The organism is Verrucomicrobiota bacterium, assembly GCA_016871495.1.
Lineage (GTDB): Bacteria > Verrucomicrobiota > Verrucomicrobiia > Limisphaerales > VHDF01 > VHDF01.
In genome coordinates, this window is the sequence record VHDF01000020.1 from 1 (window position 1) to 57,671 (window position 57,671).

A 57,671-nucleotide genomic window follows, 5' to 3' on the forward strand; every position below is an offset into this window, starting at 1 on the left:
AGGCTCGCGGACTGATTCTTGGAGTTTGCCGCCGCCGATGATGTCGCCAACGGGGGAGTCCTGCTGGCCTTGCCTGCGCTGCTGTCGGAGGGACTGTTGCGACATACGCGTGAGCATTACACGCTGCAGGACGCCGCCATCCACCAGATGTGCATCCTCCTCAATGAAATAGAAACCGTCTTTCCGACCACCCAACTCCGTCTCATCTACCGCCAGGTCGGCTCATCCTGATTCCACCCGAGGTCAGGATGTCTGAGCCTGGAGCAAGTTGGACCTTCGCGAACGCGGTCGCCATCAGGAAATCGCGGCGCAAATCCGGTCCAACCAGGGAATGGTCTTAAAAATTCTAACGATGGATCGGGACAACGAGCAGGGGTTGTTGCGCAAAGGGCTGCTCCCGCCCCGCGCCCAGTCTTCCGCTCGCGGTCAAGAGTCTGGATTCGTCGCTCATACCTACCGACGGCATGCGCCTCCTTCGCGGGGCGCCTGAGTTCCCAGCCCCCTCTTCCGATGCCGATCGAGAAAATCCTGGTCCTCGAAGACGATTCTATCTTCCGCAAGAACCTCGAGCTGCAGCTTCGCGAGAGGCGTTATGACGTCGTGAGCGCGGAAACCCTTGCCGAGGCGGAGGAGAAGCTCGCGCGCGACTCCTTCGACCTCATGATGGTGGATATCCGGCTGCCGGACGGGGACGGTTCGTCCCTGTTGGCCACGATGCAGGGACGTCCATCCCAGCCCCTGCTGGTGATGATGTCGAATTTCGGCAACATTCAGTCCGCGGTGGAATGCATGCGCAACGGGGCCATCGATTATCTGGCGAAGCCCTACACGCCTGCCCAGCTTGATTTCACGCTGAAGAAAGCCGAGCAATACAACCAGCTGGTCAAGGTCAACCGGTTTTTCAATCACGATGAGGGGCAAGACGGGGGCGGCGAATTGCTGGGACGCAGTGCGGCCATGGAGCAGCTCCGGCAATTGATCCGCAAAGTGGCTCCCACCCAGGCGACCGTGTTGATTCAAGGGGAAAGCGGCACGGGCAAGGAGCTCGTGGCGCGCGCCCTCTACCGGCAGAGCCCGCGCGCCGGAGCGGCTTTTATCAAAATGAATTGCGCGGCGGTTCCCGAGAATTTGATCGAGAGCGAGTTTTTGGGGCACGAGAAGGGTTCATTTACCGGCGCCTTGTCGAAGCGGGAAGGCCGGTTCGAGCTGGCTCACGGCGGCACGATCCTGCTCGATGAGGTCAGCGAGGTTTCGCCGTCGATCCAAGCCAAACTCCTGCGCGTGCTTCAGGAGCGTGAATTGGAGCGTGTCGGAGGCAACCGCACGCTGGCCGCGAAAATGCTGGATATCAGCATCCGCACCCTGCGCAACAAGTTGAACGATTACGCCGGACGCAACGGCAGCCCTCAGGAAATCGAGGTGGAGGAATCCGCCGAGGCCTAATCCGGTTTGGGTCCGCGACCCTCCGCGGGAATCGCCCGGGGACTCAGCCCGGTCCCCGATAGACGCAGCGAGAGGCGCAGGTCTCCGCCACCAGCACCTCCGAAAGCAAGGGCAACCCCGGCTTCAGCCTTTCCCAAATCCAGCGGGCCAAGTTCTCGCTCGTGGGGTTTTCCAGCCCCGGCACTTCGTTCAAGTAATGGTGGTCCAATTGCGCCATGAGCGGGCGAAAGGCTTCCTTGATATCGGCGTAATCCATGACCCAGCCCAGGCGCGGATCGCATTCCCCTTCGACGGCCACCTCCACTCGGAAACTGTGCCCGTGCAACCGGTGGCACTTGTGGGTGGACGGCAGCAGCGGCAGGCGATGCGCCGCTTCGAATTGAAAGGTCTTTCGCAATTCCATTTTCATCGACAGTTCAATGTTCCCAATCGGTCCACTGGACGAGTTCCGCCAGGCCAAGACGTCCGTCGTGGCGCCACGCTGCCGGAGGTTGCTGCATGCGGCCCAGAGGACAGACACGGCTAACGCCCCATCGCGCGAGGCGGTACACGATTTCCGGCGCGTCCCCGTCATGGACGGCGAGGCCCACGGTCGAAACTTGGCCCCGCACGACGTCCGCCGCCTGGAGCATGTCGTCCACCGACCTCACCCCCTTGACATAAATGAAGCGGTGCAAGCAGGACTTCTGAAACTGAGGGTCTTGTTCGAAGATGACGGTCCAGGCGGTGGAATTCTCGCTTTTCCAGAGTTGCGTGCCGGTGCCTGCCGAGGCCCGGATTTCGTAAAGCCCTCGCAGCCGCGTGATGGTGGCCGACACTTCGGGCGCGAGCACTGCGCGTGGCTCCTCCGATTCGACCCGATCCAATTCCTGCGCGAGCTTCTCCGCGAAGGACTCCGGACTGGCGGCGCCGCCTTCCTCGACGTAGATCACCTGCGGGGAAAGACAGCCCAATTGATCCCACGTGGCCACGTCTGCCGCCGCTTTGCCCGCCAGGCGGCCGAGATTGTGGGGGACCAGCAGGTCTTTGCTGATGAACGCGAAACTGAGCCGGTTGCCGAAGCCGAGGAACCGCACTCCCGCCGGCACACGCGAACGGATGCTTATCAGCGTTTCGTCCTGGCCCGCCGCGGTCACGCAGCCGGATTCGGCGATCAAGGCATCGGTGAGCTCCTGTTGTTCCGAAGACCATTCGGCGAATTCGAGGCAGGATCCAACGCGTGAATCCAGAGCATGCAGGGCATGCGCGAAAACGCGCGGAATCAGCGAGGTTCCAGGAGAACAACGGAAAAATTGGGAGGACTTGGCCAGCAGTCCGAGTACCATCGACTGCAGCGCGGAAACCGGCAGCAGCCGCGGAGTGATGTGCCCGATCATCTCGGGCCCCGTCGCGACCGACGATTTATTCGCGCGCTGTTCCACGGGTGTGGAGCAGATTTCGTCCAGGCGGCGCTCGTGTCCCAAGTCCTGGCGCAGGAGATCCAGGATCGAGTCTCGCGTGAGCGATTCGAAAAAGCGGTCCAATCCCGAGGCCAGCGAAGCCGGAGAAAGACCGGTATGGGCGGGACCCTGGGTGAGCATCCGCTGCCGAAACGGATTGGTGGGATGCCGGCATTCCTCCCCGAGCGAGGCGATGAGGGAAACGAGAGAGGAAGTACTCATCGTTTCGAGGTACCGGGCGCGGTTTCTTTTCACCGCAATGGACGCCTCGCGCACGATGCGAGGATCCAGGACCGCCTCGGGCGGCATGTCAGCGAGATACAGGGCGGGGAATTCCATATCGCATCCACTCGAATAGCATCAGGGCGCGCTCAGACTGCATCCCCGGGGTTCGGCGTTCGCGGAGCGTCCCCGCAGTTCGAAGGACTGGCCGTGGGCGATGACGAGATCTTCCGTTTGAAGCGCGCACACGGAGCCCACGTTGGCGAGATCCAAGACGCGAAGCAGTCCCGTTTCGCCGTCTGGAACCGGACGCTCGGTCTCTGGAGAAACGACTTGGATGCGGGCCCAGGGAGGGAATTGAAAACGGCGGTTTGCGGACGGGGCGAGGCCTCCGGCGGCGTCGTAGGCTTGGGAGCTGAGTTCGCACATGCCATATTCGCATAGGATTTGCTCGCGCGGCAGGCCCAGGAACTTCGAGAGCCGGTCATGCAAGAGTTCCTTCGGCCATGCGTGGGAGCGTCCCTTGTAGCCTCCGGTCTCCATCAACCCCGATCCCGGCGGGAGTGAAAAGGTCAGGCCTGCCCGGGCGAAATATTCCAGGGCATGGACGAACATGAACGCTGTTCCCAGGAGCAGCGCAGGAACTCCGTCGTGGCAGGAGCGGTGCAGGGCGTCGCTCAGTCGCTTCAAATCGAGATGCCAGAGGCCTGCCGGATCGGCCATGGCCACATATTCCGCGCGGATCCAGGGGTGCCGCTGCTTTACCGTCTCGAACATGTGAACGAGCGAGGAGTGTGGCGACTGCCGTGGGGAGGGGCTGAGACAAAGCAGGTGAGCGCTCTGAAGGGAGGGGGCGAGCACCGCGTGCTGGAATCCGCGCCACAGTGAAACTTCATAGACGTCCAGCGAGGCCGCATGGTGATGGTGCCGGCTTGGCGTCGCTCCGGTGGTTCCGCTGGAATGAAAGGTCGCGATCGTTTCTTCGTCGGGAAACGCGCGGAGGTTCTGTTCCTTGAAAGCGGCGAGGGGAATCGCGGGTATTTCGGTCCAGTGTCCTGGTGTTGCCTCCTTCTTTTGCCGGGATTGAATCCAGCGGCGATAGGGAGTGACTTGTTCCCATTGCCGGGCAAACAGGCCCAAAGCCAGTCGATCAAACTCTTCTTCCCGGGGGGCATCCTTCGGGAAATGGCGGATCCATTCGAGAATCGATGGATTGAGGGACGGGCAGGCGGGGTGGGAAGGCATGCGGTTTTGGCGAGGGCGGAAGGCTGGTTGGCCGCGACAGCCTGGGATGTGGGGTGGAAAAGGAGAGGAGCGTCGGGGTGGGCGGTCTCGCCACCATGGAGTGCTGATTTCGGCAGGCGGTTGAGGGGAGGGGAGTGCCGTGTCGAGTTGTTTCGCCCTCACCATCGAATCGTTTTGGGGAAATACTCGGCGATCAAATCGTCGTAGAAGGGGCGCAGTTTCTCCACATCCGGAGCTTCATGGCTCTTGGTGTAAAGATCGTAGGGGTTGAACGCCTGGACCCATTTGAGGTTGGCGCGATCCTGGTCGTTGAGCAGGTGTTGATAGGCGCCTTCCCGATGCCACGGGTAAAAAGAATGGTAACGCAGCATGTAGAGCGCTTCCTGCGGCAGGTAATCCTTGGTCACGTGATAAATGTATTCGTCGTGGCCCCAGGAAATGTGGACGTTATCCAGTCCGCAACCATTTTTATACACGCCCAGGCTGGTTTGGAACCGGGACTCCTTGGAGTCTGGATTGTCGTGGAAGAAAGGATGGAAAACGATGGTGTCGGAGTAGGCGCAGCCGACAGGGAACGTATCGCCCACCACCGCCCATTGGGGTTCGCCATAGAGGCAGAGGATCTTGCCGAGATCATGAACCAGGCCTGCCAGGATAAACCAGCGTGGGTGACCGTCCTGCCGGATTTGCTCCGCGGTTTGGAGCAGGTGTTGCAACTGGGACAGATCCGTATCGGGATCGCTGTCATCGACCAGGGTGTTGAGGAACTCCATGGCCTCCCAGATCCCCATCTGCTTGCGACGGAGGGAGAGGAAATCTTTCTTCTTGGAGAGGACGAAATCGTAGGTTTGCCGATGATGGTTTTGCCGGTAGAATTCGCGGACGGAGGGGCGGGCGTTGGCTTCGTAGTTTCGGAACTGTTCCTTCTTCTTGGCTGGGTCGGTCGCTTTAAAGGGAGTGGTCGCCACCGCGGTCGTCGCGGGTTCGGGGTACCGCTCTTTGACAAATTCTTCCCATTCTTCGAGGCTTTGCAGCGGTTGGTCGGACGAAGGCTGTTGCATAGGATTTCGATAAAACGCTCCCGAATCATGGCGGCGAGGCGCGACTTCCGGCAAGCCACAAAACGTGGCCTTCCAGCCTGGCGGTGCATCCCGAAGTTGTCTGGAGTGTGGCGCAGGCTGCCCAGCCTGCCGTCTCGCCGACGGCCCGGCGGGTGAAGAACCAGGCCCTTCCATGCTCTCCAGGCGCCTGGAGAGCCTATTTCATGCACGGGACGCCCGGTGAGGACACCGGGCCTACAAACACGGAGGCAGTCGAGATTGTAGGCCGCGTGCCCTCACGCGGCGCACTGTCGCGGATTCAAGCTCAGTATGAAATATGCGGGCTAGTCCCTTCGTCGCCCCGCAGGCTGGGCAGCCTGCGAAACAGCAGACAGGGCTGCCTGCGTGACCAGGACAACCCGGTCACCGACAACCTCTTGATGCACCGCCGGCGTGGCCATGCCAAGCCCGGCGGAGGGATCCGGTTCAGGCGAGCAGGCCTGGCACGACTTCTCCGGCGATTCCGGTCAATCGCATGTCCAGGCCTTGAAAACGGTGGGAGAGCTTGCGGTGGTCGAATCCCAGCAGGTGAAGCAGCGTGGCATGCAAGTCGTGCACGTGGACCGCGTCGCGAACCGCATTGAACCCGAGTTCGTCGGATTCGCCATGGACGTGTCCGCGCTTCAGGCCTCCCCCGGCCATCCAGATACTGAAAGCGCGGTTGTGATGGTCGCGTCCGTCGTTGCCGCCTTGCACCATGGGGGTGCGGCCAAACTCCCCGCCCCAGAGGACGATTGTGCTGTCGAGAAGTCCCTTTTGTTTCAGATCCTTGATCAAGGCCGCGCTGGCGCGGTCGGTGTCCACGCAGTTCTGTTTGATGGCCTTGGTGAGATTGCCGTGCTGGTCCCACGCTTCATGGAAGAGTTGCACGAAGCGGACGCCCCGTTCGGCCAGGCGCCGGGCGAGGAGGCAATTCCGCGCAAAACCGGGTTGTTTGGGATCTTGGATGCCGTAGAGATCGAGCACGTGCCGGGGTTCTTTGGAGAGATCGAGCAATTCCGGCGCGCTCGTTTGAAGTTGATAGGCCATCTCGTAGTTCTGGATGCGCGCGGCGGTTTCGGGATCGCCGTTTACGTTCAGTGAGGCCTGATTGAGCTCGCGGAGGGTGTCGAGCGAGGCGCGCTGGGTTTCCAGGTCGAAGCCCCGGGGATTGGACAAATAGAGAAGGGGATCGCCGGTCGGACGCAAGGGAATGCCCGAGTAAAGCGTGGGCAGGAATCCGCACCCGTAATTGCTGGCACCGCCGCTGGTTCCTTTGGCGGATGTCAACACGACATACCCGGGCAGATTCTCACCCTCGGATCCGAGGCCGTAGAGCGTCCAGGAACCGAAACTGGGCCGGCCGAAAATCTGCGAGCCGGTGTTCATCATGATCTGGGCCGGCGCGTGATTGACGGCCTCGGTCTGCATCGTTCGCACGAGGCAGAGTTCATCGGCGACTTCGGAGGTGAACGGGAGGATTTCGCTCAGTTCCATCCCGCACTGGCCGCGCGGCGCGAATTTGTATTTCGGACCGAGCAAGGCCGAGTTCGGTTTAATGAAGGCGGCCCGGTAATCCTTCAGAAGATCCGCGGGCGGGAGTTGTCCGTCGCGTTTGGTCAGTTCGGGTTTGGGGTCGAACAATTCCAAATGGCTGGGGGCACCCGCCTGGAACAGATAAATGACGCGCTTGGCTTTGCCTTGGAAATGGGGCGCTCGCGGGGCGAGGGGATTGCCGGGCGATTTCGACGGACGCTTTTCGCGAGCCAGGAGTGATTGAGTGGCCAGGGCGGCCATGCCGACGCCGCAATCCCGGAAGAACCATCGGCGCGTGATGAGCCTGGCCGTTTCCCGCCGGATTTCTTGGGCTAAGTTCATAATCAATGCTTGGTCAGAGTTTCGTCGAGATTGAGGAGCACGCGCGAAGCGACCGCCCATGCCGCCGCGTCCCGGGGGGTGGTCTTTTCGGGAAGCGAGGCTCGCCGGGAAGGGTCGCCGGTGGCGAGTTCGTTGGCATTCAGCCAGCCTTCGGAGATCTTCTTCCGGCGGGAATCCAGGAGTTCCAGCAACGCTTGTTTTTCGGAAGGACGCGGGGCGCGTCCGACGCAAAGTTGGTACGCGTAGTCGGCTCGCCGGGCATCCGTGGCACCGCCTTCACGGAGGATGCGCAGCGCGAGGGCTTGCGAAGCTTCGACAAACACCGGTTCGTTCAGAGAAGCAAGCGCGGCCAGCGGCGTGTTGGAGCGGGGCCGGCGGGCGCAGGATGTGTCGGCGTTCGGAGCGTCAAATGTGGAAAGCGCGGGATCCGGCATCGACCGCTTGCGAAACACATAGAGCGACCGGCGGTAACGCTCCGGTCCCTGCGCTGGAATCCAGTAGTCCATTCCGAAAAAATTGAAATCCAGCACGTTTTGAGGCACCGGGGGAAAAATGCTTGGTCCTCCGATGCATGGGGAAAGCAATCCTGAAGCGGCGAGGGCGATGTCGCGGATCACTTCGGCCTCGGCACGGAAGCGTGGCCCGCGCGCGAGCCACTGGTTGCCGGGATCCTTTTCCTGTTGTTCGGGAGTGACGCGGGAGGATTGGCGGTAAGTGGCCGAGGTCACGATTCCCCGGATCAGCTGTTTATGGCTCCAGCCTTTTTCCATGAAATCGACCGCCAGCCAGTCGAGCAATTCCGGGTGAGAGGGCTCGGCTCCGCGCAATCCGAAATCTTCCGAGGTCTCGACCAAGCCGCGTCCGAAGAGGGCCTGCCACACCCGGTTCACGGCCACGCGGGCGGCGAGGGGTGAGCGTTGGTCCACGAGCCATTGCGCGAAAGCCAGTCGGCGGGGAAGGTTGCCGGGTTCGATCGGATGCAAAACCGCGGGCACCTGAGGACGGACGGTTTCTTTCGGGCGGTTCCATTGCCCGCGATCGAGGCGTCTTGTTTCGCGTGGGTCTTCGGGGCCGCGCTCGGCGAGGTGGAGGATCGAGGTGACAGGGTCCGGATAGGGCTTCCAGGCGGCTTCGGCCTCTTCGTTGAATGATTTCAGTGCGGGGACGGAGTGGCGCCAGGCCGCGAACAGGGTGCGACGTTGTTTGTCGGTGCGCCTGGCTTCGGGGACGCGCAGGGCGAGGATCGCCGCGTAATCGACAGGCGGAGCCGAAGGATGGGGATGAGTGGTGGTGGAGAGACGGAACCTTCCGACCATGGTGTTTTTGTCCCCGTTGTTGTCCCCGCCATGATTCATGCGCAGCGAAAACTTGAGTTTGGTGCCGCGTGGAAGCGTTTGCGGCGTTTCAAATTGAACGACGGCGACGGACTCGGTGTGGCGCCGGCCTCGTCCGCGATCCGCGCGCCAGCCCGTCAGGTCGTTGGTGTCGATCAGATAAGCGACCGGACCTCGCCGGCGCTTGCCATCCTTGTCGAGCGACTTGTTGCTCCATTCCGGCTCCATCGAGCCATCGGGCTCCGAGAAATCCGCGGTGGCTTGGGCGAGTCGAAGCGCGGTCCATTGGTTGCTGCCGGGCCTTTTCGCCTCGACGATGAGTTCGGAGAGTGCCCAGGTGCCAAGAAAGCTTCGGCCCGGGCCGTCGTAGGGCAAATCGCCGTGCGTGAAGATCTCCAATCGCAACCCTGTGATGTTCTCCATCGCCGGTTGGGCGATCATGTACACGTCGCCAGAAACGGTGCGGTGTCCCAAGGTCAGTATGGAGCCATCCGGGAGGGTGGTGGGATGGTTCAATTCAGACGTGGAATGGAGATCCTCCGCCTCGATCACTTTCCAATCGTACCGGTCGGAGGTATCCAAGACCTGCTTGCCCCAAGCGTCGAGTTCAGCAGCCCAGTGCGGACGCGACTCGCGGACACGTCGGTCGACATCGTCCAGCGTGGCCTGGAGTTTGGCGATGCGTTCCTGTTGCTCGGAGTTATAAACGCGGGACTGAGCGTCATAGCTGTTGTTGATGAACGAGAAGAGTCCGTAATACTCCTCGTGCGAGATGGGGTCGAATTTGTGGCTATGGCATTGGGCGCATTGCAAAGTCAGGCCAAGAACGCTTTTCCCGAGCGTGTCCATGCGGTCGAAATTGCCCTCCATCCGGAACTCTTCGGGAACGATGGCGCCTTCCTCGTTGATCATGCCGTTCCGAAAGAAGCCGGTGGCGATGAGTTGATCCTGCGTGCGTCCGGGCAGGAGGTCGCCGGCGATCTGCTCGACGATGAACTGGGGATAGGGCAGGTCACGGTTGTAGGCTTGGATGACCCAGTCCCGCCACGCCCACTGCTCGCGCATCAGGTCTTTTTCGTATCCGTTGGAATCCGCGTAACGCGCCGCGTCCAGCCATTGCCTCGCCCATTTCTCTCCAAAGTGCTCACTCGCCAGCAGGCGGTCCGCCAGGGATTCGACGGCGGTCCCGAGGTTCTTCCGGGCTTCGGAGACAAAGCGGGCGGTTTCCGCGGGCGAAGGAGGCAAGCCGATGAGGTCGAGGTAAAGGCGACGGGCCATTTGTTCAGGGGAGGCGGCGGGAGAAGGCCGGAGACCTGCTTTCGCCAGGCGCGCCTGAACGAAATGATCGATGGCGGCGGAGCTGTTTTGTTTTAGACGGGAGGGCAGGGGGCTCTTGATGGGGGATTCGAAAGCCCAATGTTTGGAGTAGGGGGCGCCTGCGGCGATCCATCGACGCAGCAGTTCGGTGTGCTGGCTTTTGACCGGATGCTTTTCGCCGGTGGGAGGCATGACGTCGTCCGTGTCGGTGGTGAGAATGCGTTGAAGGAGGGCGCTCTTCTCGGGATGGCCCGGGACGATGGCGGGTCCATCCGATTTGCCGCCGTGGAGGGCATCGTCGCGAAGATCGAGGCGCAGTCCGCCCTTGCGGGCTTTTTCGTCGGGTCCGTGGCACGCGAAGCAATGGTCGGCGAGGATGGGTCGAATTTCGCGCGAGTAATCAGGCGCGAGAGTCGACGCGAACGCGGAGGACCGGTCCATCAGCAGGACGGCCAGGATCATACAGAAGGCGCGCATAGATGGTGCCCGAAATTTAGGGTGCTGAGGTCCTGTCTGTCGAGGCTCGATGGGAGGCTCCGGCAGTTTGGATGTGGCCGCTTGGGGAGATCGTCGAGCGAAAGTGAGCAACTTGAACGGGAGGGCGAGGTCATGTAGGTTGCGGCATGCGACCGACATCACGAGACGTTTCATTTCAGACACGGAGTGGCGATTTTCTTTTCCACCGATTTGAATTCCGGGTCCCTGGTAACGCGATCGGCCTCCTTTTCCTTCGCCAGGGCGGCTGCGAAAGCGTCGGTCAGAATGATTTTGAAGCGGGCTCTCACATCGGCGGCGGTGTTGGCCAGCGCGCGGTTCGTTGTGGAAGCAGGGGACGAGCGCGAAGCTGTCGAGCATTTTAGCGGTCCTTTCGATCCGCCTGTTCCCGCTCTGCTTCTTGTGCTCCGACCACGCTTTGGTCAATGGGTTCTCGCACGGCCTGCGTTCGAGCGGTGCATCCCGATGTTGCCGGTGATGCAGGTAGGGCGCGTCCGTCCCGGCGCGCCGCCGGAGCATGATGTTTTGCATCCAGTGGGCGGCGGGCTGGGACAGGCCCGCCCTACCAACAACATCGGGATACACGGGCGTTCGAGAACCCCAAAGTATCCATCTTGATATCAGCGCTCATCGCTTCGAGTCTCACTTCTCGTCCAAAGCCAGTAAATACTTGATATATAATAGATTAAAGTGTTTGTCAGACTCTCCCGATCCGGACTGACTGCATCCTCTTTTGGGCGACCACTCCAGGGCTTTACCTCCGGCGCGCCTGCCCTCGCGGGCTCTGTCGTTGATTCCCGGGGCGGATGCTCGCGGAATGCGGCCCTGGCTCAATGGCAGCTTTCCCGGTGTGGGACGTTCCGGTACCGCGGGGAGGTTTGCCCGGCGTGCGTTGAGGTTGATCGTAATAATGGACTTAATTTGTAATGTCCAAGCTCGGCTGGGACGCTATCATCCCACTCAATTCGATGAGCACGCTCGCTTTGATTGAATCGGTGGGAGGTTGGTGGAACGCACTTACACTCGCCAAGCAGCTCTTTTTTGGCATCGGGTTGCTCGCCTCTCTGGTTGCGCTGGTGATTGCCGTGTTGTCCATGATTGGCATGGAGCACCACGATGGCCTTGATGTCGCCCGGGGAGTGGACCATGGCGGAGGAGGCGTGTTCTCCATCAAACCGCTGACCGGCTTTTTTCTCGGCTTCGGCTGGGCGGGTGGATTGGCCCTGGACGGTGGTCTGACCCTCGCGGCGGCCATCGGGGTCGCGGTTCTTTCGGGTCCCTGATTTTAGCGATGGTCGTGGCCATGTTTCGCGCCATCTATAGTCTCAAAAGCGATGGCACCTCGCGGATTGATGACGCGGTGGGCGTGGTGGGCACCGTGTATGTCACGATTCCGCCTGCCCGTGCGTCCGGGGGCCAGGTGATGGTTCCATTCAGCGGGCGTTTGCAAACGCTCGCTGCGATCTCCGCAGCCGGCAAGCCCATCCCGAGCGGTGAGAAAGTCAAGGTTCTCAGCGTGGTGGACACGCATACCGTACAAGTGGAGGCACTCTAAACCGACTCTGTTTCGTTCCCACCCCATCCTGATCATGATCCAAGTCATCGCCATTTCCATCGTCGTCGTTTTCCTGGTGCTCATCGCGATCATCCTGATTTCGCGTTACCGGATGTGCCCTCCTGATCGAATCCTGGTCGTGTTTGGCAAGCTGGCGGACGGGGTTTCCTCAAAATGCTATCATGGCGGATCGACTTTTGTGATGCCATTTTCCAGAGCTACAGCTACCTCGACCTGACGCCCATCAACATCGAGATTGAGCTTCGGGGGGCGCTTTCCAGCCAGAACATTCGCATCGATGCGCCGGCCTCCTTTACCATCGGCATCTCGACCGAACCCGAGGTGATGCAGAATGCCGCCACGCGTCTCTGGGGCCGCACCATGGATGAGATTCAGCAACTGGCTTCCGAGATCATCATGGGACAAATGCGCGTCGTGTTTGCCTCCATGAGCATTGAGGAGATCAACAGCGATCGTGAAAAGCTGATTTCGCTCATTACCAAAGGCGTTGAGGTTGAGCTCCATAAAGTGGGTTTGCGGATGATCAACGGCAACATCCGCGACATCAAAGATCACTCCGGTTACATCGACGCGCTGGGGAAGGAGGCTGCGGCGAAAGCGATCAACGATGCTCAAATCAAGGTGGCGCAGGAAAATCAGCGGGGGGCGATTGGGCGCGCTGAGGCTGAGCGTGAACAGGCCATTCGCGTGGCCAACGCCCAAGCCGAGGCGAGAAAGGGAGAAAACACCGCGCAGGTGGTCATTGCCAAATCCAATGCGGACCTGGCGACTGAGCAAGCCGAAGCCAAGCGCCGCACGGAGGCTGCGCAGATGGTGGCCGAAGCTCGCGCGCTCCAGGAATCCTACAAAGCCCAGCAGGAAGCCGAACTGGCCCGGGCCGCGCGCGAGCAGGCGCAGCAACAGGCCGATCAGATCGTAAAGGCCGAAATCGAAAAGGAGCGACTTCGCATTGATTCCGAGGCCAAGGCCGCACAAGCCAGAATTCTCCAGGAAGGCCAGGCGGCAGCCTACATTGTGCAGAAGGATGCGGAGGCCCAGGGCATCAGGCGTGTGGCCGAAGGTGAAGCGCAAGGAATCAAGGCCAAGCTCGGCGCGGAGGCGAGCGGAATTCAGGCCAAGCTGTCCGCCGAGGCGGAAGGCACACGGGCTTTGCTTGATGCCAAAGCGCAGGGGTTCGAGAAACTTCTGAAAGTTGCCGAAGACGCTTCCGGCGCCACGCAGCTCCTCATCGCCGAGAATATTGTGCGCATCGCGGAGATCCAAGCGGGGGCGATCAAGGGGCTGGCCTTCGAGAAAATCGTGGTGATGAACGGCGGGGTTTCCGGCTCCGGGCCCGGCCAGTTCGTGCAGGATTTGTACAAGGGAGTCTTGCCCGTGAACGAGATTGCGAAAAGCGTCGGACTCAACCTGCCCTCGTTCCTCGGGCAGTCGTCCGAAGGAGAGGCCCCGGCGCAAACTCCGAAGCGAGAAGCGCCCAAACCGGGGAGCGAGCGCAACCCTCCCAGCGCCTGAGTCATCAAGAGGCCGGTGGATTGACAGCAGTGCATCCATAGGTTGTCGGTGAAGCGCGTGGCAGCGCTTGGGGCGCGGCGTTCACGCCGCTTCAAGGCGTGGCTTCTAAAGGGCATAGCCGGTTCAACGGGCAAGCGTGCTGCCCGGGCGATGGCATCCACCCACGGTGGGCCATGGAGTGGGAGGAGATCGCCGCGGCAGGTTGGCGCGAGCGGAAGCGCCGTGAACGGGGCGTCCCGACATCGAGCGGATGCGCCGGACTTACAGCCGTGTATCCCGATGTTGTTGGTAGGGCGGGCCTGTCCCAGCCCGCCGCCCACGGGATGCAAAACATCATGCTCCGGCGGCGCGCCGGGACGGACGCGCCCTACCTGCATCACCGACAACCTCTGGATGCGCCGGACTTTCAGCTCCACCCCGGTTTGGTGTTGTCATTCGGCGGCAGCCGCTCTAAGATGAGAGTAGAAACCCCGATTCACGCGAATGGTTCCAACCGCCCCGCTTTGACCTTGAATTATGCGTATCTCCCCAGTCTCACGCCGTCTTTTCCTTGGCAGGGCCGCTTTGGCCGTCTCGGCCCCTTTGATTCTCCCTTCGCGTGTGTGGTCCGCGGCCGTTTCGCCCAATGACCGCATTCAACTCGGCTTCATCGGAATGGGCACCCAGAATCGCGGGTTGATGTCCGGCTTCCTGCGGACACCGCAGACGCAGACGGTGGCGGTTTGCGATGTTGATCGCACGCGGCGGCTGGCGGCGCAGACGGTGGCCAAGGATCATTTTGCCAAACAGGGGGGAGGAGGTGGCTGTGAGGCGTATGAGGATTTTCGGGAGTTGCTGGCCCGCCGGGATGTGGATGCCGTGGTGATCGCAACCCCCGATCATTGGCACGCGCTGATCAGCATCGCAGCGGCGAGGGCGGGCAAGGATATTTACTGTGAAAAGCCCCTCTGCCAGTCGATTCACGAGGCTCGCGCCATGGTGAAGGCTGTCCGCAAGCACAAGCGCATTTTCCAGACAGGCTCCATGCAGCGGTCGAGCAAGGAATTTCGCGTGGCCTGCGAGCTCGTTCGGAACGGCGTGATCGGGAGAATCTCCACGGTTGAAGCCTCGGTGGGCGGTCCGGGCATGCCGTGCGATTTGCCGGGCGAAACTCCGGAGCCGGGTTTGAATTGGGACCTGTGGCTGGGTCCTGCCCCTTCGCGGCCTTATCATTCCGAGCTGAGTCCCCGCGGCGTGCACAAACACTTCCCAAACTGGCGGCGTTATCGTGAGTACGGCGGGGGCGGGGTGACGGATTGGGGCGCGCATCATTTCGACATTGCCCAGTGGGGCTTGGGGATGGACCAGAGCGGTCCGGTGGAAATCACCCCAGCGTCCGATCCCAAGGCATCCTTTGGCGTGCGCGCCCGTTATGCCAGCGGAGTGGAGTTGGTGCATTCGAACGGCAACGGCGTGGTTTTCCATGGGAGCGAAGGCAAGATCTCGGTGGACCGCGGCAGGTTTTCCTTGTGGCTGGGCTCTCAACTGAAGTCGGAGTCGGCCTCCGAATGCGAAGGCATTGCCCGGGAACTGTTGAAGTCGAATGCGGAACGGCTTTATGCGAGCACGGATCACAAGGCGGATTGGTTGAACAGCATCCGCACCCGGAAGCCGCCTATTTGCGATGTGGAGGTGGGTGCTCGGACGGTGACGGTCTGTCATTTGATCAACCTCGCTTATTACCACGGCCAGCGCATGGTATGGGATCCCAAGCGGGAGCGGTTTGCCGGGGGCGCCGGAAACGCCGCCTGGCTGGATGTGCCCTACCGGGGGAACTGGAAACTGGGTTAGGCCAGGATTTCCTTCAACACGCGCCCGGAGACGTCGGTCAGGCGGAAGTCGCGGCCGCCAAAGCGGTAGGTCAGCCGCTCATGGTCCAGACCCATCAAGTGCAGAATCGTCGCATGGTAGTCGTGGACGTGACAGGGACGGTCGACGATGTTGGCGCCGAATTCGTCCGTGGCGCCATAGGTCATGCCTCCCCGCACCCCCGCGCCCGCGAGCAGTGACGTGAATGCCTTGGCGTAGTGGTTGCGGCCTTTGCCATTGCCTCCATCGCTCCAGGGCGTGCGCCCGAACTCGGTGCAGATGGCCACGAGGGTTCGTTCCAACAAACCGCGCGCCTTCAAATCGAGCAGAAGGGCGGTGATGGCTTGATCGACCCGCTTCGCTTTCGGGCGGTGCGTTTCCATGTCCCCGTGGGAATCCCAGTTGTCGTGCGAACCCGTGTCGATGATTTCCACGACGCGCACCCCGCGCTCGATGAGGCGCCGGGTCATGAGGCATTGCCAGGCAAACGAACGGTTGTCCCCGGGCGAGACTCCATAGAGTTCGAGATCGCGAGGGGATTCGCGGCTGAGATCGAAGACCTCCGGAGCTTCCTTCATCATGCCCCGGGCGATATCGAAACTCAGGCTGCGGGCAGCCAGACGGGCATCCTCAGCCCGGGTTTGGGCGTGGGTTCGATTGAGTTCATCGAGCATCTGTTGCTCGAGTTCGCGCAGTGCGACGGGCTTGGGAGGCGGATCGAGATCGGGAATGGGCTTCGCGCCCGGCGCCAGCCGGACGCCCTGGTGCGCCGCGGGAAGGAAGGCGGCGTCCCAGACCTGAGCCCCGGCGTAGGGCAGGTGTTCCGCAAAGACGAGATAGGCGGGCAAATTGCGATTGAAAGTGCCCAATCCCATGCTCAACCACGCTCCCAGACTCGGCATGGGCACTGTAGCCGAGCCGGTGTGCATCGCCAGCGTGGCTTGGAAGTGCTCGACGATATCCGTGTGCAACGACCGGATCACACACAGGTCATCCGCGACGCTTCGAAGCCGGGAGAAGAGCTCGCTGATGGGCAGGCCGGACTGGCCGCTGGATTTGAACTCGAATTTGCTGCCCAGGAGGGGAAGCGGACGCGCTTCGTCGGGGCGCAGTCCAAATGCCGGAATCGGCTTCCCATGCATCGCGTTCAATCGAGGTTTGGGATCGAACGTGTCGAGGTGGGAGAACCCTCCGGTCAAGAACAAGACAATCATCTGATCGGCTTGAGCGGGGAAATGGGACGGAGAAGGCGCCATCGGATGTCCCCGATGCAGCGCCGCCGCTTGGGCAAAGCGGACGGGTGACATGGCGCCCAGCAGTCCAGCCTGGGCACAAGCTCCTAAGAACCGTCGTCGGGAGAGGTCAATCCACATATAAGAACTCGTTTGCGTTGAGCATCGCCTTGGCGAGACTGGTCCAAACCTCGAGCTCGGCGGTCGCTCCGTGGGGTTCAGCGCCGGTGGCAGGTGCGGCGCGGCGTCCTTCGCGCAACCAGTGTTCCAGCCTTTGCCGTTCGGCGGAGTCGGGGGGTCTGGACCACGCCAGGGACTGGAGTCGCGCCAACCTTTCGGCATCGGAGTCGCGTTCGCGGCGGACCCGAAGCGCGAGGGCGCGAGCGCAGTGTTCGAGGAAATCGTGATTGAGCGCGAAGAGCGCTTGTTGGGGAACCGTGGAGACTTGCCGCGATTCAGTGGAGCTGTTTGGGTCGGGCCCATCGAACAACCCAAGGAAAGGATGTTTTTGCAGGCGCTGGGTCATGAGATAGACGGAACGGTGGGAATGATCGTAGCGTTCCTTGAAGGGCGTGTGCTGAGTCCAGGTCCACTTCTCAGGGGTGGGGAAGGGGTGCGCACCGGGCATCGATCGGGACCACAATCCTGAGACATGCAAGAGCGCGTCGCGCAAGGGCTCCGCTTCCAGGCGCCGCCTTGGGAATCTCCACAACCATCGGTTGCCGGGATCGATGGCCAGGGAACCCGGGTGAGCTTCGCTGGAGCGTTGATAGGCAGCCGAGAGGAGGATCCAGCGATGGAGGGACTTGATGGACCATCCGCTCTCCATGAATCGCTCGGCCAACCGATCGAGGAGCTCTGGATGGCTTGGGGGTGAGGAGCTGGCTCCGAGGTTGTTGGGCGTGTTGACGAGGCCCTGGCCGAAATGATAATGCCAAATGCGGTTCACCAGGACACGGGCCGTGAGGGGATGCTGTGGGTGGGTCAGCCACCGGGCGAGTTCGAGGCGTCCACTGGAACCGGCCGGGACGCTCCATGGGGATTCAAGGGCGAAGGCTTGGGGCACGCAACGCGGAACGGTTCCATCCGACTGGGCAGGATCGCCTCGCTTCTGCAGGGCGGCGTCCTTGGGGGTGCCTTCTCGAACTGCGTAAGCGGACTTGAGATCGGGAGGGATTCCTGGTTTTTCCAGATTGCGAAGGGATTTCTTGAGCTCCGCCAGATTCTTTTTCGTGGTTTCGTCCAAAAGTTTGGCCGGCAGGTTGGTGGATTCGAGTGCGCGGACCTGTTGCCTGAGAGATTCGAGTTGAGTGAGCCAGCGGTCGGTTTTGGATTTCGTGGCCGCGTCGGATTCCAGAGAGACGAATTTCTGGCGGTTGAACTGCTTCGACTGAACCTCTTCGGATCCCGCCCAGGGGAATTCGGTGCTGTCGAAGATGCCGTAGAGCCCGTAGTAATCCCGCATGCTGAGCGGATCGGATTTATGGTCGTGGCATCGCGCGCATTTCAGATTCAATCCGAGGAAAGTTTGACCGATCGTTTCCAGCGTGTTTTCCAAGGTGAGGTGCCACAGTTCGTAAGGCCCGGTGCCATAGCGACGGGAAAGCGCCAAGAAGCCGGTGGCGACAATGGCGGATTCACGCTCGGTCCCGGTTGCGGCGGTTCGGGCGAGGACATCCCCCGCCAGTTGTTCTTCGACAAAACGAGGGTAAGGCTTGTCCTGGTTGAAGGACTCGATGATGTAGTCGCGGTAGCGGTAGATTTCGGGAATGGGATAGTCCGCATTGTCGCCGGCGGTGTCGGCGTATCGAACGACATCCATCCAATGGCGGCCCCAGCGTTCGCCGTAGTGCGGCGAGGCGAGCAAGCGATCCACCACGCGTTCGAAGGCGTGGGGAGATGGGTCGCTTGCAAACCGGGCCACTTCTTCCGGCGTGGGGGGAAGTCCGAGCAGATCGAAAGTCACCCGGCGGAGCAGGGTGCTGCGAGAGGCGGGCGGGGAGGCAGCAAGGCCATTTTCTTGAATCTTGGCATTCAGGAACGCGTCGATGAATTGCTGTTCGGGAAGGCTGTTTGAGCGGGGTGGAGGGGTGGGGCTTCGCAAGGGACGATAGGACCATGGAAGTGCGGACGGTGGGGGCTTCCCTGGAGCTTCTGCCTGAACCGGGAGGTAAACCAGGAACACCATCGCGATCAGAAACGCTCGCGAGAGTCCCCGAAACGAACCGGTTCCTTGAAGGAACGGGAAAGGCCGTCGCGGGAAAGGGATGGCGAGGTTCACTATGAAAATGTAGGAGGGAGCTCGAACGAGCGCAATTCCAAGCTTTGCCTTTTCCTGCCGCGAGGGATTAGATTGCAGCCTCCTGGCATCCGCGTCCGTAGGGTGCCGCGCGATGGAAACGCTCATCGAAGACTTTCTTCTTCACTGCGGTCACGAACGCGGGCAGTCGCCGCGCACGGTGAAGACGTACGCCGCTATTTTAGGGCGCTTTGCCCTGTGGGCTCAGCCTCGAGGCGTGACCGAATGGAAACAAGTTGAGTTGTCCCTCCTGCGCGATTTCATCGGCTTCGAACGGGAGCGGCCCGCGAAGTCCGAGGGGCGGGGGCGCCGACGCCGCGGACCTTTGAGCACGGAATCCGTTTATCTTTCGATCTCCGCTTTGCGCGCCTTTTACAAGTATGCCGAGCGCGAGGGGTTTGTGAGCGGAAATCCCGCACAGCATTTGAGCCTGCCCCGCCGATGGAAAAGGCTGCCGAAGGGGCTTAGTCACGAGGAAATCAAGCGCCTGCTGGCCCCGCCGGTGGAGCCGGATGCGCATCGGCTGTGCGATCACGCGCTGTTGGAACTCGCTTACGCGTCCGGCCTGAGACTTTCCGAACTCTGTGGCATCCGCATGGAACAACTGCATCTTGACGCCGGATTCGTTTCGGTGATCGGGAAGGGGAACAAGGAACGCGTGGTCCCGGCGGGGCGTGCGGCCATCGGCGCGATCCATCGATACTTGAACGAGGGCAGGCCGAAGTTAGTGCATCCCCGCACTCCGGCGCAGGTGTTTTTGTCCCATCGTGGAGGCAAGATGTCGCCGGTGACGATGTGGCGGCGGGTCAGGAATGCCGTGCGTCGCGCGGGAATCGAGCGGACGGTGACGCCGCACATGTTGCGTCATAGTTTCGCGACCCATCTTTTGGAGCATGGCGCCGATCTGAGGGTCATCCAGGAGCTTCTGGGTCACGCGAGCATCGCCACCACGGAAGTTTACACTCACGTCACGGACCAACGGCTCAAGGACGTGCATCGGAAATATCATCCTCGCCCCTGACGGGCGAGGATCTTTCGGTCTATCTACCTGAAACCCGGCTGGTGGCCCGCTCCTGGAGCCAGACGACGTCTTTGTTGTTGGGAGTGGAGACGCCGAGCGCGAGCATTTGTCCGCGGCGAAGCTTCGGGATCGTGCGGGCATCGAGCCACTTGTGGATTTCGGCATGTCCGTCCGCGAAGGAGAATCCCGCGGCGCCATTGTGGTAGCTGGCCGGGAAATCGACGATTTGGGTTTGGGCGGCGTTGGGGAAGCCGCTCATTTGGGTCACCCAGAAACCGTCGTTGATGCTGTCTTCGCGCTCGTCCAGGAGCACCCATGTTTTGGAAGGACCCGGTTCGTTCATGTCGGAGAGTTTCCGGAAGACTTTCCAGACTCCTGCGGGCCAGCCATCCTGGCTGGGTCCCGGAAGCCAGGGCAGTTCGCCATTGCCGCCGACGAAGTTATTCATGGCCAGGCTACGGACGCGCGGGACAGTCTGGCCTTGGAAGGGTCCCGACGAGGGCTTGACGCGGGCAAGGTCGGCTGGGCAGCGCCAGATACCGGCGGCGTTGCCGCAGTAAGGCCAGAGGGGGCTTTTGTGGAGATCGCGGGTGACGTCCCAATTGGAGGGATTGGAGCCGCTGAGATCGAGAGAGCTGGTCCCGACCCAGCCATGGCGGTTGCCATAGCCGTGGACGACCTGGTCGGATTGGTCTTCGGCATACATGCGCCAAGCGAGCATCAGCTGCCTGTTGTTATTCATGCACATGATGCCCTGGGCTTTGGTTTTGGATTTCGAGAGAGCGGGAAGGAGCATGCCTGCCAGGATGGCGATGATGGCAATCACGACGAGAAGTTCAATAAGGGTGAAGCCGGAGCATCGCTTGGAGGCGGTGGCATGCCGACGGTGAGGAGAATGTGGTCTCATAAGCAGAAGGCCATGTTTGAGCTCCATTGGAGCCGCAGTCGTTTCAGGGTCAGGCTGGCTGAGAATCGCGAGGGTCACAAGCCCTTTGTCATGAAAAGGGGAGGGGGAATGCGGGTCGTTAACATTTTGCCCGGGAGCGCGCCGGGGTCGTCCTTCGACCCGCCGCGGCACATTGAAAAATCTGGAGGGTTCCGACCTGTCCGCGCGCTGCGGCTGGTCTCCAACACAGCCGCGCTCCCTCAAGGGGAATTGCTGGAGGAATGCGTCGCGTGCTTGACATGTTGTTCATTCCCACCAACATCGGAGCGATGGCTTCCCTGTTTACGATTCAGGCCGATTTTCGCTACGAAATCGTGCGCAAGATTTTCGAAGGGGGCATGGGCATCGTTTACGAAGCCGAGCAGCATGGAACGCGGGACTTCGTGAAACGCGTGGCGATCAAAGTGGTGCGGCAAAGCTATGCGTCCCAGATGATGTTCATCGAGAATTTCATCGGTGAAGCCAAGTTGGTGGCGGATCTTATTCACACCAACATTGTCCAGACCTATCACCTGGGCGAATCCCGGGGGATCTACTTCATCGCCATGGAACTCATTCGCGGGGTGAATCTGGAACAATTCACCCAGCGGTTGACGGAGAAGCAGGAGCGATTACCCGTCGAACTGGCGGTGTTCATCGTGAGCCGGGTGGCAAGGGGACTGGCCTACGCGCATATCAAGACGGACAAGAACGGCAACCCGTTGGGGATTGTGCATCGCGATGTGAGTTTCAAAAACATCATGATTGCCTTCGAAGGGGACGTGAAACTGACGGATTTCGGCATTGCCAAGGCCCGGGGATTTTTGCAGGACCAGGAAGGCGAAGTGGTTGCAGGGAAGGCCGATTACATGAGCCCCGAGCAGGCCGATTTTCAAATTACCGACCGGCGGTCGGATTTGTTCTCCGCCGGTGTGGTGCTCGCGCATCTCCTGCTGGGGTACAATATTTTCAAGGCGCCTTCCCCGGAGGAGTCGCGGCAGCGCATTCTGCGGCAGCCGATCCCGGACTTCCGGGCCTTGGATTCGCGAATCGACGACCGGTTGAACGAAATCCTCCAAAAGGCGCTGGTTCGGAATTTGGACCAGCGCTATGCGGTGGCGGATGAAATGCTCTATGAGCTTGAGCATTACATTTATCACAAGGGTTATGGGCCGACCAACGAAACACTCGGGCGCTTCATTCGCCGGCTTTATGGCCATGCCGATCCTCCGGCATTGGCTCCGGCTCCACGCGGAACCGAGGCGATGGAGCATACGGTGCGAGTGACCCAAAAGCTCTCCTGAGCGAACTCCCGATTCTCATGCCGCGTCCTTCCCGCAAGGAATCCTCCAGCAGCGTACGCCTGGGCCTTTTGCAACACGCCTGTACGGCGGATCCCGGGGAGAACCTGCGCCGAACCTTTCAACTGGCGGCGGATGCCGTCAAAGCGGGTGCGAAGATTCTTTGCACGCAGGAGCTGTTCCGTTCTCTCTATTTTTGCCAGAGTGAAGATCACCGGAATTTCGCCCTGGCGGAATCGATTCCGGGTCCGACAACGGAGCGATTTCAAAAATTCGCCCGCAGGCATCGTGTGGTGGTGATTGCCTCGCTCTTTGAAAAGCGTGCCTCGGGGCTCTACCATAATACGGCCGTGGTGATTGACGCCGACGGGTCGTTGCTTGGCCTGTATCGGAAGATGCATATTCCGGATGATCCTTTGTTCTACGAAAAGTTTTATTTTACGCCAGGCGATCTTGGCTTTCGCGCCTGGAAAACGGCGATGGGACGCCTTGGAGTTCTGGTGTGCTGGGACCAGTGGTATCCGGAGGCGGCACGGCTGACCGCCTTGTCCGGCGCGGAGATTCTTTTTTATCCCACCGCCATCGGCTGGCATCCCTCGGAAAAGCGGGAGTATGGCGTGAATCAGCATGGAGCCTGGGAAACGATTCAACGAGGTCACGCGGTAGCCAACGGATGCTACGTGGCGGCCGTCAATCGCTTCGGGTTGGAAACTCCGGTGGGGGGTGACGGCCTGGAGTTTTGGGGGCAAAGCTTTGTCGCGGGGACATCCGGTCAGATTCTGGCGAAGGCTGCGGTGGGTCAGACGGAGGCCTTGGTGGTGCCGGTGGACCTGTCCAAAGTCGATGTGACACGGACGCACTGGCCTTTCCTGAGAGACCGCCGGGTTGACGCCTACGGCGGTTTGACCCAGCGGTATCTTGATGCGGCGGCTCATCTCTAAAGAAGCATGGACCAGGACAAACCATTGGTGTGGGTGACGGGCGCGCGGGGACTGATTGGGAATTATTTGGTGCAGACCGCGGGCGAAAAGGCTCCGGGCTGGAGGGTCCGGGGATTGGCTCGCGCCGATGCCGATCTGACTGACTTCGGCGCCGTCGAGAGGCTTTTTCGGCAAGAAGCGCCCCGGTTCATCCTTCATTGCGCGGCGCTGAGCCGGGGTGTGGAATGCCAGGAGAATCCAGCCCGGGCGCGCTTGCAAAACGTCGAAGTCACGCGGCATCTCAGCCGGCTCGCGAGCGATATTCCCTTCATCTTCATGTCCACCGACCTTGTGTTTGATGGCAGGCAGGGAGGTTACTCGGAGCATGCGCGGACGAATCCCCTGAGTGTCTATGGCGAGACCAAAGCGGAAGCCGAGGCGGTGGTGCTGTCCAACGCGAAGCACTGTGTCGTGCGCACCTCGATCAATGGCGGCACTTCGCCCGCGGCCAATCGCGGATTCAATGAGGACATGCGCCGCGCCTGGATGGCTGGCCGGTCGCTGACCCTTTTCACCGATGAGTTTCGCAATCCCATTCCGGCGGTGGTCACGGCCCGGGCGCTTTGGGAGTTGGTGGAACGGTTCGTGCCGGGGATTTACCATCTGGCCGGAACCGAGAAGGTTTCCCGATGGCGGCTCGGAGAATTGATCGCGGCGCGCTGGCCTCAACTTCAGCCGAAAATCCAGCCGGGCCTTTTGGCCGAATACCAGGGTCCGCCGCGGCCGGCGGACACCTCGATGCATTGTTCCAAGCTTCAACGGCTCCTCTCTTTTCCTTTGCCGGGTATTTCGGAGTGGCTGGCGCAGCATCCGAACGAAGTCTTTTAGCTTCCGTTCAGGCAGGATGTATCGCGGACGACTGGCGCCTTCTCCGACCGGATGGATGCATCTTGGGCACGCGCGAACGTTCTGGATCGCCCAGGAACGAGCGGTTCAAGCTGGAGGCCGGTTGATCCTGCGGGATGAGGATCTGGACCCCGTCCGCAGCCGTCCTGAGTTTTCCGCGGGGATGATCGAGGATCTGCGCTGGTTTGGGTTGCGCTGGGACGAAGGACCCGATGTGGGTGGAGCTTGCGGATCTTATCATCAAAGTGAGCGGGCAGCCTTTTACCGGGCCGCGTTGGAGGTCCTCGGCGAGGGCGGTCATCTTTACCCCTGTCTTTGCTCGCGTCAGGACGTTTTGCGGGCGCTGAGCGCTCCTCACGCGGGTGACCAGGAACCGATTTATCCCGGGACGTGCCGGAATCGGACCCTGGAATCATCCGGCCTGGGGCGAGGAACACCGATGGCCTGGCGATTTCGCGTGCCCGAAGGACTTGCCCTGGAGTTCGAGGATGGAATTCAAGGACGACAACGCTGGGTGTGCGGGAAGGACTTCGGAGATTTCGTCGTGTGGCGTCCCGATGACGTGCCAAGCTATCAGTTGGCGGTCGTGGTGGACGACGCGGAGATGGCCGTGACCGAGGTGGTGCGGGGGTGTGATTTGCTCGAGTCCACCGCCCGTCAGATTCTGCTTTATCGAGCCCTGGGGCACGCGGTGCCTCGCTTCGCGCATGTTCCGCTCATGACGGATGAGAAGGGATTGCGGCTGGCCAAACGACACGCGGCCTTGAGTCTGCGGACGTTGCGTGCGAGGGGTTGGACGCCGGAAAGGATCCGGCAGCACTGGGATCGACCCGGCGGGATTGCGGCGATGATGAAGGGGGATGCGGGAAGGGATATTTCGTAGCGGGAGGGGAGTTACCAGCCGCCTTTGGGATTGGCCAGGCTGTACCAGGCATCATTTGGCCCATCATAATTCGGGGCATTGGGCCAGATCCCGGTGCCGGCCAGGCTTTTCGAGAACCACTTCTTCATGTTCATGGTGTAGGCCCGTCCGGAAAGATCGCCGAACGTGGCGATGCCGTTCACGTCCTGCAGTTGATCACGGGCCTTGCGGGCATTGGCATGGCGTTGGGAAATGCCTTCATGGGGTGAGCTGCCCACATCGTTGAAAAGGAAGTCCGACATTTCCGCGGGTCCCTCCCAGACGAGCATCCCGGTGGGCCTCATCGAGCCAAGCGTGAAGAGGGAGAACGCGGTTTCCTTGGTCGCAGTTTTGTAGTCAATGGAAGCGCCGTTCCAGAGGTAACTGGTGATCTTGATATTCCGGCGCCGGTAGTCGGCGGCGCCCTTGCCCGTGCCACGTTCGGCGAAATCGCGCGGGCACGTCAGCACACGCTCGTTGCCGATGTAATTCCCAAGCTGGCTTTTCCTGAAATTCGCGACTTGGTTGGTCCAAATCGCCTCGTCGTTGCGACCGCTTCCGCTGACGATTCCCTTGGCCGTGCACCAGGAGTCTCGCACATCGCAATCCCCCCAGCTTGCGTAGGGAATATAGTCGCTGTTGTCGCCCGCGAACACGTGAGAGGCGATCACGATTTGCCGGATATTGTTGAGGTCATTGGCGAGCAGGGCGCGGTCCTTCGCTTTCCCGAGCGCGGGCAGGAGCATGCCGGCCAGGATGGCGATAATGGCAATGACCACGAGAAGTTCGATGAGCGTAAAACCCTTTCGTTGAACCCTCCGATGTTCAGCTCCTCCACGTAATTGGAATGTGTTCGTAGGCATGATCGGGTGATTGCGGTCGAACATAGACGCTAGGACAAACGAGGCAAGCCGGGAATGGGAAAGCCCACTTGTTTCTTGGTTCCTCAGCTCTGGTGAATCATGGTTGGGTCACGGTATGAATGCAAGACAGCTTCCTGGGTCCGGGCTGATGAGGAATGGGTTGCGGAAATCCGCCTGCCTTGGGTGGGCCATCCGGGTTGGAAGGTTGCCGTCGAGCTGCGAATCCCTCGACGGTTCCCGGGCACTTGCCTGCCTGATGGGCACGGTTTTACTCGCCTGCAGTGTTGCCTTCGGTGCGGAGAAGCACAACGGGACCGTCATCCCATTGCCACGAGCCCACGCGCACAACGATTATGAACATCCGCGACCTTTGCGGGATGCGTTGGATCAGGGGTTTTGCAGTGTGGAGGCGGACATTTTCCTGGTGGATGGCCAATTGATGGTGGCGCATGAGCGGGCGGAAATTCGGGAAGGGCGGACGTTACAGAGTTTGTATTTGGAGCCTTTGCGGCAGCGAGTCCAGGCCGGGCGGGGATGGGTTTATTCCGAGAAACGGTCGCTCTCGCTCCTCATCGACATCAAGACGGAGGCGGAGTCCACCTACGCCGCCTTGCGCGAAGTCTTGAAGCGCTATGACGACCTTCTCACTCGATTCGAGGGAACGGCCGTAAACACGCGGGCCGTGACGGCCATCATTTCCGGCAACCGCCCGATCCAAACCATGAGCCGGGAACCGGTCCGTTATGCCGCGGTGGATGGGCGGGTGGCCGATCTGGAGGGGGCCTGGCCGCCAAGCTTGATGCCATGGATCAGCCAGAGTTGGCCCAGTTTGTTCAAGTGGCGCGGGGAGGGCGCAATGGAGGAGGCCGAGGCGCGCAAACTTCGGGAACTTGTGGACCGGGTTCACGCCCAGGGTCGATTGCTCCGTTTCTGGGGGCTTCCAGACCAGCCCTCGGTGTGGAAGGTCTTATGGGAGGCCGGGGTGGACTGGATCAACACGGACAAGTTGAGCGAGTTGAGCGTTTTTATGGCCGCGAGGATGAAGGGGCTGTGAACGGCGCGGTCCGGGAGGCGGAGCGCGGCGTTTACGCCGCATCAGGGTGTGACTGCAAGCGGCCATGGCGCGTTCGAGGCGGTTGGATTGGCGCGCGAACGAACGATTGCAACTTTGGCAGGCGGCGCGGTTCGTCCTCTGCGCATTCTGCGACCTTTGCGCGAGGCAGAAGAAATTCCTCACGCAAAGGACGCGAAGGAGGCAGAGGGCACAGAAGAGCCCGGCTAGTCCGCGTCGGTCCCGCTCGATTCGAGGATAGTCATCATCGAGTTGTCGCAGCGCGGGTTGGGCGGGGCAAGAGTTCTTCGGGAAGGCATGCGGGTTGTCAGGGCAACCCATCCAAGATCCGGGCTTTGGCCTCGGCGAGCTGGTCTCCCTCGTAAAACCTGAGCCGTCCACGCACGGAGACTCGCTGTCCGGGGAGGGCCTCAGGAAGGACCGGGTCGGAATGAATGCAGGGGCAGGGAGGATTGCCCCAAGCGCGTCCGCAACGTTCGAAGGCCAGCAATGCATAGCGGTTGGCTTGGGCGGATTTCACGACGGCCAGGGGGGCGGCGAACTCTTTGCGCTCCGCCGTTTGCTCCTCGAATCCCGGAGCGCCCTTGAGCATGAGGCAGATTTGGGTCCGCAGCGCCGTCAACCTCGCGGGCGTGCCATTTTCCAACCAGAGGGTGAAATCGGCTCCGTCCCGAGTGGGGATCGCTTGAGCCCCGAACGTAATGCCATTAGGCAGTTTCCACTCCGATCGCAGCTCGCCTCCCTCGAGCACCTGCCAATCCACGTTGGGGATCACCCGGTGCTGATGGTCCCAAATCGTGGGGATGTGGGTATGAGCCAGGTAGGTCAATCCGAGGTTGCTGAAAATGGCTTCGGGCAAGTCCAGCACCATGTAGCCGCTGTTCTCCCAGGGAGGAAACAAGGAGAGTTTCGTGCCGCGTTGGGGATCGATCGCGCCATCGAGGAAGCCCGTGCGTGGGTGGCGTCCGCCGGGATAAGGAAGGACTTGAACCAGGCCGGTTGTGACGCGGGAGCCGGTTCCGGCTGGGATTTCCAAACGGGCGGCGCTGGCTTTCGTTTTCTCAACGGACCAGCCCAACACCTGTGCGGCCTCCTCCCAGCGATAGCGATGGTGAACGATCATGTTGCGAAGCCAGAAGGGCGCTTGAGCCCGGGAAGATTCGATTTCGAAAGGCAACGGCAAGGAATCGGCTGACCCTTCCGGATAACGGAGGCTGAGGGTGGGATCTTTGGGCAAGCGGTCCCGGTCGATGTATCGATCAAGGTCGCGCAAGGCGATGACGCGGAAGCCGTGCTGTTTCAGAAACTGGAGGTAATCCCGGAACTGGTCCGGCGCGGTGCTGAGGTCTGGGCGCTGAGCCTCGGGCACGCCATGGAATTGCAGCACCACGGCTTTCCCAGGGATGGCGAGGTCCAACACCCTCTTGAGGTATTCGAGGTTCCAAAATGGGGCGGCTTCGGCGGTCGCGGGAATGAGCAGCGGATGATGCTGCAGGGGATTGAATGCGGGCCCGATCCCAGGGGAGTTGGGGCGCGATTCGGGCATTTTTCCGCGCCGCCCCAGTCGATAACCGAGTTCGTTCAATCGCTCGACGGCTTCCGGTCCAAAAGCATTGGCGCTATAGGCGAAGCTGGTGGGTCTTGGAACTTTGGCCTGTGTGAGGAGGAGTTGGCGATCCACCAGAGAGGTTTGTCCGGCCAGTCTCGAGGCGCCGCGCGGAGTGGAGAAATCCTCGTGGGACCAACTCTGGTTGCCGATTTCGAATCCCATCTGGTGTAATTCCGCCACTTCTTCCCATGTCATGGTGTGGTTGGTGGCGTCCATCCAGCGCCGCGTGACGAAGAAGGTGGCTCCGAATCCGAGTTCCTTGAGCAGGGGTGCGACGAAAGTTCGGTGCGATTTCGAGGCGCCGTCGAACGTCAAAACGACGGTCTTGGCGGGGATCAACTCCGCCGCGTTACCGAGGCAGACCCCCAAGATCAACAGCGCGCATTCGATCCATCGCCTGGGCCGCGTTGCCTGGAGGGAAGGAGGCCGAGGGTGTGATGGCCTGGAGCTCACAGGCGAGGGGAGGAGAGCGTGGGGCTCGGTGCGGAAGGTTAAACCTTCGCCAGGGCTGGGTGGACCCAGGGCGCCCGGTAAGGACGGCGGAGGAGTTTGTTGGCCTCGCGGTCGCCGACGACTTCGCCTTTCACCGGATCCCATTTCAACGAACGGCCCAATTGAGCGGAAAGGTTGGCGAGCACGCAGGCGACACTGGAGATACAGCCTTGCTCGATATCGGCGACGGGCTTTCCACGGGTGCCGATATTTTCCAGAAGATCCTTCATATGGACTCGGATGGCGGAGGCGACGTGTCGTTCGAGATCCACTTCAGTGCGATCCTCGGGGTATTTTTCGTATTCGAAGAGCGGTTCGCCTTTGAGGGTGGCTTCTTTTTTTCCGTGGGGGATGAACTCGTAGCCGCCCACGCTCGCTTTCAGCACGCCCTTGTCGCCGTAGATGAAAGCAGCCCAGGGATATTTGGGATCGGGTGCTTCACCCCAGGAGCGGTGCGTCCAGGCCACGTGCATGTGACCGAAATCGAAGAGGGCCGATTGGGTGTCCGAGATATTCGCCCGGGCTGCTTTGTCTTGAAGAATGCCGCCGGTGGAGCTCACGGTCGTTGGCCAGCCCAGGTCGAGCATCCAACGCACCATGTCAAGCATGTGGACGCACATGTCTCCCACGATGCCGTTGCTGTATTCCATGAAGGCTCGCCACCCGCGAGGATGGACGATTTTGTTGTAGGGGCGCATGGGGGCGGGACCGGTCCACATTTCGTAGTCCAGGTGGGCGGGAGGCTGGGTGTCGGGGGCGGAGGAGAGCGTGTCCCGATTTCGCATGTGGTAATAGCAACAGACCTCGGCGTGGGCGACGCGTCCGAGCAGTCCTTCCTTGATGACGCGATTGCGGGCTTCGATGAGGTGGGGCGTGCTGCGGCGCTGGGTGCCGATTTGGACGACGCGTCGGTGTTTGTGCGCGGCTTTTAGCATCGTTAGGCACTCGGCCACGTCCACGCCGATGGGTTTTTGGCAGTAGATATCCGCGCCGGCTTTGCACGCTTCGATCATGGGCAGGGCGTGCCAGTGATCGGGAGTGGCGATGATGACGATATCGAGATCTTTTTCGCGCAGCATCTCGCGATAATCTTTGTAGGTGCGCGGGCGTTTTTTGGAGAGTTGGCGGCTGGCGACTTGAGTGGCGGCGTCCTCCAACATTTTGGAATCGACGTCGCAAAGGGAGACGACGTCGACCGGGGCGATTTGGATGAGGCGGAAGAGATCGCATTTGCCGTACCAGCCGGTGCCGATGAGTCCGACCCGTTTGCGCTCGCCGACGGCGGCGGCGAAGCTGGAGTTGGTGGCGAGGGCGGCGGCGGCGGCAGCGCCCGAGGTATGGATAAAGTGTCGGCGATTCATGAGGGCGTTGTAAGCCGGGCACGATGAGAAAACAAGTCAACGGATTGCGGGTATTGGAGTGTCCGAAGAACTCAGATCGAATCGTTGAGACTCAACTCCGTGCCCGGCGCCGAGGTGGCGTGAATTCAGGAAAGGGATCGCTTGAAGGGGCTGATGCGACGTGTTCGGTGCAAGCGCAAATGGTCGGGAGATTCTTCTCTCGATCGAGCGGTCAAGCGCGAGGTCTTCTCCGTTGTCCGTTCCAAGCCGACTGTCGCCGTGCCGGTTGCTGTGGCGTGAACGGTGCGCTCCGGCCACTGGCGGGTTCACCGAGGCTTGTTTTGAAGCGGGTTCTGTCCTTGCCAGAATGTTGAATTCCATGAGACTCCCTGCATGATTTCGAGTCCGATCTTCGCCGCCTGGCTGCTCCGTGTGCGCTCGTTCAGGCTTCCCTTTAGGGTGAGCATGGCTTTCGCGGTGTTGGTTCTGGCCGGCGTGGTGTGTCTGCTGCCGGCTCAAGCCGAGCCGACTTTCCAGCAGTGGACCGACGCGTGCGGAAAATTGCCGGCGAATCGGGTGTTGGGAGGAAGGCTCCCTCCCAAAGCGCTGCTTCCGTTGAAAGAGTTCCAGGCGTTGTCCAGTGCCCTCGACCAATTCTTGGCGATCTCGACGAACGGGCCTTTGGCCGGGAAGACCAATTGGGTGGGGCGGGTTCCGAAGCAGGAGACTTTCTTCAACACCGGCCGCGGATGGTTTATGAATCCCGAAGTTCCTTTCGAGCCGTTCGCCCAGAAGCTGGTGCTTCCCGCGGGGAGCCAGGTTTTTCTGCAAGGGGATCTGCATGGGGACATTCACTCGCTGGTCGCCGTTCTCAAGCGATTGAACGAGAGGCAATGGCTGGAGGGGTTCAAACTGAGGCGGCCGGAGTGTCGGATGGTGTTTCTCGGGGATTACACGGATCGCGGACTTTATGGGGTGGAGGTTTTGTACACGCTGATGCGGCTGAAACTGGCGAATCCGGACCAGGTGTATTTTGTGCGGGGAAATCACGAGGATTTGAATCTCGTTGCCCGCTACGGATTTCTTGCCGAGGGCCGGGGGAAATACGGGCGCGAATTCGATGCGGCGCGCATTCTGCGGGCCTACGATTTTTTGCCCGTCGTCATTTACCTTGGGTTGGGGCAAGACTTTGTCCAGCTTTGCCATGGTGGCATGGAGCCGGGATATGCGCCGGCGGCCTTGCTGGCTTCGCCGGGGGACATTGCTTTCGAATTGTTGGGAGAGTTGCGGCAGGCCGATTTTCTGAAGAAACATCCGAACTGGTTGTCGGGTGACGCGCCTTCGGGGGAGGAGGCGGCGCGATTTCTCAAAAATTTTGTTCCGACGGCGCCGACGACTCCGGCGGTGCTGGGATTCATGTGGAATGATTTCACGGTCTTCAGCGATGAACCCTCGTTCGCGCACAATCCCGATCGCGCGTTTGTTTACGGGCATCCGTCCACGCGCTACTGGCTGGCTCAAGCGGGTGGATCCAAAGCCCGCGTTCGGGCCATTATCCGGGGGCACCAACATTCCGGAATTTCGAATCCCTTGATGAGGCGGTTGGTCGCCAGCCAGGGATTGTTCCGCCATTGGCAGGAGGCTCATTCCCCTTCCGCGCAGGCGGCGCCTCCGGCGGCACTGGCGGGAAAATTGGAGGGAGGACAGGAGCGCCGGATTCCCGAAGGAAGCGTTTGGACGTTCAACGTGGCCCCGGACAGTGTATATGGCCTGGGGTGCGACTACGGATTCGCGACCTTCGGAATTTTAGAGCTCGGGGCGGAATTTGGCGCTTGGAAAATTGCGGTGGAAACGGTTCAGGTCTCAGGACGTTGAGACTGGCGTTCCCTGGGGGGGGGCAGTCGGCGGATAGGTCCTTTCGTCGGGTCGCTTGGGTCAAAGGATGGAGCCATCGACCGGACTCGCAGGGTCGAAGGATGGTCCGTCTTCCGAAAAATGGGGACTTGATCTTTCGAGGGATCGAGCAAAATGATTCCTTCCAACGAAGACACTTTTTATGGCTGACATCGCAAACAAGTATCCAACCAACATTACCGGAAAGTTTTACGTCGATAACCAGTGCATCGACTGCGACCTTTGTCGAGAGACGGCTCCGTCCAATTTCACCCGAAACGACGATGGCGGTCACAGCTTTGTCTTTAAGCAGCCCACGACACCGGAAGAAGAAGAGCAGTGCAAAGAGGCCATGGCAGGATGTCCTGTCGAGGCCATTGGCGACAATGGAGAATAGCCGCTCATGCATCCTCCTTTTCATGAAGGCCGCTCCACGCTGGAAGCGGTCCATTTTGGGCTGGCCTTTTACGGCATTGTGGCCTTGCTGATTGGAATGCTGACGACCTCCACCGCGGTTGCGGTGATTGGATTTGGCATGATTTTCGTCGGGTTGGTTTTCTTCTTCCTCAACAATCTTTTCCAGGAGGACTAACCCTGGCCAGGATGGCGTCCACGTCATAGACGCAGCCGCCCCAGGTGCCCCCCCCGGCCTGTTGCAAGGCGGCCCAGAGTTTCGTTTCCGGAGGCAGCGCCGGATGCGGGCTTAGTTTTTTGTCTGGGGAACGCGCCGCCAAAGCTTGGGCGGCGGTTTCGGGATCGAGTCGCTGCTCGGCGCTGCCGATAAAGTCGACGGTGCCTTTGAGTTGTTGGGGATCGATTTCGATTCGCAACCAATCACCCGGCCTCACTTTGCCGAGAGGCCCTCCGGCGAGCGCTTCGGGGCCGACGTGTCCGATGCAGGCCCCGGTGGACACACCGGAGAATCGGGCGTCGGTCACCAGAGCAACGTGTTTCCCGAAGGGCAGGTGTTTGAGGGCGGAAGTGAGTTGGTAGGTTTCCTCCATGCCGGTTCCCATCGGTCCGCAACCTGCGAGCACCAAGATGTCTCCGGCCTGGATTTGTCCCGACTTGATGGCGGACATGGCGTCGCGCTCGCTGTAGTAGACTTTTGCCGGTCCTTCTTTGCGGTACACCCCGTCGGAATCGAGGACGGAGGGATCGATGGAGGTGCTTTTGATCACGGAGCCTTCGGGCGCCAGATTTCCTTTTGGGAAGGTCACCGTGCTGGCGAGGCCACGAGCTTTGGCTTGGGTTGGGGCGAAGATCACATCGTCGGGATTCACTCCATCGAGTTCCTTCAAGAGTTCGCGAAAGCGCAGCCGTCTTGCGGAATTCTTCCAGGCGTCGAGGTTTTCGTCCAAGGTCGCGCCGGTGACGGTGAGCACTTGAGTGTCGAGTACTCCCAGGTCACGCAAGTGCAGCATGACTTCGGGAACACCGCCGGCCAGGAAAACGCGGATGGTGGGATGGGGGACGGGGCCGTTGGGAAGCACGCTGACCAGCCGTGGAACCTTGCGGTTGATTTCGATCCAATCCTCGACGGTGGGGCGTTTCAATCCGGCGGCATGGGCGATGGCGGGGATATGCAGGAGCAGATTGGTGGAACCGCCGAACGCGGCATGCACGACCATGGCGTTGCGAATCGAAGCCGGGCTCAAGACTTCTCGAGTGGTTCGCTTTGACTGGAAAAGTTGGACCAGGGCACGAGCGGATTGAGAGGCCATCTCGTTCCACACCGGCTGTCCGGAGGGCGCGAGAGCGGAGTGGGGAAGGGCGAGTCCGAGGGCTTCGCCGACGACTTGAGAGGTCGCGGCCGTGCCGAGGAATTGGCAGCCTCCTCCGGGGGTGGCGCAGGCGCGGCAGCCCAGATCCGAGGCCTCCTCAAGCGAAAGCAAGCCGTGCGTGAATCGGGCGCCGATGGTTTGGACGGCTCCGGCGTCATCACCGCTGCGGGGGGGAAGCGTGACGCCGCCGGGCACGAGCACGGTGGGCAAGTCGTGGGTTGCCGCCAGGGCCATCATCATGGCGGGGAGTCCTTTGTCGCAGGTGGCAACTCCGAGCACGCCTGATCGAGTGGGAAGGGAGCGGATCAAGCGACGGAACACGATCGCGGCGTCGTTGCGGTAGGGCAAGCTGTCGAACATGCCCACGGTGCCCTGGGTGCGTCCGTCGCAGGGATCGGAACAGGCGGCGGCAAAGGGTATGGCGCCTGTATTGCGGAACGCTTCGGCGGCGGCCCGCACGAGCAATCCGATTTCCCAATGACCGGTGTGGAATCCCAAGGCGATGGGCGTGCCATCCTCGGCTCGCAAACCGCCTTGCGTGCTGAGGATGAGAAACTCAGGCCGCCCGAGATGGCTTGGATTCCAGCCCATCCCGGCATTTTGGGTCCACCCGAACAGATCCCCGCTTGGACGTTCCCGCAGCATGGCTTCGGTGAGGGGCAGCCGGCCTTGGGGGCCCTCGGCGCGGGAGGTGATTTGGAAGATGGAGTGATTTTCTTCGGCGAGATAGCACCGGGGAGAAAGCGTCGGCATATGGAGTCCGGAGTTGAATCGGCTCGCGGTGCCGAGTCAACGTTTTCGGTTGCCGATGAGGCGAGCGGGACTACGGCTGCTTCTTAGGGATCGTGGAATCAGCCTTGAGGGCCCAGGTGAAGAAATCGAGCATCTGCTCATGGGACTCCCGGGTTGGCGAGTGGCCGGGCCGTGTTGTGAGCGCCACCCGATTCGTGTGACCCAGGAGGTGGTTGATCGATCGCAGATGGTTCAGGGCCTGCCATCGTTCCACGGGATCCTCGGAGCCGCCCGAGACCCAGAATGGACGAGGGGCGATGAGGGCGTGAATCTCCTGCAAATCCATGCCGCGGGCGACCATGTTTTTGTAAGCTCCGGTTCGAGGGTTGTCTGGACTCGGCACGCCCCGGGCGGGCCTTGGTTCTTGAGGATCCAAACCAAGGTACCATGGTTCCCAGTAATTCACATTGGGACGCGATTCATCGAAGACGATGCCGGGGTCACTGACCGCGACGCAGGCAAAACGGTCCCACAAGGCGGCGGCGAACATGGCCCATTTCCCTCCGTAGGAATGGCCGACGACTCCAATGCGTTGGGGATCGATTTCCGGGCGAGCGGCCATCGCTTGCCAGGCATTGGCGGCGACGAGAGCTTGGAACGACAGGGGTTGGCAGGTGGCCCCATCCAGGGAGGGTTTCCATGCGTTTCCACCGGGCGTGCCGATGGAGAGGGAGGCGATGCCGCGCCGGGCGAGTTGGAGTCCGTAATCCCGCAGCGGTTCTTTCCCCAGTCCCACGCTCGTTTCAGGTTCGTAATAAACCACCAGCGCAGCGGGGAAGGGTCCCGGCCCCGGCGGCAAGCAATACCAACCCTCGCCCTGGAGTCCTTGCGAAAAGGGAACGCGGACGCGGCTCTGGAGGATCCCGAGACGGTTCGAAGGGGAGATTACCTCGAGCCGGGGATTATCGAGCAACGGAGGCCAGGGCCCCATCAGGCTCGTCCATGCCGCGTGGATTTGTTCGCGTCGTTTTTTCCAAAGCGCGGGGGAATCGGCCTTGGTGCCATCCGGGAAGAGCAAGGGTGAACGGTAGCTGCCGAAGGAGGATTCGAGCGGGGACGGGGGCTGAAAGAAGGAGGAAATGAGACTCCATTCCGTGGAATCAGAAGGGGACTGTGCCTGGCAGAGAGCGGCGGCGAAGGCGAGCCACGTAAACGTGATAGGGAGCCCCTGTTTCAAGTTTTGACTTTGAACAAGGCTTGGACGGATTCGTAACCGTCGACCGTCTTGATCATGTACTGAGGCAGGCTCTCGGCGGTGAGGCCCAGGATTTCCATGGCTTCGGCGCGTCCCCGGAGCGCGAAGGCCTGGTGCCCGTATCCATGGCCGAGGAAATAGGCGATCATGTTGCCGATATAGACGTAGGAGGCGCGTTGAGCGTGGGGTTTGGCTTCGGCGGGGTGGTGGTGATGCCAGATGGCGGCGACGAGGTTGGGCGGGAAGTTCCAGCGCGCGAGCAGTCGTCCGCCGATTTCGGCGTGTTGCACTCCGAGAAGCTTCTTTTCGGCTTCGAGCATGGATTGCTGGGAGTCCTCGGTTTGTTGGACCAATTTGGCATAGACATGCTCCAGGGCTTCGGAGAGCACGATTTTGCCGATGTCGTGCATGAGGGCGGCGGTGAACACCAAGCTTTCGTCTTCGCCCTGGTCGTGGGCGATCAGACGGGCAGCGACGGCGGCGGTGACGGAGTGTTTCCACAGTTCGCCCGGCTCGATCCCGTATCCTTTTTGGGGTGGAGCCAGGGCGCGAGCGCCGCTGACGGCGGCGACCATTTGGTAAATCTGGCGGAAGCCGAGACGGGTGACGGCTTCTTGAATGTCCGTAGCCGGGGTGGCCTGGGCAAAAAAGGCGCTGTTGCAGAGCTGGAGGACGTTGGCGGTCAGAGCCTGGTCGTAGGCAATGAGCTCGACGATGCGGCTGCTATCGACGTCGGGGTCGCCGAGGAGAAGGAGAAGTTGGGGCAGGATCTTGGGGGCGGGCGGGAGCGTTTTGACTTTGTTTATGTATTCGTCAAGCTCTTGCATAAGATCATATCGTTCATTTGGCCCGATATTTTGAGGCGAACTCCTCCGGATTCGGTGTGGAGGAACATGGACCGGCTGACGAGTCCTCCGATTTGCTCGGCGTGGAGACGCAGGTCGTGGTGCTTGAGAATCGACATCAAGTTCTCATAATTGCGCCGTCCGATATTGAAGAAGCCCCCGGAATCGAGCACTTGGGCTCCACCCGCCGCGCAGATCACCAAGTGTTGCCGATTCGCGCCCAATGCTTCAACGGCCCGCAACAAAGCGGGAATGCCCGTGTCGATGAACATCGCGGGTTGTGAGGCGGCTTTGCGGGGTTCGATGGAGGAATCTGGAAGCATCATGTGCACCAAACCGCCCACCCGGGATTGGGGATCGTAAGCGGACACGCCGATGCAGGAGCCGAGGGAATACGTGCTCAAGACCGGACCGGGTTTGTTTGTGGCTGCGAGATCCGCGATGCCGACAATGACCTTGGGTTGACTCGCGTGCGGTGCAATGGCTGTGGGCGGAATCTCGGAAGGAGGCTGGATGGAGGGGAAACGGCTCAGGCGTGGCAGGATGTCCGAGCCCTGAAGGTTGGATTCGAGGATTCTCCCGACTGGAACCGGCCGGGATGGGGAAACAGCGGGCCAAGGCAAGGCGCGAAGGACCGGTTTCGGGACGGGAGGGGCAGGGGAAAGCGCCACCGGACGGGACGGATGGCGATCCGGGCCGCCGCTTCATGGGTTGGTTGGATCTGGAGCATTGAGCGCTGGAAGGGCGATTCTTTAGGACAAAGCTGCGCGGAGAACAAACGGGATTGTTCCAGGCTTCAAGATTTTTGCAAGGATGGTAGCCCGGATATTTCATGCACGGAACGCCCGGTGAGAACCCCGGGCCTGCAAACACAGAGGTCGTCGCGATGGTAGGCCGCGTGCCTCACGCGGCGCACTGTCGCGGATTCAAGCTCAGTATGAAATATCCGGGCCAAGAGGGATATTCGTGCTGGTGATGTTTGGAATCCGGTCTTGTTTCGGCCTCAGCCCGGGGTATGTTTCCATGATGAAAGTGTTTTCCTTCCTGAAATCGGAATCGCGATCCCGAGGCCGCCGGGTTCGCGCAACGCGATGCCACCGGCCATGGCTGGCCTTGCTGCTTGGGTTCGGATGTCTGGGGACCAGGGCCGACGCGATGGCTGCGGATGCGGTGTATTCCGGACCGCAGATTGGGGAGAAGACAACCCCCTTCAAAGTGGTGGAAGTCCTGGGCGAGAACACGGGCCGCGAGCGGGATCCGGTGATGGAAAACAAAGGGGCACCCACCGCTTGGGTATTTGTGCATGGCATTGAGCGGTCCATGGTGCCGTTGTTGAGGGTGATCGATCAGTACGGGGTGGAGAGGCGTTCGTTATTGAAAACGGAGATTGTGTTCCTGGCCGCAGATCGCGTGGATGGCGAGCGACGTGTCAAAGCCGCGGCGAGTTCCCTCAAGTTGCAGGGCAAAGTGGGTTTGTCCCTGGACGGAGGAGAGGGACCCGGAAATTATGGATTGAACAAGGAATGCCTGATGACGGTGCTGGCCGGGAAAGAAGACCGTGTTGCCGCCAATTTCGCGCTGGTCCAGCCCGGTATCGCGGACGCGCCGAAAATTCTGGCCGCGCTGGCCGCCGTCGCCGGAGACAAAGCTCCGCCGACCGTGGAACAATTGACGGAGAAGTCCATGGCTCGAAGCGGAGCGGGCCGCGCGCCGGGTGCCGTGATGGCGGGAAGCCAGGAAAAGCCCAAGGAGAATTTCCCGGGAGCGGTTCCGACCGACGCCAAACTCCAGGGGATGCTACGCAATTACATTCGACCCACGCAAGAAGCGGCGGCCGTCGATGCCCTTCTGGTCGAGATCAAGGCTTACATCAAGGACAGCGAAGATCTGAAAAAGCAGGCGATCGACGGGTGGACTCGGGTCCTGCATTTCGGCGACCGTTACGGAAATGAGTATTCCCGAAAAGTTGGGCGGGAATTCTTGGAGCAACTGCAGCGAGCGCCTGAGCGGAAGCCATGAGAGCGGTGAGCGGCCAGGGAGTGCTTTTGGGGTTGCTGGCTTGCACCGCCACATTCGGATGGGCGGACGCGGGGGGGCAGGTGAGATCATTTCGAGCGGATATTCTTCCGATCCTGACGAAGGCGGGTTGCAATGCCGGAGCCTGCCACGGTGCGGCGACGGGGCAGGGTGGATTCAAATTGAGCCTTTTGGGGTACGATCCCGAGGAGGACTATGCCCGCATCACCCGAGAATGGGCCGGACGACGAATCGACGTGCGGCGACCGGAGTCCAGCCTCGTGCTGGCCAAGCCTTCAGGCCAGATCGAGCACGAGGGAGGACGCAAATTGCCGAGGCAGTCCGACGGGTATGCTGTCCTTCGGGATTGGATCGCGTTGGGCGCGCCGCTCGGGAATCCGGAGTTCTTCGTACGTTCCATCGAGGTTGAACCTCGCGAAATCGAGTTCTCGAACACTCGTTCCAATCAGGCGATGAAGGTCACGGCGGTGATGTCCGACCTTTCGCGCAGAGATGTGACGACTCTGGCGCTGTTCAACTCGAATGACGACGGGCTTGCGGAAGTTTCAAGACACGGTGTGGTGACCGCTCGCGGACGTGGGCTGACGAGCATCATGGTGCGGTATGGGGGTGAGGTCGCCGCCGCGCGTGTTTCCTATCCTTTTTCCGAAAGGAGGGGTGGCGCCCGCGATTTTCCCGTATGGAACGAGATTGACGAGCATATCGGTGCGGAGTTGCATCGTATGGGGTTGGCGGCGTCACCGCTCAGCCGCCCGGGGGAATTCTTGCGTCGCGTCTATTTGGATGTCACCGGCCGCTTGCCAGAACCCCATGAGACCCGGGAGTTTCTGTCCCAGCCCGATTCTCCGGAGCGGCGCCGGCAGGTGGTGGATCGATTGCTGCGGGCGGAGGCTTTCACGGATTTCTGGACCCTGAAGTTTGCCGACCTGCTTTTATTGGGGGGAAAACCCGAGCACGCCCAAGCTTATCATCGATGGCTGCGCCAACAGATTGCCACCCGCGCGCCGTTGGACGCCATCGTGCGGGAGTTGATGACGGCGGAAGGACGGTTGGCCGATCGCGGGCCGGCTAACTTTGCCACGCTTGCGGTGGATGCGCGGGATTGGTCCGAACATGCCGCACGCATGTTTCTTGGCCTTCAGATCGGCTGCGCGCGTTGTCATGCGCACCCCTCCGATCGCTGGACGCAGATGGATTACCACCAATTCGCCGCATTTTTCGCGCGGGTCAACCGTGAGGGTGAAACCGTGGCGGTGGCGTCCCGGGGCGAGGTGGATCATCCCAAGACCGGCAAGCCGGTGATCCCAAGTCCACTGGGAGTTCGCCCTGACGCCACGAATCTCGTGGAGGACCGGCGGCAAGCGCTGGCGGGATGGATCACGCACGCGGATAATCCGTGGTTTGCCCGCTCGTGGGCCAATCGGGTCTGGAAACATTTATTGGGGAGAGGCCTGGTGGAGCCGGTGGACGACCTGCGCCCTACGAACCCCCCGACTCACCCAGCCTTGCTTGACGCCTTGGCTCGGGAACTGACGAAGAGCGGATTTGATCTCCGCCATTTGATCCGCTTCATCGCGAGTTCCCGAACGTATCAGCTCAGCGCCCGTCCGGCGGGGAACAATGCCGCCGACGGCCGGCTTTATTCCCATGCCTTGATGAAGGAACTTTCCGCTCCGGTTTTCGCCGATGTGGTGGCTCAAGTCACGGGCGTGCCGGACACCTTTGAAGGTTACCCGGAAGGCACCCGCGCGGTTCAGTTGATCTCCCCGTCGGTTCCGTCGGCGGCGCTGGACGTGCTTGGACGCTGTGCCCGCAAGCGAAGTTGCGAAACGGGAGCTTCAGGATCGGCGGGGCTGGCGCAGGCCCTGCATTTGATCAACGGTTCCACCATCAATGGCAAGCTAAGGTCCGGCCTTGTGGAGTCGGCCTTGTCCATGGATCCCGGCGTCTGGGTGTATTCCCTTTACGAACGCGCGTTGGCACGTGCCCCGGAGGAGCAGGAGGCTGGGGCTTGGGTTCGGCTGCTCCGGGACGCTTCAGACCGGCGGAGCGCGGCTGAGGATTTGGTTTGGGCATTGCTCAATTCCCGGGAATTTGGAATCAATCAATGATCGCACCATGAAATCAACCTGGGCAACTTCCGGCTCCCGTTCGTGGCGTTGTGATGGCGTGGCGCGGCGAGATTTTTTGAAGCTGGGCTCGCTGGGGGCTTTGGGGCTTGGCTTGTCAGACTTTCTCCGGCTCCAAGCCCTTTCGAACCCGGGGTCTGTCCCGAAAGCGAAATCGTGCATCTTGATCTGGCTCGATGGCGGGCCGAGTCACGTGGACATGTTCGATTTGAAGCCGGATGCGCCGTCTGAAGTCCGCAGCCAGTTCAGGGCGATTCCGACCACCATCCCCGGCTTGAGCATTTGCGAGCATTTGCCACGGACGGCCAAGGTCATGAAGCACGCGGCGCTTCTGCGCTCCCTGACGCACGAACTGGGGAATCACGACACCGGCACGCGTTTTTTGCTCACCGGGCATCGTCCGACTCCGGCGCTGGAGTATCCGAGTCTGGGGAGCCTGGTGGCCCATCAGTCGGGCTTCGCCGGAGCGGTGCCGCCGTACGTAGCGATTCCCGGCGACGCGGTGGGGGGGGATTCCAATGCGGCGCGCGCGGGTTATCTTCCGGGGGCTTTTTCGGCCTTTAGCGTGGGAAGAGATCCCTCGCGAGTGGATGGTTTAGGGCTGCCTGAGGGTGTGGATTTTTCGAGGAGCGAGCGGAGGCGCGACCTGTTGCGGCGCATGGATGAGTTCTCGCGCCGGGTCGAGGAAGGCGCGCCGGCGCGGAATCGCGATGCCTTTTACGAGCAAGCCTATCGGTTGTTGGGATCTCCTGAGGCCAAGAACGCCTTTCTGTTGAATCAAGAGCCCGCGGCCATAAGGGAGCGCTATGGCGGGGGCCATTTGGGTGCCGGATGTTTGCTGGCCCGGCGGATCGTGGAGGCCGGGGCGCGATTTGTGACGGTGGTCGACACCGGATGGGACACGCATCAACAGATTTTCAAGGAGTTGCCGGACTCCCGGTTTCCTGGAAGCGGCAAACTTCCCGCCTTGGATCGCGCTTTTGCCTCATTGATTGAGGATTTGCGGGATCGGGGACTGCTTGAAACCACGTTGGTTGTGTTGATGGGTGAATTTGGGCGCACTCCGAAGCTGAACTCGCTGGGGGGGCGCGATCACTGGCCGCGGGCGGGTTTCGTTTGCCTGGCGGGAGGCGGAGTGCAGGGGGGGCGTGTCATTGGCGCCACGGATTCCCACGGCGAAGTGCCTTCCGATCGGCCCGTGAGTCCTCCCGACCTGGCTTTCACTCTGCTCTCGCTGCTGGGAGTCGATCCCACCAAGGAATTGACGACGCCGGCCGGCCGTCCCATGAAGATCCTGAGCGAGGGAGCGGTGATTCGGGAGCTCTTGTAACGGAAGTTGAGCAGGCCACTCGAATGGCGGAGGGCGACATCAGTTTGAAGACGACGGCTGGGTCGAGGGGGTGCGCAGCCTTCCTTTGGCTGGGGACGGCATGGTTCCTTCTGAGCAGCATGTGCGATTCCGAGGGTTCCGCGGCGAGTCCGACCCAGTCCCGCGTTGCGGTGACCGCGCTCGTTTTTTCGCCGGATGGATCGAGGCTTGTCAGCTCTGGCGCCCGAGAGTTGGAGATTTGGAGGACGGCGAGTCTGGAGAAGGTTGGGGCGGTTTCATGTGACCTGTCCAAATTCGGTTCCTTGAGGTTTGCACCGAATGGCCGCGTGCTGGTTGTCGCCGGCGGGGATCCGGGACGACAAGGAACGGTGCGTGTCCTTCGCTGGCCGGAACGGGAATGGATTTCGGAAACGGGCGAACACGGGGACGTGGTGCATCGTGCGGAGTGTGATGGGACTGGAACCTCATGGGTCACGGCTTCCGCCGACGGACGCCTCGGGCTTTGGAAGATGAGTGCGGAAGGCAAACTGAGTTCGAGTTCCCTGTGGACTGCGCACAAGGGGCCGGTTTTTTCGGCGGTTTTTTTGGGGGAAGGTCGCTGGATCTTATCGGCCGGTGCGGATCGCTCGCTCAAGGTGTGGCGGAGCGAAGATGGCATGCTGGTGCGATCGCTGAATTATCACACGGAACCGATTCAATCCTTGGAGTTGATGGATCCGGGGGACTCGGGGCGTGCGGGTGGCGCCCTCTGCGTCACGGCCGGCCAGGATCGGACGCTCCGGGTGTGGCAGCCTGAAATCGGACGGATGGTGCGGATTGTCCGGGGCCACGAGGGCTCCATCCTTGCGGTGGCTTCGCCCAAGGGCTCCGAGTCCCTTTTTACGGGAGGATCCGAAGGCGTGCTCCGCCGGATTGAGGCTGGCAGCGATCGCATCATGGGAACGTGGAAGATTCACGACGACTGGATTTTTGCCCTTACGGCCAGTCCCGACGGCAAATGGCTGGCTTCGGGCGACGCTTCGGGGCGGATTCGGCTCCATGAAATCGAGAAGCTTCCGTGAATGAGACGGATGAGATTCAACGTTTTTCGAGACTTGTGGTGCCGGCTTGCCTGGGTGTTGATTTCATGCCAGGGCGGTTTGGGGATGGGAGCGGCGCCGTTTCGTGCGAAATCGGAACCGCTCAACGTGTTGCTCTTGTACGCGGACGACTGGCGTCACGACACGCTGGGATGTGCCGGTCATCCCGTGGTGAAAACCCCGCACTTGGACCGGTTGGCGAGGGAAGGGGTGCGATTTTCGAGGAACGCGGTCACCACTTCGATTTGCGGGGTTAGCCGCGCCACGTTGTTTACCGGCCAATGGATGTCACGGCATGGGAACCGCGGCTTCAACGCCTGGCAGACTCCCTGGGAGGAGACATTCCCCGCCCGATTGCGCGCCGCCGGATATTGGGTGGGTCACGTGGGCAAATGGCATAATGGACGCTTTCCCGCCGAGCGCTTTGATTTCGGAAGGTCCTACGCGGGCAGGCATTGGATTCAAGAAGCGGACGGATCCCGGATTCATGTCACGAGCAAGAACGAGCGGGATGCTCTCGAGTTCTTGAGGAAGCGGCCGTCGGATCGTCCTTTTCAGCTGACGGTGGCATTTTTTGCGGCGCACGCGGAGGATGGCCATCCTCAGCAGTTCCTGCCGCAGCCGGAGAGCATGGCGCTCTATCGGGAGGCGAGGGTGCCGGTGCCCCGGACGATGACGGAGTCCCACTTTTCCCGGCTGCCATCCTTCTTGGGGAACGAGACGAATGAGGGCCGCCGCCGCTGGCGATGGCGTTTCGACACCGAGGATCGATACCAGGAATACATGAAGAATTATTATCGACTGGTGACGGAAGTGGACGAGGCCTGTGGGCGCCTGCTGCGAGAGCTTGAACAACAAGAATTGCTGAACCGCACTTTGGTCGTTTTCACCACTGACAACGGCTATTTGCATGGCGAGCACGGGCTGGCGGACAAATGGTATCCGTTTGAGGAAAGCATTCGGGTGCCCTTGATTGTGCGCGATCCTCGCCTGGCTCCCGGGCGTCGCGGGCAGGTGAGGGAGGAGTTGACCTTGAATGTTGATCTGGCGCCCACCTTGCTGGCGGCGGCGGGATTGCCCGCGGCTCCGGGCATGCAGGGCAGGGATTTTGCCCCACTCTATTTGAAACGCCTCGGGCGTCCTGCCTGGCGGAAGGCCTTTTTTTACGAGCACCCCACGATTCAGAATCGGGATTTCATTCCTGCTTCCCAGGCCTGGGTATCGCGTGAATGGAAATACTGGTTTTGGCCCGAGTTTCAGCGCGACCAGCTGTTCGACCTGAGGTCCGATCCGGGTGAGGAACGGGACCTGGCGGGGGAGACGTCGCAGGCGAGGCGGCTTTCGCTCATTCGAAAGCGATTTGGCCAGTTGAGAGAACAGGCTGGAGCCGCGAGTCAGGCGGATCCCCAGCGCTGAGACCCCGTACGAGATCGGGGCTTACGTTCCACAGAAAGTTTGGTGCGGTGGCGATCCTTCCGGTGGCGGAGTGGTGTATTCATCGGGGAGGGTGGAGTGGTAGTCGAAAGGACTCGCCAGGGTGCGAAGGAGGGCTCGAACCGGTTCCCAATCGTCGTGTTTCACCGCGGCATCGAGGGCCTTCTCCACGACCCGATTTCTTGGAATGACGCGCGGATTGTGGCTGCGCATCAGGGCGATGACTTCCGTCTTGGGCTGGGGTTGGCGCGCAAGCCGGTCTTTCCATCGAGCATGCCACTTGCTGGAACCAAGGTCGCCAAAGGAGAGGCTTTCCGCAGGCGCGTCTGCAGTTAATGCCGCGAATGTGTTCGTGAAGTCCGCCCTCGCTTTTTCCATCCCGTCGAGCAGGTCTTGGGCGAGAAGAGCGTCGTCACTCTCCTGCGTAAACAGCCCCAGCTTCGCGCGCATGCCTCGCTGCCAGCATTCTGTGAAAAGGGGGGCGAAACGGTTCAGGATGGACTGGGCGCGGGAGAGCGCATTCTCCGAGTCCTCGTCAAGGAGGGGCAAAAGAGTTTCCGCCAATCGGGCCAGATTCCATTGCGCGATCGCGGGCTGATTGCCAAAAGCGTAGCGTCCGCCGTGATCGATCGAGCTGAATACGGCCCGTGGATCATAGCGGTCGAGAAACGCGCACGGGCCGTAATCGATCGTTTCTCCGGAGAGTGCCATGTTGTCCGTATTCATGACCCCATGGACAAATCCGGCGTTCATCCATTTCGCGAGGAGCGTGGCTTGCCGTTCCATCACCTCTTCGAACAACGACTCCGCCTTGTTTTCGGAGTCCAGGCGACTGGGGAAGTGCCGTTGAAGAGTGTAGTGGACAAGAATCCGGAGGGTGTCGAAGTCATGGTGGGCGACGACCCACTCGAACGTGCCCACGCGGATATGGCTGGAAGCAACGCGGGTGAGCACCGCGCCGGGCAGGGGGCCTTCCTGGCGATAGACGGTTTCGCCCGTCGCGGACACAGCGAGGCTGCGCGTGGTGGGAATGCCCAGGGCGTGCATGGCCTCGCTGATCAGGAATTCCCGGATCATCGGACCGAGTGCGGCGCGGCCGTCACCGGACCTTGAAAAGGGTGTGCGACCGGAACCTTTAAGCTGGATGTCGAAGCGATCTCCTTCCGGCGAGATCTGTTCGCCTAGAAGCAGGGCGCGTCCGTCACCCAGTCCGGTGAAGTTTCCGAATTGGTGTCCTGCATAGGCCTGGGCGAGGGGCAGGGAACCTGGTGGCGCCTCGTTGCCGGCAAAAAGGGCGTCGGTCCCCCGGAGGGTATCGGGGTCAAGACCCAGGGATTCGGCCAGGCGGGTGTTGAACAGGACGAGCTTGGGCTCCGTTACGGGGGAAAGCCGCCATCGCTGGTGCAAGAGGGGCGGCAGCGTGGCGTAGGAATTCTCGATCCTCCAGCCGGCATCGGAGGGAGGACGAATGGTCATGGAACTTCGCACGGCAAAAACTAGCGAGGAAATGCAGGGTCGGCAATGACAGGGCGGTGCATCCGCAAGTTGTCGGGGCACGCCGATTGGGAGCTACTCCTCGGAAGTGACAATCAAAACCCCGCGCATCAGTCGCCAATGGCCGGGAAAGGTGCAGAGGAAAGGGTAGGAGCCGGGATTTCGGGGTGCTTCGAAGCGCAATTCGGCGCGGCCTTTCGGGTTGACCAAGGGCGTGGCCGCGAGAATCTGAGGTGAATCTGGCACATAGGCCTTGGCCATGCCCTGAGGATCAGCCGCCATGCGATCGGCCAAGGCTCCGACCTCTTCCCCGGCTCCCGCCTGCACGAGCACCCAATTGTGGACCATGAGATCGGGATTCTCGAAGACCAAGCGAACTTTCGCGCCCGCCTTGACCCGAAGTTCCTTGGGAGAGAATTGGAGTCCGGCCGCGGCGCGAACCGTCAAGGCACCGCCTCCCGCCAATTGGGTCTCGGTCCAGGACGAGGCCATGGCCGCGAGATCGGCGGTTTGTCCGGGCAGAGTGACGGTGGCCAAGCGTTGTCCGACAGGATCGAACAGATACGCCGGCGGCGGACGCCCCTGTAATTTCCGATATTCGATCTCCAGCAAGTTCAATCCCGGTTTTAGCTCGAACTGGGCTTGTTGCTCGCTGCTCCATTGGGAATCGTGAGAAAGCACGGTTTCGCCGTTGACACGCACGTCGAGAAAACTGTGCTTGGTGGACAGGATGGCCGGCTGCGCGGACTCGGAGCGAACCAAGGTTCGAAACACGCCTGGACCTAGCCGTTCGCCCGACGAATCGCTGGTGTCGATGGTGACGGGTGGACGTCGCGCTTCTTCGCCCAGGAACTGCCAGTAGCGAACACGAGTGTCTGGGGAGGTTTCGAGGACCGGCACGCTGCGGCCTTTCGCGGGTTTGGTGCCCTGTTTGAGATCTTCGAGCATTCTCAACACATCCGTCTGGGTTGGGCGGAGGGCATGGAGAGCATGCTCAACCTCCGGATGACCTGGACGCAAATGGGCGACGGCATCGACGACCTCCATTTGGACACGAGGATGCGTGTCGCCTGCCATCGTGTGGAGCCGTTCGACGAGTTGAGGAATGCGGTCGAATTGATAACGCGCAAGCCGCACTGCCGCGGCGCGATGGTGGGGCGATGCCGAGCGTTGAAGCCGGTCCAGCAGGGCGGGACGGGTTTCGTGGAAGCTTTCGAGAACGAACAAGGCTTCCAGCACCGATTGATCCTCGTCGAGATGGCGGGCTGCCCATGCCTCCACATCGGCGATCACGGCCCGGCCTTGGCGGCGAAGCTCAAGCCGGGCGTGTTTGCGCACCAGATCCTGCGGATGGCCCAGCAATTCCAGCAGATCGGAGACCGACCCCCCGAGAATGCGGGGCCAATTCGTGACGACCGGACGGCCTTGGTGCGTGATTCTCCAGATGCGGCCTTTGACATGGTTCCAGCGCGAGTCTCGCATGGGATGTTGAGCGTGTCCGATGATGGCGCTGCTGAAATCGGAGACATAAAGCGCGCCGTCGAAACCGAACTCCACGTCCACAGGACGAAACGCCGCGTTCGTTGAACTGACGAGGTCGAGCCGCCCGCGGGCCCGGGCCATGCCCTGATTCAAGTCGAACTGGGTCATGGAAACCAGATAGGGTCCGACGCAGGCGGCGGAGGCGATGCCTTGCTGATACTCGGGGGGAAAGTTTGGACTCGAAATGCTGGCGGCGGCGCTGCCTTTGCCGTAGCCCAGAATCTTGGCGTGCGCGAAGGGATGATAGATTCCGAGCGGCGTCCACGTGAGCGCCAATCCGTCGAGGACCAGTCCATCTCCATACATCTGAAAGATATTGCCCGTTCGGTCGAAGGTGATTTTCCATGGATTGGGCGTAATGCTCTGCCATTCGGATTCGATGCGGTTCGAGCGCGGGTTGAGGCGGTAGGTGGTGGCGTCCACACCTCGGACGACGCCCCAGGGCGTTTCGAATTGGGATCGATGGAAGACGCCATCCGAGAACCACACGTTGCCTACCGGGTCGGTGGCGATCATGCCCCCATGGTGAGAATCGGTGAGATCGAGTCCGCGAAGCCGTTCGTGGCGGCGGTCGGCGCGGCCGTCACCGTCGGTGTCTTCGAGCAGCCAGTGTCGCGATTGTTCAGAAACGAGGACCCCTTCGGAGGTAAACGCGATGCCGTCAAGCGCGTCGAATCCTTCAGCGAAGACCGTCGATCGGTCGGCTTTTCCGTCCCGATTGGTGTCTTCAAGCACGAGCAGTTTGTCCAATTGCGGCTGGCCTGGAATGGTGTGAGGAAAGCTGGGCATGGTGACGACCCAAAGCCGTCCACGGGCGTCGAAGGCGATTTGAACCGGTGCGCGCAGGTCGGGAAACTCCTCGTCGGAGGCGAAAAGATTGACCCGGTAATCGGGAGCCACTGTGAACTCGGCTTGGGCTTCGGACGCGGACTTGACGACTCCGACGCTGTGAGTGGATCCACCGGAGGGAGGAACGGGGGGCGGGGCCAGCAGAATTGGGGGTGCGTTGGAGAAACGGGTGGAGGGATTCACGGAAAGTTCATGAACGAGGGCCTCCGCCAGGTCGATGCGGCGGAAGTAGAGAGGCATCTCGGCGTCGCGTTCTTCCGGTCGTTTGCGCTGGCCGTAGTAGAGAATACCGTTCTTGGGACGGACCGTTTCAGCGACGAAATGGGCGAGCCGGGCGGCGGCGGGGCGGACTTCATCCAGTCTCTCGGGAGCGATGCGACGAAGCAGCACCGTGTCGAGGCAGGACTCGGCGATGACCCGGGCCATCCTGCGATTCCCCGCGTCGTTCAAGTGCAATCCGTTCAGGGTCAGTTTGGAGGGACTCGATGAATAGGCGGTTTGGCTGGCACGGAAAAGGTCGATGAACAAGGCGCGGCGTTGCTCCGCGGTTTGGGCGAGGACCTGACTGTAGCGGGCGAGATCTGCGTTGCGAGTGGAAGCGTCGGGTCCGGTCCAGCCGGGTTCGAGGGCGGTGGGGGCAAGCAGAACCCAGCTCGCGTTGGGGTGGAGGCGTTGCAACTGGTCGAGCATTTGATGGAGATGCGTACGGAACGTTTCCAGGCCGGAGACTCCGGCAAAGGATTCGTTTCCCCCGAAGGCGAGGAAGACCACCTGCGCGGGCCAGCGGGCGAGCATGGCTCGAAGATGATCCGCGTAGCCTTCCGCCCGGAGGCGGTGGCCGACTTCATCTCCCGTCCAGGCGAGAGAACGAAAGCGGAGCTTCAGGGCCGGGTTTGCGAGGTGGAAGAGCGACTGCAGCTCGCCGTTTTCGAGCAAACATTCGACCAGTGCGCCTCCGTAGAAAACGAGAGTGTCCTGGGGTTGGAGGGCGATCCGGGGACTCGCGGTCGCTGGCCCCAAGGGGGCGGGTTGCCGGCTGGATTCCTTTTGGGCATCGTTGTCCGCCGCTTGGCCGCAAAGGAAGATGGACGTCAACATCGCGCCGAGGAGGGGCAGGAAATGGAAGCGATGGTGCATGCGGAAGACCGTATCCGCGTCCGTGGCGGGGGGGCAAGCCGGCGGATGGTGAGCGTGGGAGATCGTTGGGATGGATGGCCTGGTGAGGGATGCCGCGGGTTTGGCCGGAGGCCGGGGCGCGGCACGACTTTCGGCCGGGGACTGGAGAGGCAACCCCGAACTGCGGATCCGTGCATCCCGATGTTGTTGGTAGGGCGGGCCTGTCCCAGCCCGCCGCCCACGGGATGCAAAACATCATGCTCCGGCGGCGCGCCGGGACGGACGCGCCCTACCTGCATCACCGGCAACATCGGGATGCACCGACTGCGGATCAGGGACAAACGCGGGGGTTGTCGAGGCGGGCTTTGTTCTGTAGAATGCAAAGCATGAAACGCATCCTGCTTTCCCTTGTGGCCGCGCTTGCCGCGGTTTCCTTCATTGACGCCGCCTCGAACGAGGAAGGATTTGTCTCCATCTTCGACGGCAAGACATTCAACGGCTGGAAGATGGCGAATGAGAATCAAAAGACGTGGCGGATTGAGGACGGCGCCATGGTGACGCGGGGTGAGCGTTGTCACGTGTTTTACGTGGGGGACGAAAAGCCGTTCAAGAATTTCGAGCTCAAGATCGATGTCATGACCGAGCCCGGATCGAATGGGGGGATTTACTTTCACACTCGTTACCAGGAAACCGGCTGGCCGAAACAGGGTTTTGAGTGCCAGGTCAACGTGAGCCAGGGCGACTGGAAAAAGACCGGCAGTCTTTACGATGTGGTGAATCTGGCGAGCACTCCGGCCAAGGATCGTCAGTGGTGGACGCAGCACATCACGGTGAAAGGAAACAAGGTCACGGTTCGCATCGACGGCCAGATTGTTCTTGAATACACGGAGCCCAAGGGGGCCGTGGCCGGAACGGATTTTACGCGGAAATTGAACGAGGGCACGTTTGCCTTGCAGGCGCACGACCCGAAGAGCGTGGTGCATTTCAAGAATATTCGCGTCAAGCGGCTCGATTGACGAGTCGTTCCAAGCTGGCATGAAGCCCGAGCCACGCCGTGTGGCCCGGGCTTTTTTGCGTCAGGCATCGAAGAGGAGAGCCGGGTTGGAGGCGGTCCATTTGCACCGCAAGCTGTCTGTGGTAATACGACAACCCGGTCACCGACAGCCTGTAGATGCACCGGGTTGGAGGCCGACCTCCATCAATGGCTTTCTTTTCCCCGAGAGCTGAGGTATGGCTGGCGATATGGGAAATCGAGAAAACAGTCTGAAACGCTGGGCGTCGGTTCTGATGAGTGTGGTTTTGGCTTTGTCGGCATTGGTTTCCATCGAAACTTTTGGAGCCACGATCGACGTCACCAAGACGCAGATCAAGCTGGCGACACCGGAACAGGTGCGGGACGCCTTTCGCCGCGGGCTTTTCATTCCGGTGACGGAAGGAGGTTCGACCCTGCTGGCGGCTCAAACGAATGCGCCCATCAAAGGCACGCTGGCTGTTGCGCTCGCGACTCTTGGGGCTTTCGACAAGGCGGAGCCCCTCCTGAAATCCGCGGAGGCGGCCAAGGAACCTCAGGCTAGACTGCATCGCATCTTGTTCGAGGCGTTGATCGCTGAGAAGGCGGGGAAAGTGGATGCGCTGACCAACGCCTGCATGCGGGCGATTCGCGAGGATTTTCGACACCCGGTGGCGTATTATTTGCTGGCGAAATCGGCTCTGGATCGGAAGGAGTTCGCCCGAGCGGAAAAGCACGCCAACGAAGCCCTGGCTTTCGAGCCCCAGATGGCGCCCTCCATGTTTCTGCTTGGCATCGCGCGGCATGGATTGAACAAGCGGGAAGAAGCGGCCCAGGACCTTGCGAAAGCGATGCAGATGGATCCGCTGGACGCTCGCCCGCGCCTGGCCTTGGGCACCCTTTACGCTGAGGCGGGAGCCCATGCGCAAGCGGTCGGATTGTTTCGGGAAGTGGCTACGATGAACCCCACGATGTTCATTGCCAGAGAGCGCCTCGGCCTTTCGCTCTTGGAACTGGGGCGGACCGACGAGGCGGTGGCGACCGCGCAGGAGGTGTTGCAGTCGCAACCGCAATCGATTCAAGCCCGCTACACGCTGGCGCTCGCCCAACTAAGGGCCGGAAAGATCGAGGAGGCCGAGCGGGAATTGAAACTGTTCACCGAAGCTGCTCCGAACGCATCGGAAGGCTATTATTTGACGGGATTGGCCAAGGCCTTGCGAAATCGTCCCCAAGAGGCGCACGCGAGCCTGGCCAAGGCACTTCCTCTGGCGGCCCAGCGCAGCGGGGTGCTCAGCGCCATGGCCACCTTTCACCATCTGGCGGGAGATCTCGACGAGGCGGCAAAAGGTTTTCAGGAGGCTTTGCCGGGAGCCCAACCGGGGATGACGGACCGCATTCATTTTCAGCTCGGATTGCTGGCGTTGGATCGCAAGGACTGGAAAAAGGCGCACGAATGGTTTCAAAAAAGCACGAAGTTCGTTTCAAATTTTCGAAGCGACTTGCTCGATTACCCGAGTCTCTTTCAGGCGGCTCCGGCGAAGAGCCTGGGTTCCTCCAGCCTGGGCTGCCTGCTGCTGGCGGACCGTTTTTTGGTGGCATCCCGGGATTCCTTCAAGAAGTCGTTGCAGTCTCACCCCCGGGACGCGGTGGCTCTGTTGCTGGGCGCGAGCGCGTCGGCGCGAATGGGCGACAGTCCGCAAGCCCTGGAATGGCTTGCGAAGCTCGCCGCGTTGCAGCCCAATTACTGGCCCGCGCACTATGCCTTGGGGGACCTTTATCTGAACCGGCGGGATTGGGAGAAATCGGAGGCTTCCTTGAAACGCACGATCGAACTCGACCCCCTGAACGAGGCGTCCTATCTCCGATTGCTCGGCATTTATCGCGAGAAGAAACAGCATGATCAAGCCGACGCGACGGCCCGCCAAATGATGGCGAAAATGCCGTCCAATCCCCTGGGGTTCAATGAAATGGCGGCTTTGCTGGCAGACCGGAAAGAAAAGCTCGACGAAGCTTTGACGCTCGCCAAGAAGGCCCTTTCGATGGAAATGAAGAATGGCTATTTCCTCGATACCCTGGGCTGGGTGCATTACCAGCGAGGCGAGTTTACGCAGGCGGAAAAGACGTTGCGGGAAGCTGTGGCCGCTCTGCCGCGGCATCCTGAAGTGCGACTGCACCTTGGCTTGGTTCTTTTCAAGAATCAAAAGCTGGAGGAATCCGGAACTCACTTGCAGCAAGTGCTGAGCTTGGCGCCCGGTTCAAGCTTGGCCAAAGAGGCCCAAGATTTGTTACCCAAGACGGTAAAACTTGGAGGCACGCCGTAGGCCGTTGCCTGATGGTTGCTCCTCATCCGAGTTTCGCAAGACCCCGTGTCATTTGGGACGACCGCGTGCGGACGCTGAGAGACTGACCAGGTGGGAGTCTTCGCGGGCATTCTCATCGTGCCTTGTTTTATGGGGACCGTGCCCTGGCTGCGAGCTACGAAGGATGGCGTGATCTTGCATGTGAAAGCCGTGCCTCGTGCCCACCGGACCGAGGTGGCCGGTGTGGCCGGGTCCGAGTTGCGCATCCGGGTGGCCGCGCCGCCGGTGGATCAAGCCGCCAATCGATCGTTGCGCGATGGGTTGGCCGAATGGCTGGGCATCCCGAAAGCCGCCGTGACGCTGATCCGGGGGAACACTTCCGCGCACAAGCAATTCCTCGTGGTTGGGATCTCAATGCAAACCGCTGCGGAAAAGCTGCGAACCCGCCGGTAAGCGGCAACCAGGGTTGTTTCTTCCATCACCCCTCGCGAACGTTCGCGAGCCGAAACCCGTGCCGTCGGATGACGAGGCACCGTCGATGGGAGTATATTCTCAAGAATTTCGTCTAAGAAATCGAAGGCGGGCGTGTCATGAAGGTATGGCACGGTTGATCTTCAAGACACGAACACGTTGAAAGACATCGAAATGGTTCTTGGATCCATGCCCGAGCCTGACCCACCCGAGTCCTGTTCGCACCTAGCACGGGAAGAAGGGCCGGACCGTGATCCCATCGAGGCCGTGTTTGCGGTGATGGAATCGCCGCTCTTGTCCTACGCGTGGCGTTGGACCCACGACCGGACTCAGGCGGAAGACTTGGTGCAGGAAGCGTTCATGAGATTGCATCGACAATTCAGCGCGGTGAAAGAACCCCGGCGATGGCTGTTTCGAACGGTGCATCATCTGGCTCTGAATCTGGCCCGGGACTCCGCCAAGATAGTGCCTTTTGAGGCGCCGAATCGTTCGGAGGAATCGGGCTGGGGCGGACAGGATGCGGTGGCCGATCCCGGCCCGCTTCCGGATGAAGCTCTTGCTCAATGGGAAAAGAAACGCCGGATAAGGTTGCTGGTCGATTCCCTCGAAGCGCGCAGCCGCGAATTGGTGAAACTGAAGTTCGAGGACGGACTCTCCTATCAGGCGATGGCGGAGCGAACGGGGCTGACCTCGGGCCACGTCGGTTACCTGTTGCACCACGCCCTCAAAAGTCTTGGAGAAAAAGTGCGTCAGGAAGGCATCACGCCATGAATGAAAACCCCACATTCCGAGATTCCAAGGAAGCGAAGATAACCGCCCATATTTTGGGGGAACTGGGACCGGAGGAGGCGTCCGAACTCACCGCGGAAATGGCCAAGCATCCCGAGCTTGGAGCGGCTCGCGCCTCCCTCGAGGCGACGGTCGCTGTGTTGCGGGGTCTGAAAGCGAATACCACGATGGGAAGCCGCGACTCCGGCGAGGCCCTTGAGCTTCCCAATGAGAAACGCCAGCGATTACTCGCGGCCTTTCGGGTCAGCCGTCCGGCAGCGTTCGCGGATCGTTGGAAGCGCTGGAGGATCGCACCCACTCAGGAGTGGTTGAAGGTGGCGGCCATGATCACGGCTCTCTTGGCGCTCTCCGCTTCGCTCTTCCAGAGCTATCGCTGGGCTTCCCAGTCGCCCCTGGGATCACCCGAGCTTGTCGCAGGCAATCCCGGTGTAGTGTTATGGGATGTGGCCCCTGAGTCCGAGGCCAAAACCTCGCCGTCGTTAGAAAACTTAGTCAGGGAGAATATCCCCGCGACGACTCGATCGATTCGAGGTCGGGGTGCAAGCCTGCCAAGCGGACAAGCTGGAGGTTCAGTCCCATCCTGGAACTTTCTCCCGCAAGCCTCCACGGAGGATTTCTACAAGTCACCCGCATCCGCTGCACCGATGCTCGCCAGTCCCGGAGCGACGAAGGGGCTGGACGTTGCGGATGGGGAGAATGCGCCGGTGCTCGGTCCGGTGGTGAGTTTGAGTCGAAACTTGCGGGCGGCGACTTCGGCGCCCGCGAAAGTGTCTTCCGACGCTCCGGTATCCGCGCCGCTCACACTGGTGCCGCCCGCGCCCGCGCAGGCCGCGCCCAGGCCGGTCCTTCAGGCTTTGGAAAGGAAAGTTCCTCAACCGGCCATGGATCCTCGGATGATGGCAAGGTACGGACTCGTGCCGCGCCCACCTTCAGGAGAAGCGGACAAGGACCGGACCCTGGGCCGAAACCCGGGTGCGGTTTCGAGAGTGGCGGAATTGAACGAATCACTCCAAGAGCGTGAAATGGTGGATCAACTTTCCGACCTGAAGGCCGATGGAAGCAGAAACACGGACAAGGCGGAGGTTTTCGCGTTCACGGGGGATGAGTTGGCGGCAGACAGGAGTGATGCGGCGGGTGCGAAGACAGAGCAAGAATCCCGAGGGAATGACGCGAGAGTTCCTTCGGTCAGTGATGGATTCGCTTTGGCTCAAGCCGGGTCTGCTTCCAGGGAGAATCCTGATGAACTGCGCCGGCAAGAGGTGAGGGGTGCCGCGCGGTTGACGGAGTTGGGACTCGCAGCCAAGGAGAAGGCGCTGTCGGAAGAGGGGTTAGGGAAGAAGCTCGCTCTTGAGGGTCAAACTGGGTTGAACCGGGATTTGAAAGAGGGCGGCTCGCCTCGTTCGATTGTTGCGGTTCAACCCGAGAAGTCCCCCGCGACCGATCCTTTTTCGACCTTCTCGCTCCATGTTTCCGATGTTTCATTCAAACTGGCTCAGGCCTCCCTGCGAGATGGAGCGTTGCCTGATCCCGCCTCCATCAGGAGCGAAGAGTTCATCAACGCGATGGATTACCGAGACCCCGAACCTCGATCAGGCCAGCCTCTCGGTTTCGTCTGGGAGCAGGCTCGATATCCCTTCGCGCACCATCGCGACGCTCTGCGATTCAGCGTCAAGACGGCCGCCGCGGGTCGCACTGCTGCTCAGCCTTTGAACCTGGTGCTGCTGCTGGATAATTCGGGTTCGATGGAGCGTGCGGATCGGGTGCGGATTCGAAGGGAATGCCTCCGCGTGCTGGTGGAACAACTGCGTCCCATCGACCGCATCAGCGTGCTGGCTTTTGCGCGCACCACGCGACTGGTGGCAGACGCCTTGCCGGGTGATCAAGCGGGCGGCCTCCCAGCGAGTTTTGCCGAACTTGTGCCCGAAGGGGGGACCAACTTGGAGGAGGCGCTGAAACAAGGTTACCGGCAGGCCCGGGCCCGGTTCAACCCGCAGGGCGGCAATCGCGTCGTCTTGTTGACCGATGGAGCGGCCAACCTGGGTGAAGCCAATCCGGAGGCGCTGCGCCAGATGGTCGAACATCATCGCCGCGGGGGCGTGGCGCTGGATTGCTTCGGCATCGGCTGGGACGGGCTGGACGACGCTTTCCTGGAGGCCCTTTCCCGCAATGGAGATGGACGGTACGGTTTTGTGAATAGTCCGGAAGCCGCGGCGACGGAATTCGCGGCCCAATTGGCGGGAGCTCTGAGGGTCGCTGCCTCTGACGTCAAAGTGCAAGTGGAGTTCAATCCACGCCGCGTTCGGACTTACCGGCAGGTGGGCTATGCCCGTCATCAGCTCACGAAGGATCAGTTTCGGGACAATACCGTGGACGCGGCGGAGCTTGCGGCCGCGGAGTCGGGAAACGCGATTTATCTCGTTGAGACCGATCCGCAGGGAGAAGGACTTCTGGCGACGGTGCGGGCTCGATTCAAGGTGCCTGGCACCTCCGATTATCGCGAGCAATCATGGCCCGTTCCCTACCGGGGTCCGGCACCCGCGTTGGACAAGGCCTCTCCCTCCCTTCGACTGGCCCTGGCCGCGTCGGCCTTTTCGGAGTGGCTCGCGCAAAGTCCGTTCGCGGCCGAGGTCAACCTGGAATTTTTGACGCGGACGGTGGACGCATTGAAACCGAGCTTTCCCTACGACCAGCGCCCGCAAGAATTGCAACAGATGATTCAACAAGCCCTGTCGATCCAGGGATCCAAACCATGAAGCCTATGATTGACACGCCTTCCTCGAGTGCGGCGGCGGATCGGGGGATCCGAGCTCCCATGCCTGCGGTCCTGAGCTGCCCGCCCTGGACTTCGTATGTCCGGGGGTTGTTTGTCCTCTTGCTCGCGGGAGGGATGGGAGTGGCCCGGGGCGGTCCGGCGGAGGCGCAGAGTGTGAACATTCAAGGCGGCATTGCGGACGGCAAGGCGCGGCTGCTGATCGAAGCCCTCTTGAAAGAGCACGGGGAGGATCGATTAAAGGTTTTCCATACGACCTCCATCAACCATCACCTGCGGGTTCAATCCGATCAGATTGAGCACGCCCTGGATTTGAAGTTCGAGGTTTTGCAGGGGGAGGCCAGGGAAGTTCAACTCGCCCTGAAAGGCGAAGGCGAAGTGGTGTCGGTCTCGGGCGAAGCGATTCAAGACTGGAGTGTGCGTCGCGAACCGGGCGGGTCGGCTTGGCTGGTGCTGCGGACTCGCAAGCGGGACAAACCATGGGATCAGTTTCAGGCCTCTGTGGTTGCACTGACGAAACTTTCCGGGCTGCCCGCGACGGTTT

The 57,671-nt window shown here is 61.1% G+C and carries 42 protein-coding genes and 2 pseudogenes (1 of these 44 running past the window's edge); 25 read left to right on the forward strand and 19 right to left on the reverse strand.

The annotated features are described in order from the left end of the window. Positions 1-18 precede the first annotated feature (18 nt). Together FJ404_06510 and FJ404_06515 are read left to right on the forward strand one after the other, a co-directional pair. Complete coding sequence (locus tag FJ404_06510) at positions 19-231, forward strand: hypothetical protein (protein MBM3822523.1); 213 nt, start codon at positions 19-21, stop codon at positions 229-231. A gap of 279 nt (positions 232-510) precedes the next feature. Next, a complete protein-coding gene (locus FJ404_06515) occupies positions 511-1,443 on the forward strand; it encodes a response regulator (protein ID MBM3822524.1) in 933 nt (310 codons plus the stop codon). 43 nt (positions 1,444-1,486) lie between these two features. Here FJ404_06515 and queD read toward each other — a convergent pair whose 3' ends face one another. The 6 genes from queD to FJ404_06545 form a co-directional block, all read right to left on the reverse strand. Continuing rightward, positions 1,487-1,846 carry a 6-carboxytetrahydropterin synthase QueD gene (queD, locus tag FJ404_06520; GenBank protein ID MBM3822525.1) on the reverse strand — a complete coding sequence of 120 codons (360 nt, stop codon included), beginning with the start codon at positions 1,844-1,846 and terminating at the stop codon, positions 1,487-1,489. Positions 1,847-1,859: 13 nt separating this feature from the next. Next, entirely contained in the window at positions 1,860-3,221 is a 1,362-nt protein-coding gene (locus FJ404_06525) for a hypothetical protein (GenBank protein ID MBM3822526.1), read from the reverse strand. Between the two features lie 21 nt (positions 3,222-3,242). Beyond that, positions 3,243-4,514: a hypothetical protein gene (locus FJ404_06530; GenBank protein ID MBM3822527.1), complete on the reverse strand. Its 1,272-nt coding sequence runs from the start codon at positions 4,512-4,514 to the stop codon at positions 3,243-3,245. After that, positions 4,508-5,410 (reverse strand): inositol oxygenase, encoded by a 903-nt coding sequence (locus FJ404_06535; protein MBM3822528.1) that lies wholly within the window; start codon positions 5,408-5,410, stop codon positions 4,508-4,510. The genes FJ404_06530 and FJ404_06535 overlap by 7 nt, the downstream gene beginning before the upstream one ends. 465 nt (positions 5,411-5,875) lie before the next feature. Continuing rightward, positions 5,876-7,306: a DUF1501 domain-containing protein gene (locus FJ404_06540; GenBank protein ID MBM3822529.1), complete on the reverse strand. Its 1,431-nt coding sequence runs from the start codon at positions 7,304-7,306 to the stop codon at positions 5,876-5,878. Positions 7,307-7,308: 2 nt separating this feature from the next. Continuing rightward, the gene (locus FJ404_06545; protein MBM3822530.1) at positions 7,309-10,434 is read right to left on the reverse strand and encodes a DUF1553 domain-containing protein; all 3,126 of its coding nucleotides are present in this window, start codon (positions 10,432-10,434) and stop codon (positions 7,309-7,311) included. 986 nt (positions 10,435-11,420) lie between these two features. Between FJ404_06545 and FJ404_06550 the strand changes: the two are divergent. From FJ404_06550 to FJ404_06560, 3 genes and pseudogenes are all read left to right on the forward strand, one after another. Continuing rightward, a pseudogene (locus FJ404_06550) lies at positions 11,421-12,007 on the forward strand (hypothetical protein). Positions 12,008-12,041: 34 nt separating this feature from the next. Beyond that, a pseudogene (locus tag FJ404_06555) lies at positions 12,042-13,540 on the forward strand (flotillin family protein). 516 nt (positions 13,541-14,056) lie between these two features. Beyond that, positions 14,057-15,370 carry a Gfo/Idh/MocA family oxidoreductase gene (locus FJ404_06560; GenBank protein MBM3822531.1) on the forward strand — a complete coding sequence of 438 codons (1,314 nt, stop codon included), beginning with the start codon at positions 14,057-14,059 and terminating at the stop codon, positions 15,368-15,370. Here FJ404_06560 and FJ404_06565 read toward each other — a convergent pair. Continuing rightward, positions 15,367-16,761, reverse strand: a complete 1,395-nt coding sequence (locus FJ404_06565) for a DUF1501 domain-containing protein (GenBank protein MBM3822532.1) — start codon at positions 16,759-16,761, stop codon at positions 15,367-15,369. The two genes, FJ404_06560 and FJ404_06565, sit on opposite strands and share 4 nt — an antisense overlap. Beyond that, on the reverse strand, positions 16,751-19,027 hold the full coding sequence (locus FJ404_06570; protein ID MBM3822533.1) for a DUF1553 domain-containing protein: 2,277 nt from the start codon (positions 19,025-19,027) through the stop codon (positions 16,751-16,753). The genes FJ404_06565 and FJ404_06570 overlap by 11 nt, the downstream gene beginning before the upstream one ends. Here FJ404_06570 and FJ404_06575 point away from each other — a divergent pair. Continuing rightward, positions 19,014-19,940, forward strand: coding sequence for a tyrosine recombinase (locus FJ404_06575; GenBank protein MBM3822534.1), 927 nt, complete (start codon positions 19,014-19,016; stop codon positions 19,938-19,940). The genes FJ404_06570 and FJ404_06575 overlap by 14 nt on opposite strands. Before the next feature lie 19 nt (positions 19,941-19,959). Here FJ404_06575 and FJ404_06580 read toward each other — a convergent pair whose 3' ends face one another. Next, the gene (locus FJ404_06580; GenBank protein MBM3822535.1) at positions 19,960-20,847 is read right to left on the reverse strand and encodes a type II secretion system protein; all 888 of its coding nucleotides are present in this window, start codon (positions 20,845-20,847) and stop codon (positions 19,960-19,962) included. Between the two features lie 308 nt (positions 20,848-21,155). Between FJ404_06580 and FJ404_06585 the strand changes: the two genes are divergently transcribed. From FJ404_06585 to FJ404_06600, 4 genes are read left to right on the forward strand one after another with little or no spacing between them, the layout of a single operon-like run. Then, positions 21,156-22,169: a serine/threonine protein kinase gene (locus FJ404_06585; protein ID MBM3822536.1), complete on the forward strand. Its 1,014-nt coding sequence runs from the start codon at positions 21,156-21,158 to the stop codon at positions 22,167-22,169. Between the two features lie 17 nt (positions 22,170-22,186). After that, on the forward strand, positions 22,187-23,107 hold the full coding sequence (locus FJ404_06590) for a carbon-nitrogen hydrolase (GenBank protein MBM3822537.1): 921 nt from the start codon (positions 22,187-22,189) through the stop codon (positions 23,105-23,107). Positions 23,108-23,113: 6 nt separating this feature from the next. Beyond that, a complete protein-coding gene (locus FJ404_06595) occupies positions 23,114-23,974 on the forward strand; it encodes an SDR family oxidoreductase (protein MBM3822538.1) in 861 nt (286 codons plus the stop codon). 16 nt (positions 23,975-23,990) lie between these two features. Then, the gene (locus FJ404_06600) at positions 23,991-24,875 is read left to right on the forward strand and encodes a tRNA glutamyl-Q(34) synthetase GluQRS (GenBank protein MBM3822539.1); all 885 of its coding nucleotides are present in this window, start codon (positions 23,991-23,993) and stop codon (positions 24,873-24,875) included. Positions 24,876-24,886: 11 nt separating this feature from the next. Here the strand turns inward: FJ404_06600 and FJ404_06605 are convergent, their stop codons facing one another. Beyond that, positions 24,887-25,756 carry a type II secretion system protein gene (locus FJ404_06605; protein ID MBM3822540.1) on the reverse strand — a complete coding sequence of 290 codons (870 nt, stop codon included), beginning with the start codon at positions 25,754-25,756 and terminating at the stop codon, positions 24,887-24,889. A 256-nt stretch (positions 25,757-26,012) separates the two neighbouring features. On the opposite strand from FJ404_06605, the gene FJ404_06610 reads away from it, so the two are divergent. Then, positions 26,013-26,810, forward strand: a complete 798-nt coding sequence (locus tag FJ404_06610; protein ID MBM3822541.1) for a hypothetical protein — start codon at positions 26,013-26,015, stop codon at positions 26,808-26,810. A 325-nt stretch (positions 26,811-27,135) separates the two neighbouring features. On the opposite strand, the gene FJ404_06615 is transcribed toward FJ404_06610, so the two are convergent. Both FJ404_06615 and FJ404_06620 read right to left on the reverse strand, forming a co-directional pair. Next, the gene (locus tag FJ404_06615) at positions 27,136-29,034 is read right to left on the reverse strand and encodes a hypothetical protein (protein MBM3822542.1); all 1,899 of its coding nucleotides are present in this window, start codon (positions 29,032-29,034) and stop codon (positions 27,136-27,138) included. Further along, positions 28,929-30,290, reverse strand: coding sequence for a Gfo/Idh/MocA family oxidoreductase (locus FJ404_06620; GenBank protein MBM3822543.1), 1,362 nt, complete (start codon positions 30,288-30,290; stop codon positions 28,929-28,931). Before FJ404_06620 ends, FJ404_06615 begins: the two co-directional genes overlap by 106 nt. A 372-nt stretch (positions 30,291-30,662) precedes the next feature. Between FJ404_06620 and FJ404_06625 the strand changes: the two genes are divergently transcribed. The 3 genes from FJ404_06625 to FJ404_06635 all read left to right on the forward strand — a co-directional run bounded on the left by FJ404_06625 (position 30,663) and on the right by FJ404_06635 (position 32,754). After that, on the forward strand, positions 30,663-32,144 hold the full coding sequence (locus tag FJ404_06625; protein MBM3822544.1) for a serine/threonine protein phosphatase: 1,482 nt from the start codon (positions 30,663-30,665) through the stop codon (positions 32,142-32,144). 181 nt (positions 32,145-32,325) lie between these two features. Continuing rightward, positions 32,326-32,559: a ferredoxin gene (locus FJ404_06630; GenBank protein MBM3822545.1), complete on the forward strand. Its 234-nt coding sequence runs from the start codon at positions 32,326-32,328 to the stop codon at positions 32,557-32,559. Between the two features lie 6 nt (positions 32,560-32,565). Beyond that, positions 32,566-32,754 (forward strand): hypothetical protein, encoded by a 189-nt coding sequence (locus tag FJ404_06635; protein ID MBM3822546.1) that lies wholly within the window; start codon positions 32,566-32,568, stop codon positions 32,752-32,754. Here FJ404_06635 and FJ404_06640 read toward each other — a convergent pair. The 4 genes from FJ404_06640 to FJ404_06655 all read right to left on the reverse strand — a co-directional run bounded on the left by FJ404_06640 (position 32,729) and on the right by FJ404_06655 (position 37,401). Next, positions 32,729-34,699: a YjhG/YagF family D-xylonate dehydratase gene (locus FJ404_06640; GenBank protein MBM3822547.1), complete on the reverse strand. Its 1,971-nt coding sequence runs from the start codon at positions 34,697-34,699 to the stop codon at positions 32,729-32,731. The two genes, FJ404_06635 and FJ404_06640, sit on opposite strands and share 26 nt — an antisense overlap. A 70-nt stretch (positions 34,700-34,769) precedes the next feature. Beyond that, complete coding sequence (locus FJ404_06645) at positions 34,770-35,915, reverse strand: sialidase (GenBank protein ID MBM3822548.1); 1,146 nt, start codon at positions 35,913-35,915, stop codon at positions 34,770-34,772. Then, complete coding sequence (locus tag FJ404_06650; GenBank protein MBM3822549.1) at positions 35,912-36,760, reverse strand: HDOD domain-containing protein; 849 nt, start codon at positions 36,758-36,760, stop codon at positions 35,912-35,914. The genes FJ404_06645 and FJ404_06650 overlap by 4 nt, the downstream gene beginning before the upstream one ends. Beyond that, positions 36,736-37,401: a chemotaxis protein CheD gene (locus tag FJ404_06655; protein MBM3822550.1), complete on the reverse strand. Its 666-nt coding sequence runs from the start codon at positions 37,399-37,401 to the stop codon at positions 36,736-36,738. Before FJ404_06655 ends, FJ404_06650 begins: the two co-directional genes overlap by 25 nt. 400 nt (positions 37,402-37,801) lie before the next feature. Here FJ404_06655 and FJ404_06660 point away from each other — a divergent pair, with 400 nt between their 5' ends. From FJ404_06660 to FJ404_06680, 5 genes are all read left to right on the forward strand, one after another. After that, positions 37,802-38,797: a hypothetical protein gene (locus FJ404_06660; protein MBM3822551.1), complete on the forward strand. Its 996-nt coding sequence runs from the start codon at positions 37,802-37,804 to the stop codon at positions 38,795-38,797. After that, entirely contained in the window at positions 38,794-40,926 is a 2,133-nt protein-coding gene (locus tag FJ404_06665; protein ID MBM3822552.1) for a DUF1553 domain-containing protein, read from the forward strand. The genes FJ404_06660 and FJ404_06665 overlap by 4 nt, the downstream gene beginning before the upstream one ends. A 7-nt stretch (positions 40,927-40,933) precedes the next feature. Continuing rightward, a complete protein-coding gene (locus FJ404_06670) occupies positions 40,934-42,274 on the forward strand; it encodes a DUF1501 domain-containing protein (protein ID MBM3822553.1) in 1,341 nt (446 codons plus the stop codon). A gap of 23 nt (positions 42,275-42,297) precedes the next feature. Next, positions 42,298-43,335, forward strand: a complete 1,038-nt coding sequence (locus FJ404_06675; protein MBM3822554.1) for a hypothetical protein — start codon at positions 42,298-42,300, stop codon at positions 43,333-43,335. An 84-nt stretch (positions 43,336-43,419) separates the two neighbouring features. Then, positions 43,420-44,769: an acetylglucosamine-6-sulfatase gene (locus tag FJ404_06680; protein ID MBM3822555.1), complete on the forward strand. Its 1,350-nt coding sequence runs from the start codon at positions 43,420-43,422 to the stop codon at positions 44,767-44,769. 21 nt (positions 44,770-44,790) lie between these two features. On the opposite strand, the gene FJ404_06685 is transcribed toward FJ404_06680, so the two are convergent. The 3 genes from FJ404_06685 to FJ404_06695 form a co-directional block, all read right to left on the reverse strand. Next, positions 44,791-46,263, reverse strand: coding sequence for a YdiU family protein (locus tag FJ404_06685; GenBank protein MBM3822556.1), 1,473 nt, complete (start codon positions 46,261-46,263; stop codon positions 44,791-44,793). Positions 46,264-46,356: 93 nt separating this feature from the next. Then, a complete protein-coding gene (locus FJ404_06690; GenBank protein MBM3822557.1) occupies positions 46,357-49,809 on the reverse strand; it encodes a hypothetical protein in 3,453 nt (1,150 codons plus the stop codon). After that, complete coding sequence (locus FJ404_06695; protein ID MBM3822558.1) at positions 49,764-50,099, reverse strand: hypothetical protein; 336 nt, start codon at positions 50,097-50,099, stop codon at positions 49,764-49,766. The genes FJ404_06690 and FJ404_06695 overlap by 46 nt, the downstream gene beginning before the upstream one ends. Before the next feature lie 66 nt (positions 50,100-50,165). Here FJ404_06695 and FJ404_06700 point away from each other — a divergent pair, with 66 nt between their 5' ends. The 6 genes from FJ404_06700 to FJ404_06725 form a co-directional block, all read left to right on the forward strand. Beyond that, entirely contained in the window at positions 50,166-50,804 is a 639-nt protein-coding gene (locus FJ404_06700; GenBank protein MBM3822559.1) for a DUF1080 domain-containing protein, read from the forward strand. Positions 50,805-51,018: 214 nt separating this feature from the next. Further along, positions 51,019-53,118 (forward strand): tetratricopeptide repeat protein, encoded by a 2,100-nt coding sequence (locus FJ404_06705; GenBank protein MBM3822560.1) that lies wholly within the window; start codon positions 51,019-51,021, stop codon positions 53,116-53,118. A gap of 138 nt (positions 53,119-53,256) precedes the next feature. Beyond that, positions 53,257-53,550, forward strand: coding sequence for a DUF167 domain-containing protein (locus FJ404_06710; protein ID MBM3822561.1), 294 nt, complete (start codon positions 53,257-53,259; stop codon positions 53,548-53,550). A 192-nt stretch (positions 53,551-53,742) separates the two neighbouring features. Continuing rightward, positions 53,743-54,339, forward strand: coding sequence for a sigma-70 family RNA polymerase sigma factor (locus FJ404_06715; protein MBM3822562.1), 597 nt, complete (start codon positions 53,743-53,745; stop codon positions 54,337-54,339). Further along, entirely contained in the window at positions 54,336-57,110 is a 2,775-nt protein-coding gene (locus FJ404_06720; protein MBM3822563.1) for a DUF3520 domain-containing protein, read from the forward strand. The genes FJ404_06715 and FJ404_06720 overlap by 4 nt, the downstream gene beginning before the upstream one ends. Next, a protein-coding gene (locus tag FJ404_06725; GenBank protein MBM3822564.1) for a hypothetical protein crosses the window boundary here: on the forward strand, positions 57,107-57,671 show its start. It continues 6,617 nt past the right edge of the window; the window shows 565 of its 7,182 coding nt (coding positions 1-565); its start codon is at positions 57,107-57,109; its stop codon lies off the right edge, out of view. The genes FJ404_06720 and FJ404_06725 overlap by 4 nt, the downstream gene beginning before the upstream one ends.

What these genes read in the sequence shown, in the direction of transcription:
- FJ404_06515 (MBM3822524.1), top strand. Translation starts at nt 511, where the DNA reads ATGCCGATCGAGAAAATCCTGGTCCTCGAAGACGATTCTATCTTCCGC.
- queD (MBM3822525.1), bottom strand. Translation starts at nt 1,846, where the DNA reads ATGGAATTGCGAAAGACCTTTCAATTCGAAGCGGCGCATCGCCTGCCG.
- FJ404_06525 (MBM3822526.1), bottom strand. Translation starts at nt 3,221, where the DNA reads ATGGAATTCCCCGCCCTGTATCTCGCTGACATGCCGCCCGAGGCGGTC.
- FJ404_06530 (MBM3822527.1), bottom strand. Translation starts at nt 4,514, where the DNA reads ATGGTGAGGGCGAAACAACTCGACACGGCACTCCCCTCCCCTCAACCG.
- FJ404_06535 (MBM3822528.1), bottom strand. Translation starts at nt 5,410, where the DNA reads ATGCAACAGCCTTCGTCCGACCAACCGCTGCAAAGCCTCGAAGAATGG.
- FJ404_06540 (MBM3822529.1), bottom strand. Translation starts at nt 7,306, where the DNA reads ATGAACTTAGCCCAAGAAATCCGGCGGGAAACGGCCAGGCTCATCACG.
- FJ404_06545 (MBM3822530.1), bottom strand. Translation starts at nt 10,434, where the DNA reads ATGCGCGCCTTCTGTATGATCCTGGCCGTCCTGCTGATGGACCGGTCC.
- FJ404_06560 (MBM3822531.1), top strand. Translation starts at nt 14,057, where the DNA reads ATGCGTATCTCCCCAGTCTCACGCCGTCTTTTCCTTGGCAGGGCCGCT.
- FJ404_06565 (MBM3822532.1), bottom strand. Translation starts at nt 16,761, where the DNA reads ATGTGGATTGACCTCTCCCGACGACGGTTCTTAGGAGCTTGTGCCCAG.
- FJ404_06575 (MBM3822534.1), top strand. Translation starts at nt 19,014, where the DNA reads ATGGAAACGCTCATCGAAGACTTTCTTCTTCACTGCGGTCACGAACGC.
- FJ404_06570 (MBM3822533.1), bottom strand. Translation starts at nt 19,027, where the DNA reads ATGAGCGTTTCCATCGCGCGGCACCCTACGGACGCGGATGCCAGGAGG.
- FJ404_06580 (MBM3822535.1), bottom strand. Translation starts at nt 20,847, where the DNA reads ATGAGACCACATTCTCCTCACCGTCGGCATGCCACCGCCTCCAAGCGA.
- FJ404_06585 (MBM3822536.1), top strand. Translation starts at nt 21,156, where the DNA reads ATGGCTTCCCTGTTTACGATTCAGGCCGATTTTCGCTACGAAATCGTG.
- FJ404_06590 (MBM3822537.1), top strand. Translation starts at nt 22,187, where the DNA reads ATGCCGCGTCCTTCCCGCAAGGAATCCTCCAGCAGCGTACGCCTGGGC.
- FJ404_06595 (MBM3822538.1), top strand. Translation starts at nt 23,114, where the DNA reads ATGGACCAGGACAAACCATTGGTGTGGGTGACGGGCGCGCGGGGACTG.
- FJ404_06600 (MBM3822539.1), top strand. Translation starts at nt 23,991, where the DNA reads ATGTATCGCGGACGACTGGCGCCTTCTCCGACCGGATGGATGCATCTT.
- FJ404_06605 (MBM3822540.1), bottom strand. Translation starts at nt 25,756, where the DNA reads ATGCCTACGAACACATTCCAATTACGTGGAGGAGCTGAACATCGGAGG.
- FJ404_06610 (MBM3822541.1), top strand. Translation starts at nt 26,013, where the DNA reads ATGGGCACGGTTTTACTCGCCTGCAGTGTTGCCTTCGGTGCGGAGAAG.
- FJ404_06615 (MBM3822542.1), bottom strand. Translation starts at nt 29,034, where the DNA reads ATGGGATCCGGTGAAAGGCGAAGTCGTCGGCGACCGCGAGGCCAACAA.
- FJ404_06620 (MBM3822543.1), bottom strand. Translation starts at nt 30,290, where the DNA reads ATGAATCGCCGACACTTTATCCATACCTCGGGCGCTGCCGCCGCCGCC.
- FJ404_06625 (MBM3822544.1), top strand. Translation starts at nt 30,663, where the DNA reads ATGATTTCGAGTCCGATCTTCGCCGCCTGGCTGCTCCGTGTGCGCTCG.
- FJ404_06630 (MBM3822545.1), top strand. Translation starts at nt 32,326, where the DNA reads ATGGCTGACATCGCAAACAAGTATCCAACCAACATTACCGGAAAGTTT.
- FJ404_06635 (MBM3822546.1), top strand. Translation starts at nt 32,566, where the DNA reads ATGCATCCTCCTTTTCATGAAGGCCGCTCCACGCTGGAAGCGGTCCAT.
- FJ404_06640 (MBM3822547.1), bottom strand. Translation starts at nt 34,699, where the DNA reads ATGCCGACGCTTTCTCCCCGGTGCTATCTCGCCGAAGAAAATCACTCC.
- FJ404_06650 (MBM3822549.1), bottom strand. Translation starts at nt 36,760, where the DNA reads ATGCAAGAGCTTGACGAATACATAAACAAAGTCAAAACGCTCCCGCCC.
- FJ404_06660 (MBM3822551.1), top strand. Translation starts at nt 37,802, where the DNA reads ATGATGAAAGTGTTTTCCTTCCTGAAATCGGAATCGCGATCCCGAGGC.
- FJ404_06665 (MBM3822552.1), top strand. Translation starts at nt 38,794, where the DNA reads ATGAGAGCGGTGAGCGGCCAGGGAGTGCTTTTGGGGTTGCTGGCTTGC.
- FJ404_06670 (MBM3822553.1), top strand. Translation starts at nt 40,934, where the DNA reads ATGAAATCAACCTGGGCAACTTCCGGCTCCCGTTCGTGGCGTTGTGAT.
- FJ404_06675 (MBM3822554.1), top strand. Translation starts at nt 42,298, where the DNA reads ATGGCGGAGGGCGACATCAGTTTGAAGACGACGGCTGGGTCGAGGGGG.
- FJ404_06680 (MBM3822555.1), top strand. Translation starts at nt 43,420, where the DNA reads ATGGGAGCGGCGCCGTTTCGTGCGAAATCGGAACCGCTCAACGTGTTG.
- FJ404_06685 (MBM3822556.1), bottom strand. Translation starts at nt 46,263, where the DNA reads ATGACCATTCGTCCTCCCTCCGATGCCGGCTGGAGGATCGAGAATTCC.
- FJ404_06690 (MBM3822557.1), bottom strand. Translation starts at nt 49,809, where the DNA reads ATGCACCATCGCTTCCATTTCCTGCCCCTCCTCGGCGCGATGTTGACG.
- FJ404_06695 (MBM3822558.1), bottom strand. Translation starts at nt 50,099, where the DNA reads ATGTTGCCGGTGATGCAGGTAGGGCGCGTCCGTCCCGGCGCGCCGCCG.
- FJ404_06700 (MBM3822559.1), top strand. Translation starts at nt 50,166, where the DNA reads ATGCAAAGCATGAAACGCATCCTGCTTTCCCTTGTGGCCGCGCTTGCC.
- FJ404_06705 (MBM3822560.1), top strand. Translation starts at nt 51,019, where the DNA reads ATGGCTGGCGATATGGGAAATCGAGAAAACAGTCTGAAACGCTGGGCG.
- FJ404_06715 (MBM3822562.1), top strand. Translation starts at nt 53,743, where the DNA reads ATGGTTCTTGGATCCATGCCCGAGCCTGACCCACCCGAGTCCTGTTCG.
- FJ404_06720 (MBM3822563.1), top strand. Translation starts at nt 54,336, where the DNA reads ATGAATGAAAACCCCACATTCCGAGATTCCAAGGAAGCGAAGATAACC.